Origin of the sequence: Nocardia grenadensis NBRC 108939 (genome assembly GCF_001613445.1) — a bacterium.
In the GTDB taxonomy this organism is placed as follows: Bacteria; Actinomycetota; Actinomycetes; order Mycobacteriales; family Mycobacteriaceae; genus Nocardia; species Nocardia grenadensis.
The window spans coordinates 1-57010 of record NZ_BDCJ01000019.1 but is presented as its reverse complement, the minus strand read 5'-3'; the positions used below and the strand labels follow the sequence as shown (position 1 = coordinate 57010).

Below are 57010 nucleotides of genomic sequence, written 5' to 3'. Positions count from 1 at the left end.
GTACTCGCAGCGTCTCGATCCGGTCCCGGGTGGGGTGGAAGTCCAGGATCAGCAGCGCCGGTCCGGTGGGCAGATCGGCGCTGATCGTGACCGAACGACCCGCCGCCAGCGTTTTGCCCTGTCGCAGGCCGCGCGCTCGTACGGCCAACTCCGCGCTGCCGATCGACTCACCCGACCACAACCGCACCGTGTCGCGGTCGCCGGTCAGTGCGGTGACCGTCGCGGTATCACCCGCGGCCGCCGCCGCGCACAACCGGTGCGCGATCCGTTTCCCGGTGGCACCGATACCGGTGCACGCCCGCGCCATACCCGTCAGGCCGGGCACGCCTTGATTACGCAGCAGCAGGCCGCCGAGCCGGGTGCCGGCCCGCCATCCCTTCGGTCCGGTGCCCATGAGTTGCCCGACCATGGGCACCAGTTCCCAGTACGCGGCGAGATATCCGATCCGCAGGGTGCCGTCCTGTTCGACCACCTCGTAGCGCAGATGCATGGGTACCCGGACCCGGGCGCCGGTCGACATCGTGATGGTGATGGTGAGATCGCGCAACACGGTCGCCGGACCGGCGAAATCGTGTGCCACGTCGAACACGATGTCGTTGGGTGCGATGAAGGTGTCGTAGAACCGGGCGATCGCGTCGTACCCGGTGTGCGGGTCCGAGCCGACCGGATCATTGACCACCGCACCGGCGGCGAACAGGCCCACCCAGGCGGCCCGGTCGTGGGCCGCTACGGCGCGCGGAGACGCGAGAACGGCCTCGCGCAGATCCGCGGCGGTCGGTTCCAGCGGCACGGTGACTCCCTTCGGATGGCCGGAATTCGTTCCCACAATAGAACACGTTCTATGGGTGGCCGAGTGACGTAACCTGCCTGCTTGTGAAAATGTCGGTGCGGTGCGGCATCATCTGTGCACGCAGCTATTCGACGAACAAGTGAGATTGTCCGGAGTACCCCATGCCGTCGCGAACAACATCGAGCACGAAGCCGAAACCTCTGTCCGACAACGACCTCGAGCAGATCGCCGCGGAGATCGAAGCGGGGCGCCCGCCGATGGTCTGGTTCACCGCCGCGGCGGTGGGGGTCACCGAAGGCCGGTCGGGCAAGGTGGTCTCGCTCGGCGATCCCGCCGACGGTGACTTCCTGCAGATCCGGCCCACCGGGTCCAAGGATGTCCTGTCCTTCGGCCCCACCGAGGTCACGATGGTAAAACCCCAGCGTGACAAGCCGGCCGCCGCGCCACCCGCGCCCCCACCCGCCCCCGAGAAGAAGGAACCGCCCGTGACTCCCGCCGCGTCCCCGTCCACCCCCGCCCCCTCGGCCGCGGATCGGAAACCGGCGCCCGCCCCGGCGAAGAGTGCTGCCGCCGAGTCGAAGCCGGCCGGGGCGCCGCGGACCTCGGCCGCTGCCAAGGCTGCCAAGGCGCCGGCCGCGCGCAAGGCCAAGGCGCCGGAGGTCACCGTCACCATCAACGGCACCGGCGACGGTGAGTGGACTGTGGACGTCACCGCGGGTAAGAAGCGGACCGCGCGGGCGGTCCCGGTCACCGGTACCGCCGTGGCGCAGGCGGCGAAACTCCTGCCGCCGGAGGTGTCCGAGGTGGTGGACGGTCTGCTGGAATCGGTGCGGGGCGCTCAGGAAGCCAAGGTCCAGCAGCTCCAGGCCGAACTCGAGCAGGCGCGCAAACTTTTGGAAGAACTGACCGACTGATCCGCATCCGCCGATACGGACCCGTCTCCGGAGCCACCTCCGCGGGCGGGGTCCGCTCGGTCTCCGGGGCGGATGCGGCCGACCGTCCATAGACCGGCGGCCGTTGGGACGGACAAGTGCTGTGGCCTACCCGGTTCTGTCGAGGCACACGACAGTCGGCACTGCACTGCTTGTTCCGACGAACTGCGTTCGCGGCCGGGCGGGCTCGCCCCGCGGCGCCGGAGGCGGGCAGATCACACCGCTGTTTCCCGCGGTCGCCAGCCGCGGCGGCTCGATTCGGGCGGGGTGTACCGGATCGAGTCGTGGAACATGTAGCCGAATCCGCGCCGTTTCGCCTGGTACATGGCAGCGTCCGCGTCGCGGATGAGGTCGTAGATGCTGGCGTCGATATCGCGGGGGCCGCCGCAGGCCAGCCCGATACTGGCTGTCAGCGGTACTTCGCCGGTGCTGAGCTGGAACGGCTTCATGAACACACCCAGCAGGCGTTCGGCCATTTTGGTCGCTTCCATCCGCTCCAGCGGAGCAAGGACGACGAATTCGTCCCCGCCGTAACGGGCCACCACATCGTCGCGGCGCACGGTGGAGCGGATCCGGGTGGCTGCCTCGGCGATCAACTCGTCGCCGACGGTGTGCCCGTAACTGTCGTTGATCGCCTTGAACTCGTCGAGATCGATGAAGAGCAGACAGAGCGCGCGTTCGGCCCAGTCCCGGTGCTCACGATGCAGTACCCGCAGCAGCGCGGAACGGTTGAGCAATCCGGTGAGTGGATCGTGGTCGGCCTGGTACTGGGCGCGGCGTTCGCTGCGGGCGCTGTGGCCGATCGCGCGTTCGCTGCGGATGAGCAATCCGATGAGCAGCAGGGCGAGTACCGAGGACACGATGACCTGGTCGAGCGGGCTCAGCGGGGCTCGGGCCACCGGCACCAGGGAGGAGAGCACCAGGGCGACGGCGATAACGCTGGCACGCTGACGGGAATGGTGGATACGGATGGTGCGCGGCGCGCCCAGCGTCGTCATGGTCGGGTGCAGGGCCGCCGCCCCGGCCGCCAGATACGCGCCGATCAGGGGGAGGATCAGTACTTCCGGTGCCGTGTTCAGGGTCCCTGCCGCGACCAGTCGGTACCCGAGATCGGTCGCCAGCACTCCCGCGAGGGCCGTGTGCAACAGGCGGAGCGAGGTTTCCGAGCGGCTCGAGGTGGCCAACGAATGTGCCAGCAGGGTGAGCAGTAGCGCATCGCAGACCGGTAGGGCCACCGCCGTGATCGTGTTCGTGTCCGGGGTCTCGGAGTGCAGCACGGGTGCGATGAGGAAGATCCAGGACGCCAATAGCGCGCCGAGCCCGATCAGCCCCGAGTCCAGGACGACATCGGGATGGGCCCGCGCCTGCCGTGGCCGCAACCACATCAGCGCCGCCAGACCGGAACCCAGGTAACCGGCCAGCGTGCAGATCTCGTCCAGAGGGGTGGACGCGTAGCCGGTCAGTTCCCGCAGCACGGTTCCGGTCGCGAAGGGGAGTGTGGCCCCGGCCAGCAGATACCACGGCAGAGGATGTGACGGACGATGCCGGCGTAGGCCGAAGCAGATCATGCCGACGGTGCCGGCCGCCGCGAACAAGGTGACCGCTACCGACAGCGGACGGGACCCGAGTATCGGATGCACCAGGAGCGGCGCGCCCACCAACACGGAAAACGCTGCGCCATAACGTATCCGGTGGATACCGTGCTGCCCTGCTCCCTGCGGTTCGCTGATGATCATCAGCCCCCCTTTGATCGCTCCATTCCCGGTGAAATCGAGCCGCGTCGCAGGCCTGGGTCCTTATCTGTCTGTCGTGCTCTACCTGTCCATCGAGCGGCGGCTGACGCAAACCGAGTGTTCCTGTACGAGGGGATGTCCGAGCCGTCCGCAGTGCGTGCGGCCCACCAAACCTGGACTATGGATCCGATGATGACACGCAGTGTCGAATTTGTCGCTCTCTTGGCACAACAACGTCGTAACAGGTGTCTCGATGGTGGCGGCGCGGCGGTTCTCGGGCAGCGGCGGGCGGCTCGTACGGTAGTCCGGTGACCGAATGCGAGGAGAGCACCGGCGGGCGTCGTCGATGGTCGGCGCCGGGCCGGGTCAACCTGATCGGCGAGCACACCGACTACAACGACGGCTTGGTGTTGCCGATAGCGATACCCCTGGTGGTCACCTGCGAAGGTGCCCGGCACGCCGATGATCTGGTCCGGGTGGGCTCACGCCAGCGGCCGGGTGAATCGGTGCGGCTCCCGGCCGCGGCGCTGGCCACCGAGCGGGACCTGCTGCCGGGCTGGGCACGGTACCCGCTCGGCGTGGTCGCGGAGTTCGGGCGCCGCGGCCACGGGATCGAAGGTGTGGAACTGGATTTCGACGGCGCCGTCCCGGCCGGGGCCGGGCTGTCCTCGTCGGCGGCGCTGTGCTGTGCCGCCGCGGTGGCGGTGCGCGATCTGTGCGCGCCGGAGGTCGGCGACCGGGAACTGATCGATATCGCCCGGGCCGCCGAGAACGACTACGTGGGTGCGCCCACCGGCATCCTGGATCAGGCGGCATCCATCCTGTGCACCGCGGGACACGCCCTGTACCTGGATGTACGTGCCTTCGGTGCCTCCGATTCGGGTGGTTTCGAACGGATTCCGTTCGATCTCGCGGCCACCGGCCTGCGGCTACTGGTCATCGATACGGGGCAGACCCATGAGCACGCGGCCGGCGGGTACGGCGCCCGTCGTGCCGAATGCGCCGCCGCGGCGGCGGCTCTCGGGGTCGCGTCGCTGCGCGATATCGCCGACGCCGGGCAACTGTCCGGTCTCACCGATCCGGTGCTGTACCGGCGGGCGCGACATGTACTCCGCGAGAACGACCGGGTGCGCGCGGTGGCGGAACTGCTGCGCTCGGGAGCCGACCCGCGTGAAATCGGTCCGCTGCTCGATGCGGGACACGACTCGCTGCGAGACGATTTCGAGGTGTCCACCGCGGTGCTGGACGCGGCGGTGGACGCCGCTCGCGCGGCCGGTGCCCACGGGTCGCGGATGGTCGGGGGTGGTTTCGGGGGCAGCATTATCGCCCTGGTCGATACCGCTGCCGCCGGCCGGGTCGAGCAGGCGGTCCGGGAACGTCTCGCGAGCATGGGCTTTCCCGACGCGCGGGCCATCGAGGCCGTGGCCGGTCCGGGCGCCGGCCCGGTGGGTTGAGGAGGTTCGGCCGGTCGAGAAGGTTCGGCACCGCGGCGATCACGGCACCGAACCTTCTTGCTCAGGCCGCCGGACGTGCGCGGCGCAGCGCGCCGACGAGGATGTCGACCAGGAGGAAGGCCAGCAGGCTCAGGCCGAACACCGGAGCGAACCAGCCGATCAGTGCGGCCGCGGCGAGCACCGGCACCGCCAGGACCGCCGACCGGCGCAATGCCCCGCGGCGCGGTGGCCTACCCACCGCGAAGGTGCGGCCCGGGGCGGCGGGCCGGCGCCGCCACCACATGAGGTATCCGCGCACGATCACCGTGATCAGCCCGATCGCCGCTGCCAGCAGCAACAACTGGTTGAGCACGCCGAACATCAGGCCCATATGGAGCTGGATGCCCCAGTTGGCCATCTTGGCCATGAACGGCCAGTCGGAGTAGGGGAGCCGATCGGTGACGGTGCCGGTGGCCCCGTCGACGGCCGCGGCATCGGCGGTGAGTGTGCCCGACAGCCGCCGCTCCTTCACCGCGAACGCGGTGCCGTCGGTCGCCGGGATCGTGATCTCGGCGGGACGGGTGACTCCGGCCTGGCGTGCCGCGGCGAGGACCCGATCCAATTGCTGGATCCGATCCGCCGGCACCGAATGCCCGGCCGGGTGACCGCCGTGATGATCGCCGTGCCCGGTATCGGCCGGCGCCGCCGACCCGGGCAGCGCGGTCGCGACGACAGGTGTGGTCCAGCCGAGGTTCTCCCGGAGTGCCTCGATATTGGCGCCGGCATAGGTCGACCAGGTGAGTCCGGTGGCCGAGAGCAGCAGCACCGCCGGGAGAATCCACACCCCGACCACCGCATGCCAGTTCAACCGGCGTTCCCGTGTGATCGCGCGGTTCGGGACGAACAGCCACCGCGCCGCGTTACGCTGCCGCCGGCTGCGTACCCGCCGGATCCACAGGGCGAGCCCGGCGAGCGCGATCAGCCACAGCCAGGAGGCCGCCAGTTCGGAGTACAACCGGCCGGGTTCGCCGAGATGCAGATGGCGGTGCATCTGGGACACCCACGCCCGGAAGGGCAGCGCACCGGAACTGCCGTACACCACCGATTCGCCCACCGGCCGCGCGGTCACCGGATCGACGAAGACGGCGCGCCGCTCGGATTCGCCGAGGGTGGGATCGCTGAACAGCACCCGGGTGGTCTCACCCGGTGCCGGCGCGGGTGCGACCGCCACCGGTGTGAGATGCGGCCGGACCGCGGTTCCGGCGGTCACCTGGTCGGCCAGCGGTCGCTCGGGGCCACGGGAATCCACCGTCAGCAGATCCCGGTTCACGAAGGATTCGATACTCGGCGCGACGGCGTAGAGGCCGCCGGTCATCGCCGCGATCAGGAGAAAGGGCCCCACGAAGAGGCCTGCGTAGAAATGCAGCCGCAGCGCGAGCGCGCGGAACGCGCCTCTTCCCGGCCGGGGTGAATCGGTCGCCGTAGCGGTGCCCGCGGGCGCCGCGGGGACCTCGGTGGTACTCATCGGTGTTACCTGCGTCCTGTGCCGGCCCGGCACCCGGCCGGAGGTAGACGGGTGCGCGGGGACGCGGCGCGCACCGAGAACTCGGGTCGCCGCGCTGAGAGAACCGGCCGGGGCCATGGGCGCGGGTGCGTGCGGAGATCACCGCAGCGGCAGTCGGCGCCCGGCCGGGACGGCCGGGTGGAAGATCAGATCGGCACAGCCCGAGGCGGTGCCCGGGTGCGGCCCGTCTCGGCCGCGAGGATCCACGCGACGACCCGGTCGCGGTGCAGTAGACGCAGCGGGGGTGGATCCGGGAGTACCGGTGGCCGGGGCGCGACCGGCACCAGGCGCGCGAGGGCGGTCGCCATGACCCGGTAGGCGAATTCGGCGCCGCGCACGACCACCGCCGCGGCGCAGGCGACGACGAAGTGCGCCGTGAGCATGGTGGGGTTCGGCTGGAGGTCACCGTGGTGCAGATGGCCGGAACTCCAACCGAGGCTCAGATGGCCGAGCAGTTGCCCGGCCGTCAGCGCCGCGGCGAGTCCGGTGGTGCCGGTGCGCAGCGGGCGCAATCCGGTGACCAGGGCACCGACCGCCGCCGCCGTCAGCGCCAGCAGGACGACCGCGGTCCCGTCGGGCGAACTCGTCCGGTCTGCCCAGCCGTGCGCGGCCACCGAGACGGCCCCCGAGATCAGGCCGGCCGCCGCACCGCGGACGCGGGCGGCGCCGAGCTGGTCCACCACATAAGTGGAACCGAACCTGATACGCACCAGAGGATGATATCGGACCCCCGCCCTGCCTGCGGCGCAGCCGATATCCGGAGTGGCTCCGGGATTCAGCTGCCGGGTTCCAGTTCCATCAGTGGTTTCCGCAGCAGTTTCCCGGTGGCGTTGCGTGGCAATTCGTCGAGGAACACCACTTCGCGCGGGACCTTGTAGCGGGCCAGATTCGCCTTGACGTAGTCCTTGATCTCCTCGGCGTCGCGTGCCGAATCCGGCCCCGGGACCACCACGGCGCGCAGCCGTTTGCCGAACTCCCGATCGTCCACGCCGACCACCGCGGCCTCGAGTACATCGGGCCGTTCGGCGATGAGGTGTTCCACCTCCTGCGGGAACACGTTCTCGCCACCGGAGACGATCATGTCGTCGTCGCGGCCATCGATGAACAGCAGACCGTCGGAGTCGAGATGCCCGACATCGCCGCTGGACATCATGCCGTCGACGGTCTCCTTGGTACGTCCGTCGGTGTAGGCCTTGAAGGCGTGCGGGTTGTCGATGAAGATCGTGCCGGTGACATTCGGCGCGGTGATCCGCTTGCGGTTCTCGTCGTAGAGGGCGATCCGCACCCCGACCGGCGCCCGGCCCGCGGTGGCCGGCGATTTCTTCAGTTCCTGCGGCGTGGCCACGGTGATCACCGCGCATTCGGTGGAGCCGTACAGGTTGTACAGCACCTCGCCGAAGTGTTCGCCCGTACGCACCACCACATCGGGCTGGATGGCCGAGCCCGCCGCGAAGATCACCCGCAGCGACGAGACGTCGTAGCGATCGAGTACCTCTTTCGGCTGGTCCAGGATGCGTTGCAGCATGGTGGGCACCACGACCAGTGAATCCGCCCGGTACCGGGCGATATTGGCCAGGGTGAGTTCGGGGTCGAACCGGCGCTGCTGGAACACGACCCGGTTGCCCAGCGCCAGGCCGAGGGAGAACTGGGACAGTCCGGTGCCGTGGAAGATGGGCGCGGCCATCACCATGGTGCCGTCGGTCGGCAGCGGCACCCGGTCGATGAACTGGGCGGTGATGAACGGGCTGACCTTGTCGCGCGGGGCGCCCTTGGGTGTGCCGGTGGTGCCGCTGGTGAGGATGACCGTCCCACCCGGTTTGTCGGGGGCCGCCAGGGGTGCGGTGGACTGTCCCGCCGAGACGGATTCGACCGTCGGGATCGCCGGGTCGGCATCATCGGATTCGTCCACCCAGGTGAGGATGCGCGGGATCTCGGCGGGGATGGCGCTCATCAGGTCGAAGAACTCGCTGTCGTGCAGTACGGCTTTGATCTTCTCGCGTTCGGCCACATCGGCGAACTGCGGTTTGGCGAAGCCGGTGTTCATCAGGACCGCGCGCAGGCCGAGTTTGCCGGCGGTGAGCATACTCAGCACCATGCCGCGGTGGTCGCGGGCCAGGACGGCGACCACATCGCCGGGCCGCAGTCCGCGTTCGGTGAGGCCGCGGGCGAAGGCGTTCGAGCGGTCGTCGAGTTCGCGGAAGGTGAGTTCGCCGGACTCGTCCACGATGGCCGGGGAGTCGGGGCGGGTCTGCACGGCGTGCATGACCACACCGGCGAACGGGCCGTACTTGGTCGCATTGCTCATCGACCGGAGGGCGTGGTCGAGCCGCAATGGATCGAAGAGGCCGCGTTTGCGCATGACGTTCACGGCCAAAGCGATATCGCCGGCTCTGCGAACGGGGCCGGGCAGCGACAATGTCATCGGCGACAACCTTCCGCGGTGTACCGCCGGGAACGGCGGCTACCTCCTCGAACTCCTGTGCACCGCCAACCCTAGCAACCGTCGCGGGGACCGCCAGGTCATTGTCTCGGACAGTAGGGAAACCGGGATACTACTGTGAGAATTCCCGGTTTCCCGACCAGAAGAGATGTCAGACCTCGTATTCCACCAGCACCCGGCGCAGCAGTTTGCCGGTCGGGTTGCGGGGCAGATCTTCGAGGAAGACGACCTCGCGCGGCACCTTGTACCGGGCCAGGTTCTCCTTGACGTAGGTCTTGATCTCGGTCTCGTCCGGGGTGTGCCCGGGTTCGGGGACGATGAACGCGCGCAGTCGCTTCCCGAACTCCACGTCGTCCACGCCGACCACCGCGGCGTCGAAGATATCGTCACGCTCGAGCAGCAGGTTCTCGACCTCCTGCGGGAACACGTTCTCCCCGCCGGATACGATCATGTCGTCGTCGCGGCCGTCCACCATGAGCAGGCCGTCCTCGGTGAAATGGCCGACGTCGCCGCTGGACATGTAGCCGTCGATGATCTGCTTGTGCCGGCCGTCGGTGTAGCCCTCGAAGGGCGCGCCGCTGCGGACGAAGATCCGGGCGGTGACATTCTCGGCGGTCACGGCCTTGTCGTTCTCGTCGTAGAGGCGGACATCGCAGGTGAGCGGCGGGCGGCCGACCGTCCCGGGGGCCTTGGCCAGATCGGCCGGCTGGGCCACCGTGGCGATGGCGACCTCGGTGGAGCCGTAGAGGTTGTACAGCACGTGCCCGAATGCCTCGGTCGCCTTGACACACAGCTCCGGTGACAGCGCCGAACCCGCCAGGACGATCCCCTTCAGCGAGGAGATGTCGTACTTCGCCCGGACCTCGGCGGGCAGTTCCACCATCCGGTGCAGCATGGTCGGTACCGCGACCAGCAGTTCGGCCTTGTGGTCGGAGATCATCTTCAGCGTGGCCTCGGCATCGAACCGGCGCCGCATGACGATCTTGTTGGTGAGACCGATGCTCACCAGGTAGGTACCCAAACCGGTGCTGTGGAAGATCGGCGAGACGATGACGACGGTGCCGCGCTTGGGGAACGGCATCCGGTCCAGGAACTGCGCGGTCGCCACCGGGCTGGCCTTCTCCCGCGGCGCGCCCTTCGGCAGGCCGGTGGTACCGCTGGTAAGGATGATGAATCCACCCGGTTTGGCCGGTACCGGCAGCGCCTCGGTGCCGTTCTCGGCGATCAGATCGTCCAGTGTCCGGGCGCCCTCGGGAATTTCGGTGCCCTCGTCGACCCAGGTGAGGAATCGGGGCATATCCGCGGGCAGCGCGTCGAGCAGGCCGAGGAATTCGCTGTCGTGCAGAACCGCCTTCACCTGCTCCCGTTCGCACACCTCGGCGAACTGCGGTTTGGCGAAACCGGTGTTCAGCAGCGCGATCTTCACGCCGAGCTTGCCCGCGGCGGCCATGGAGAGGATCAGTCCGCGATGGTCTCGGGCGAGGATGCCGATCACGGTCCCCTCGGTGATTCCCGCGGCGCGCAGTCCGTGGGCGATCTTGGTGGACTGCTCATCCAGTTCGCGGTAGGTCAGCTCACCGCGTTCGTCGGCCAGTCCGGGTGCGTCCGGCGCGATGCGCGCGGAGTGCATGATCAGGGTGGCCTGCGGGATGTAGGTCTTGGAATCCTTCAGCGTTCGCAGCGTTTCCCCCGGATTCCTCAGATCGATGAATCCGCTGGACTGCAGCAGCCCGTATGCCTTGACGACTTCCAGCGTGTGCGCCAGGTTCACCTTCGAACACCTCCACAGATCCTCGCGTCGGCACTCGACCTAGCGATTCCGAACGGCATATCGGTGGCCACCGTAGCAGTGAAAGTGTAATCGCTCACACCGTACGCTCCGGACAAAAAAGACATCCGCGAGCGGTCGCCGCGATGGCCGGTGCGGGCGGGCGTCGACAATTCGACGCCCGCCCGCACCGGCCCGCCGGCCTCGGGTCAGTTGTAGACCGAGCCCAGCGACGGGAAAGTGATGTCGCCGCGCACGTACTGGAACCCGTCCGGGTGCTCCGCGCTCACCGGCACCGGCCAGCGGTGCCACAGGTTGCCGTACACCGCGGCCACGATCAGGCCCGGGCCCGGATCGATCGGCCGGGTGCGGATCGTGGTGTCGGCGATGATGTCCCGATGCTCGGTGAGCTGCTCGATACCGCTGCGGCCGTTGTTGAGGTTGAGCCAGACGACATCCAGCCGCGCGCCCGTCTGATCCGGGGCGATCGTGCCCGGTCCGCCGAAGAACGCGAACCGGAAGCCGTCGACGTTCAGTGACAGGCCCGAGCCGTACATTCCCGGGCCGCCGCCGCGGCCCACAGTGGATTCGGCCGGGATCTGGAACGGCTGCGCGGGCAGGGCGGCATCACGGGCGGCCGTGGCAACCCGCGGGTCGCCGAGCAGCCGGGATACTGCCTGCTCGGCGGCTGGATCGCCCGCCGCGGCGGTGTGCAGGGCCTGAGTTGCCGAAGTCCAATCGACCTGGGCGGGTTCGGCGGTCGCGTGCCCGGTGAACAGAAGGGTGGCTGCGGCTGTCCCCACGGCAGAGGTGAGGAGCCGACGGGTAAAGGCCGATATGCGCATAACCAGTCTCCTTGCAGGGTGATGTCCGGAGTACTGCTCAGTGACTCGGTGTGGGTGCTGCGTGGTGGAACTCGTGCCGGCGCGGCGGAAGAGCGGATCCGGTGGCACCGATCGTTCGATCGAACAAACACTGTCACTAGGTCCCGGTGCTGTCCAGGACCGCCGCGCGGCCGGTCGGTCGCGGTTTCGTATCCGATACCGCCGGATCAGCCGGAGTGACCGCGAGCTGGAGCAACTGCTGCAGGGTGTGCTGGTCCTGCTGGGTGAGGGGCCGTAACGGCGAATCGGCCGCGACCAGGTCGAGTAGTCGGGTCCGTAGTTCGCTGGCGTCTGCTCGCCTTGGGTGCCGCCCTGCACACGCCGCTACAGGTCCGGTATCCGCACTGGTCCTCGGACGCGGACCACGATCGGGTCGGGTAGGCAGGCACAGGCGCGCCACCGGCTGGTCGACGAATCGCCGCCACCGGTGACCTGGCCTTCGGTAACCATTTCGCTGAAGTCGTGTTCGGTACATTCGCCCGCGACGGCGCCGGCCGTAGCCCGTGGGTGCCGCTGCCGTGACTGCCGGGCGGCTCCGACGTCGCCCGGAAGCGATATGGACCGGTGTGCGCCCGCCGGACGAGCTCACACCGGCCCACCTGCCGCCTACTTCAGTTCGGCGCTGGTCTTGCCCAGAACCCGGCGGGCGACGATGAGCTGCTGGATCTGCTGGGTGCCCTCGAAGATGTCGAGAATCTTCGAGTCCCGGCCCCACTTCTCCAGCAGCAACCGCTGCGAGTAGCCGACCGCGCCGGCCAGTTCGACCGACTTCAGCGTCACATCGGTGCCGGTGCGACCCGCCTTCGCCTTGGACATCGAGGCCTCGAGCGAGTTGGGCTTCTTGTTGTCGGCCATCCAGGCCGCCCGCAAGGCCAGCAGGTACGCGGATTCGTAGTCGGCTTCCATTCGCAGGAACTCGGCCGCTGCCGCGTGCTGATTGTTGGGCGGGGTGTCGTAGGAGATCTCGATACCCGCGTCGGTGAGGATGGTGCGCAGTTCCTCGAGCGCGGCGCGGGTGACGCCGATGGCCATGGCCGCGACCATGGGCCGGGTGTTGTCGAAGGTCTGCATGACCCCCGCGAAACCCTTCTCCACGTTCACTTCCGGGCTGCCGAGGATATTGTCCTTCGGGATCCGGCAGTCCTGAAGCAACAGCACCGCGGTATCGGAGGCCTTGATACCGAGCTTGTGTTCGAGCCGGGCCACCGACAGACCGGGAGCGTCCCGCGGGACCACGAACGATTTGATGGCGGCGCGGCCGAGGCTGCGGTCCACCGACGCCCACACCACGATATGGGTGGAACGCTGCCCCGCGGTGACGAAGATCTTCTCGCCGTTGAGCACCCATTCGTCGCCGTCGAGAACGGCGGTGGTGGTGACCGCGGCCGAATCGGATCCGAAGCTCGGTTCGGTGATAGCCATCGACGCCCACACCTTGCCGAACCGTTTCAGCTGTTCGTCGGTGGCCACCGCGGCGATCGCGGCATTGCCCAGCCCCTGGTATGGGATGGACAGCATCAGTCCTACATCGCCCCAAGACGTTTCCAGGGCGTTGAGCAGCGCCGACATATTGCCGCCGTTGGCGTTGACAAGCACAGCGGTGGAAGGCGCCTCGTCGTCGGAGCGTCCGCCGCTGGCCCCGCTGATCTTCTGCGTGCCCGAATCGCTGAGTCCGTCGACCATGGCGGCCATGGTGTCGAGTTCCACCGGGTATTCGTGCTCGCCGAGATCGTATTTGCGCGAGATGGGCCGGAAGATCTGCGCGGCCACCTGGTGCGCCTGATTGGCACTGGCCCGCAGTTTCTTGGGAAGTTCGAGATTGATCATGGAGATCTCCTGGGAAAAGAGCTGTGACTGCGCCGGGAACTCAGACCAACACCACGCCCTCGGCGACCGCGATACCCCTCAGATCGCGGTACCAGCGTTCGACCGGGTGTTCCTTGGTGAAGCCGTGGCCGCCGAGCAACTGGACACCGTCCAGTCCGAAGCGCATACCCTTGTCCGCCGCCAGCTTCTTGGCCAGCGCCGCTTCGCGGGCAAAGGTGAGGCCCTGTTCGGCGCGGGCGGCGCCACGCAGCGTGACCAGGCGCAGACCGTCGAGTTCGATGGCGATATCGGCGACCATGAACGCGACCGCCTGGCGGTGGCTGATCGGTTCGCCGAAGGCTTCCCGCTCGTTGACGTAGGGGATCACGTAGTCCAGTACGGCCTGCCCGGTGCCGGTGGCCAGCGAAGCCCAGCCGAGGCGGGCGAGCTGGACGGCGTCGCGGTAGTCGGCCGCGTGCTGCGCGGCATCGCCCTCGCCGAGGACGGCGTCGGCGGCGAGGGCCACATTGTCCAGGACCAGCCGGCCCAGGCCGGCCGCGCGCAGACCCATGCTCGGATCGGCTTCCACCGACAGGCCCTCGGCGTCGGATTCGACCACGAACAGGGCCGGTCGGCCGTCGAGTTCGGCGCCCACGATGAAGATCTCGGCGTCGGCGGCCGCGGGAACCAGGCTCTTCACCCCGGTCAGCCGGTATCCGCTGGGGGAGCGGACCGCCTTGGTCTGCAGAGCGAAGGGGTCGAACAGGGCCCGCGGTTCGCTGATGACCACGGAGGCCTGCGGGACGTTCTCACCGGTGAAGGCCGGCAGATAGGTCTGCTGCTGAGCGTCGGTACCCCATTGGGACAGCGCGACCGCGACACCGCTCGGTGCGAGCATCGGCAGCGCGAGACCCATATCGCCGTGCCCGAGCGCCTCGGCGACCATCGCATTGGTGACCGCGCCGCGTTCGGTGGCCGCGCCCTCGAGCTCTTCGGGCACATTGATGAGGGTGATACCCAGTTCCGCGGCCCGGCCGAGCAGATCGGCCGGCGCGGCGGCGGCATCATCGGCGTCGTGCGCGGCCGGACGCAGGATCTCGGCCGCGAACTCACGTACCGTCTCGACGATCATCTGCTGTTCGTCGGTGGGGGTGAGGTCGAAATAGTCCTTGGTCTTCGACTCGTTGTCCGGGAGCCGTTTGGGTGCCCCGCCTCCGGCGACCTTGTTGAAGGCACGGGTGGCCGCGCCGAGGGTGCGGAATCCGGTTTTGGTGCTCTGGTAGGTGACCCGGTCGATCGGCTTGCGCAGGTTGTACTTCTCGGCCAGCTCCGAACCGGTGATGGTCGACATGACCCGCATGGCGGCGCCCATCCAGTCCCGTTTGGGTTGGTGCAGGCCCACCCCGTTCTCCTGGCGGACGCCGCCCGGCGACCGCCGCTCGGTAGCGCTGTCTCGAATGCTCATCATCACCTGTTTCTCGCGCGGGGGTGAGGGTCGGACCCCGAGGTATCTTACTGCGGAGTAAGGCTATCTTACTGCGGAGTAAGAAAGGCGTCGAGTGGTCCGTACGTCCTGGTGCGCGGACGCGCGCGGGGAACGCGCAGGTGATGAAGCCGAGAACGCCCGCCCCGGAATCCGGGGCGGGCGTTCTCGGTCACCGGAGTTACCGCGGGTGGGAGATGTCGTCACCCGGACCGCGGACTCCGGCCGGCTATTCCCGCACGTACCAGCGCAGGGTCGCGTAGGCGGTGAGACCGGCGAACAGCACGCCGACCGGCATCACCATGAGCGCGGTGGTGAAGATGTCGTCGAAGGTGATCTGCGGGAACACATTGCTGGCGAACAGATCGCCCAGGGCCCGGTCGATCACCAGTGGCCGGGCCACGAACAGGCCGGCCGTGGCCAGCAGACCGCCCGCCAGCGCGGCGGCCACCGCCTCCAGGAGGAACGGCAGCTGGGTGTACCAGCGGGTGGCGCCCACCAGGCGCATGATGCTCACCTCCGTACGCCGGGTGAAGGCCGCGATCTGCACCATATTCGCGATCAGCAGCAGCGCCGCCACCGCCTGCAGCAGCGCCATACCGAACGCCGCGTTGCGCAGGCCGTCGAACAGGCTGACCAGCCGGTCCACGATGTCCTTGTCGTTGCGGACCATACCGACGCCGGGCCGCTCGTAGAACTGCTCGTAGATCGTCGGGTACAGCGACGCGTCGGTCATCTTGACCCGCAGCGAGGCCGGCAGTGGCGTCTCGCTCACGTATTCGGCCAGTTCCGGCTGGTCCTTGAAAGTTTTCTCTTTCGCCTCCCGGACCGCGCCGTCCCGGTTGAGGTACTGCACGTTCTGCACGCCGTCGACGGCCTCGAGATCGGCCATGAGCGTCCGGCACGGATCGTTCACACAATCCGGATCGGTCGCGGAGACGTCCTCGGTGAGATACAGCCGTACCTCGAGTCGGTCCAAGAAGTACTGTTCGGTCTTGTCGGCGATCCGCACCGCCAGCAGACCGCCACCCAGCATGGTCAGCGAGACCGCGGTCGTCAGGATCATGGCGACGGTCATGGTGACATTGCGGCGCAGTCCTTCGGAGACCTCGCCGAACAGGAATCCCGCCCGCATTACCGGCGCACCTCGTAACCGCCGTCGGCCTGATCGCGGACCAGATGACCCTCGTAGAGTTCCACCACCCGCCGGCGCATACCGTCCACGATCAGTGGATCGTGGGTGGCCATGAGCACGGTGGTGCCCATCCGGTTGATGTGCTCGAGCAGCAGCATGATCTCGTAACTCGTCTCGGGGTCGAGGTTGCCGGTGGGTTCGTCGGCCAGCAGGACCAGCGGCCGGTTGACGAAGGCCCGGGCGATGGCGACCCGCTGCTGTTCGCCGCCGGACAGTTCGGTGGGCAGCCGGTCGGCCTTACTGCCCAGCCCGACCAGTTCCAGTACTTCGGGCACGGTCCGGTCGATGAACTGTCGTCGTTTGCCGATCACCTCCAGCGCGAAGGCCACGTTCTGGGCGACGGTGCGCTGCTGCAGCAGCCGGAAATCCTGGAAAACACATCCGATCCGCTGCCGCAAACGCGGCACCCTCCGCCCCGGCAGCCGGTCGACACGGAAATCCGCGACCGAGATCTCGCCCGCGGTCGGTGTCTCCTCTTTGAGCAGCAACCGCATGAAGGTCGATTTACCCGAACCCGACGGACCGATGAGGAAGACGAACTCACCCTTGTCGATATGGACGGTGATGTTTTCCAGCGCTGGTCGCGTAGCGGTCGGATACGACTTGCTGACGTTGCGCAGGGTGATCACGAGGAGTCAGTGTAACCATTCGATAACGAAGCGGCCCGCGGGCCGTGTCGTACCCGCTAGCGTGCCGGAAGTACCTGGACAGGGACCTGATGGACGGCGGGTACGGCGGGGGCGGGCTCCGGTTTCGCGGGCGTGATCTGGTCCGGTTTGACGAACAGGTACAGCACGAAGGTCGCCACCCAGCCGCACGCCAGGATCAGCGTGGATCTACGGGCGCGCATGCAGGCCCTCCCGGCGCATGGCCGCGGCCACGCGCACCCGTAGCTCGCGACTCACCTCGAACTGTTTACCCGGCAGCGTCCGGGCGACCATCCGGATGTTCATCTGGTCCACGGTCAGGTCCTCCACGCCCATCACCGTCGGCTCGTCGAGCAGCAGCGGTTCGAGGCGGGGGTCCCGGTAGGCCTCGCCGCCCACTTCGTGCAGCACTTCGTTGATCCGGATGATATCGGCACTGGCCGAGACCGGTACATCGATCGCGGCCCGGGCCCAATCCTTGGACAGATTGGTGACTTTCACGATCTGGCCGTTCGGCACGGTGATCACCTCACCGTCCGGGTTGCGCAATTTGGTGACCCGCAGCGTCACATCCTCGACCGTGCCCTCGGCCGGATCCTGGATACCGGTCACCGCGATCCGCACCACATCGCCGAACCCGTACTGCCGTTCGGTGATGAGGAAGAACCCGGCCAGGATGTCCTGCACGATGCGCTGCGCGCCGAAACCGAGCGCGGCACCCAGGACCGCCGCCGGTGCGACCAGGCCCGACATCGAGAATCCGATCCGCCCCAGGACCTCCATGGCGACGAGCACGTAGGCCACGGTGAGCACCACCCAGGTGAGCACCTGCGCCAGCGCGTGCCGGTGCTTGGCCTCCTCGGAGCGGACCAGCGCGTCGCCGCCGCGGAACCCGGAATCGATCTTCTGGGTGACCCGGTCGCGCAGGTAGGTGGCGAAGCGGGCGAACAGCATCGCCCCGAGGATCAGCAGCACGATCTCCAGGCCGGACGACCGCAGCCATGAGGTGACCTCCGAAGACAACGCCGGCGCGGCCAGCGACAGCGCCCCCTCCGCATGCATCAGACCACCTGCTCTCCCGTGCATCACCGAAACGGCTTGCGACGTCCCGGATCCGGGTCCGCTAGCTCTCCTGCAGCACTGTACTCATCCGCCAGCGGATCCCGGATTCGATGAATCCGTCGATATCGCCGTCGAGTACCGCCGAGGGATTGTTGACCTCGAAGTTCGTGCGCAGATCCTTGACCATCTGGTACGGGTGCAGCACATAGGACCGCATCTGGTTGCCCCAGGACGCGCCCTCGTTGGTCTTGAGCGCATCCATCTGGGCGCGCTCCTCCTGTCGTTTGCGTTCCAGCAGTTTGGCCTGCAGCACCCGCATGGCCGACACCTTGTTCTGCAGCTGGGATTTCTCGTTCTGGCAGGTCACCACGATCCCGGTGGGAATATGGGTGATCCGGACCGCCGAGTCGGTGGTGTTGACGCTCTGGCCGCCGGGTCCGGAGGACCGGTACACATCGACCCGGATATCGGTTTCCGGGACCTCGATATGGTCGGTGGTCTCCACCACCGGCAGCACCTCGACCTCCGCGAAGGAGGTCTGGCGGCGGCCCTGGTTGTCGAACGGGCTGATCCGGACCAGCCGGTGCGTGCCCATCTCCACCGAGAGGGTGCCGTAGGCGTACGGCGTCTTCACCGCGAAGGTGGCGCTCTTGATACCGGCTTCTTCGGCATAGGAGGTGTCGTAGACCTCGACCGCGTACTTGTGCCGGTCGGCCCAGCGGATGTACATGCGCATCAGCATCTCGGCCCAGTCGGCCGCGTCCACGCCGCCCGCGCCGGAACGGATATTGACCAGCGCGTCACGTTTGTCGTACTCGCCCGACAGCAGGGTGCGGACCTCGAGCGCCTCCACATCGGTGTGCAGCGCGGCCCGTTCGGCGTCGGCGTCGGCCAGTGCGCTGGTCTTCGCCTCGCCTTCTTCCTCCTCGGCCAGCTCGTAGAGCACCGGCAGATCCTCGAGCCGCTGCCGTAACTCCTCGACTCGGCGCAGTTCGCCCTGGGCGTGCGAGAGCTCGCTGGTGACCCGCTGCGCGTGATCCTGGTCGTTCCAGAGCTCGGGATCGGCGGCCTGGTGCTCCAGTTCGTCTATGCGGCGGCGCAGCTCCTCGATATCGAGGACCGATTCGACGGTCTTGAGGGTTGCGTCGAGTTCGGCGAGGTCGGCGGTCACGTCTGGATGCACGGTGTTCAAGGCTACTAGGAGCGTCCGTCGCGGTGTACCGCGCGGCCCGCGGAAACCGCCGCCGGTCAGCTCGGGACGGCCCGCAGGTTGCCGGGGCGGTGGCCGGCGAGGCGGTCCAGCGCGGTGGCCGTCGCGGGGTCGGCGGGCAGGTGGACGATCAGCTGCTGATCGTCGTCGGCGAACAGGTCCAGAGTTTCGAAGGCCAGCCGGAGAGTCCCGGCCGTGGGATGAGTCATCCGGGTCACGCCGGTGGCGGCGGGCAGATTGGGCACTGTGGCGAGACGGTCGGTGAACGCCGCACCCGCGGTGATGGTGAGCTGGTCGGCCAGCGCCGCGATCTCCGGATCGGCACGGAAAGGACCCTGTTTGAGGGTGGCGACCAAGTGGTCGGCCAGATGATCCCAATCCGGGTAGACCGCGCGGGCCCGCGGATCGGTGAAGGTGAAATGAGCGAGATTGGACCAGTGCGCCCCGTCCAGCGCCCCGGTCGGTTCCATCAGCCTGCGGTAGCCCTCGGTGCAGGCCAGCACCTCGGTGAGCCGGTTGACCACGACCGCCGCCGCGGGGTCGAGCTGATCGAGCAGGGCCCGGATCGTCGGCCGGATCTCGCGACCCGGCCGGGCCCGGCCCATGCAGTTGAACCCGGTATCGGCCTTGGTCAGGCGGTACAGGTGGATCCGTTCGGCGGAGGCGAGTCCCAGCGCGTCGGCCAGCGCGGCGAGGACCTGGGGCGAGGGATTGCGGTCCCGCCCCTGCTCGAGACGGGTGATGTATTCGACGCTGACCCCCGCCAGCGTGGCGAGTTCGGCTCGGCGCAGTCCGGGCGCCCGGCGGCGCGCGCCCGTGGGCAGCCCCACCTGGGCCGGTGTCACCGCGTCGCGCCTGCTGCGCAGGAACAGGCCCATCTCGTTCGCGCTCACGAGGCCCACGGTAGCGGCGGGCCGGCCGTTCAGGGTGGCCGTGGCAGTACCACTCTCGGCGCGGTCTCCCACCGCGGCGCGCGGGACGGCAGATTCGATTCCGGCGGCCGCCGGGCCGCCCGAGCAGAACGGAGCACACCATGTCCACTACGCCCCTACGTCTCGCGGTGCTGATCGGCAGCGTCCGCGAGGGCCGCTTCGGGCCGGTCGTCGCCTCCTGGATCACCGCGCAGGCCGCCCGCCACGACCGGTTCGAGATCGACGTGATCGACCTGGCCGACGCCGAAATCCCCTTGGCGCTACCCGCCGTTTCCCCGGCGCTCGAGCCCGACCCGCAGCGTCCCGCCGGAATGCTCGACCTGACCGCTCGGCTCGCGGCCGCCGACGCGTTCGTCATCGTCACCCCCGACTACAACCGCAGCTTCCCGGCCTCGCTGAAAGCCGTCATCGACTGGCATTTCACCCAGTGGCAGGGCAAGGCCATCGCGTTCGTCGGCTACAGCGGGGCCAGCGGCGGACTGCCGGCCATCGAACAGCTCCGGCAGGTGTTCAACGAACTCGACGCCCACACGGTGCGCGAATACGTCTCCTTCCCCCGCTACTACCTGCTGTTCGGGGAGGACGGGCAATTGCTCGCACCCGCGGAACCGGAGGCCGCGGCCCAGGTCATGCTGGATCGGCTGCACTGGTGGGCGGAGGCACTGGTGGCGGCCCGCGCGGTGGCGGCCTGACGGCGGACCGCCCCACGGACGGAGGACGGCACGGCGCGCGGCCGCGCCCGGACCGACTCGATAGTGTTCGGGTGTGGCTGCTCACTCCTCTGACCTCGAACTCGCATTGCGGCTGGCCGACGAAGCGGACGCGATCACCCGGGAACGGTTCCGCGCGCTGGACCTGAAGGTCGATGCCAAACCGGACCTCACTCCGGTATCGGATGCCGATCTGGCCGTGGAGGAGGCGATCCGCCGGATGCTGCGGCACGGCCGCCCCGAGGACGCGGTGCTCGGCGAGGAATTCGGCGGTACGGCCGAGTTCACCGGCCGGCAATGGGTCGTCGATCCGATCGACGGCACCAAGAATTTCGTGCGCGGCGTCCCGGTGTGGGCCACTCTCATCGCCCTGCTGGAGGACGGTGTGCCGGTGGTCGGTGTGGTGAGCGCGCCCGCGCTGGCCCGCCGCTGGTGGGCCGCGGCAGGCCAGGGCGCGTGGTCGAGTTTCCATCCCGGTGCGCCGCAGCCCATCACGGTCAGCGCCGTCGCCGATCTCGGTGCGGCCAGCCTCGCGTTCTCCAGCCTGTCCGGCTGGCGGGACCGCGGTCTGCGCGAGCAGTTCATCGACCTCACCGACGAGGTGTGGCGGGTCCGCGGTTACGGCGACTTCTTCAGCTACTGCTTGGTCGCCGAGGGGGCGGTGGATATCGCGGCCGAACCCGAGGTGTCGCTGTGGGATCTGGCCGCGCTGGACATCCTGATCCGCGAGGCCGGCGGCACCTTCACCGCCCTCGACGGTCGCGCCGGCCCGCACGGCGGGGACGCGGTGGCCTCCAACGGACGGCTGCACCAGCAGGTTCTGCTCCGCCTCCGCGGCTAGTCCGCAGTGCACCGCGGCGCCCGCCCGGGACCGCCCGGGTTCGGCACCGTGCTGCGCCCGGATCCGCGGCGGTGGACGCGAGCTGCGTCTATGGCCGACTATGGGCTGATGTCGCTCAGCACGCACGAGGCCGATCTCTTCGAGGGGGCCCGACGCCGTCTGGAGGCGATCGCCTACCGGCTGCTGGGGTCGGCCGGCGATGCCGAGGACGCGGTCCAGGAAACGTTCCTGCGGTGGCACGCGGTGGACCGGGAGCTGATCGAGACGCCCGAGGCCTGGTTGACGAAGGTGCTCACCAACCTCTGCATCAACCAGCTCACCTCGGCGCGGGCCCGCCGGGAGACCTATGTCGGGCAGTGGCTCCCGGAGCCGGTCCTGGCCGGGAGTCCGATGCTCGGTCCCGCCGAGACCGCCGAGCAGCGCGAGTCGGTCTCGCTCGCGATGCTCACCGTGATGGAACGGCTCACCCCCAACGAGCGCGCGGTGTACGTGTTGCGCGAGGCGTTCGGGTATCCGCACCGGGAGATCGCGGAGATCCTCGATCTCACCGAATCGAACTGCCAGCAGATCTACCGCCGGGCCGCGCAGCATCTCGGCGGCCGGTCCCGGATCGAGGTCGACGCGGTGGCCGCGCGCCGGATCGCCGACGAATTTCTCACCGCCGCCCTCAGCGGCGATACCGAGCCGCTGATCCGGCTGCTCACCGGTGACGTGGTCAGCGTGGCCGACGGTGGCGGCGCCGTGCCGGCCCATAAGAGCCCGGTGGTGGGTGCGGCCGCCGTGGCCCGCTATCTGCGCACGCTGTTCCGCCCGACCGGCGCCAAACGCACCTTCGTCGGCGGCGACCTCACCTTCTACGCGGCCGTGCTCAACGGCGATCCCGCGATCGTGATCGAGGTCAGCGGACGAATCTACGGCGTCCTGTGCCTCGAAATGGCTCCCACGGGAATCGCCGCGCTGCGTGTACAGGTCGCGCCCGCGAAGCTGGCGCGTCTCACCCGGGAGTGGGCGGCCGCCGGCCCCCACCGCCCGCTCGACGCACAGTGGTGACCTACCGCACGCGGCAGAGCCCCGCGCCCGGCGCGGGCGCGGGGTCCTCCCGGTCCGTCAGCCCATGGTCTTGGCGCCGTCGATCGCCTCGCGGATGATGTCCGCGTGCCCCGCGTGCTGCGTGGTCTCGGCGATGATGTGCAGCAGTACCCGGCGCGTCGACCAGTGGGTTTCCTGGAACCAGGGCGCCTTGGGCAGCGGCCACTTCGCATCCAGATCGGGCAGGGTGGCCACCATCTCGTCGGTTCGGCGCGCCACCTCGTCGTAGGCGGCGAGGACCCCGGCGAGCGTCTCACCCGGCAGCATCCGGAATTCGTTCTCCCGGGCCGCGAAATCCTCGGGCGTCAGTTCGTCGAAATCCTTCGAGGTAGAGATTCCGTCGACGATGAAATCCACCCAGCCGCGCTCGACCCCGGTCACATGTTTGATCAGGCCACCTACGCACAGTGTGCTGGGAGTCGGGCGGGCCGCGGCCTGTTCCTCGGTCAGCTGGCGGGCGGTGAAGCGCAGGAAGAAGCGCGCGGCCCGCAGTTCGGCCAGCAGGTCGGCGCGTTCACCGGACAGGGGCGCGGCGGTGTCGGGCCGGGGGCGGGTGGAGTTCTCGCTCAAGATCTTCGCCTTCCGTAAGGGTTCGGTGGATTCCGTGTTCGAGAAGCACGATATGACCCTCAGCGGCCACTTTCCGACCTCAATTGCGCGACAGTTCGGATCTTCCGAAAGTTATCTCTGAGCCGGCAATTCCGATCAGCGATGCGTGGCGTCGGCCGGTGTCAGATCTATATCCGGGGGCGGGTTCAACCGCCGCAGCGCCCCGTCCATCCCCGTCACAAACAGTGCCCACGACTCGCCGTCGCGGGCGATCCGCACCGAGGTGGTGCCATCGGGCACGGTCCGGACCGGGTCGGGCCGTCTGATCAGGCCCGCGATGATCGCGCATCCGGCCCCCGTGGCCGGGTCCACCCGGTAGATCGCGCCGACTCCGTGATCGGCGACGTACAGGTCACCGGCGCGGGTGGCCTCCATATCGTCGGGAACGGTGAGCAGGTTCGGAGGCCCCGCGACCACCTGCGCCTCGGCGGGCGAATCCAGGGGGATCCGGAAGATCCGCATGGTCAGATTGTCCGTGTAGATCGATTCCCCGTCGGGGGCCAGGGCCAGGCCGTTGGTCAGCGGGAGCGGTGACCACGATTCCGTGAACTCACCCGTCGACGGCCGGTACCGGGCGATTCCGGTGGGTGCCCGCGACAGACCGATCGTGCTGATCAGCAGGTCCCCGTCGGGAAGCAACAGCAGGCCGTTCGGGCCGTTGAGCCCGGTGCGGAGCACGGTCACCGCGCCGGTGTCGAGGTCGTAGCGCTGGAGCGTGCCCGGCGGATCTGTCACCCCGTCGCCGGTCAGAAAGTACACCGAGCGCCCGGCCACCCGGACGCCTGCCGGATGCTGCAGTCCGGTGACCAGCTTCTCGAACGACCCGTCGGCCGATACGTGGGCGAGGTAGCCGTCGACGATGCCGGTGACATAGAAGCCACCGGCCCCGTCGGAATCCAGGTTCTCCAGATTGCCGACCCCCTCGACGATCGTGGTCGCCTGCCAGCCGTCGGCGCACATGGCCGGGAATTCCTGTGCGTGCGCGGGCGCCGCGCTCACCCAGGCCGCTGCTGCCGTTGCGGCGGTGCACATCGCCCACCGGGCGCGCGATCGTGTTCTGGATGCCATACCGGACAAACCTAAGTGATCCACGGCGGTACCGCGCGATTCGGCGCGCCCCTGGTCACGGTGTCGGCGGTGGCGGCGGATCCCGGTTCATCCACATGTATGCACTACGCGCAGGACCTCGGCGTCCGCGCCGGACGCCCCGCAGGTTGTCCGGTGGTGCTCGTAGGATGGGCCGCGTGGAAGCCCCCGAAGCCCCGCCCGTGCCCGTGCCCGAGTCCGGTGCCGAATCCGATGCGGCACAGCGGATTCTGAACCGGGTCTTCGGTTACGACAGTTTCCGGGGCGAACAGCGCGCGATCGTCGACCAGGTGATCGGCGGTGGCGACGCGCTGGTGCTCATGCCCACCGGCGGTGGCAAATCGCTGTGTTATCAGATTCCCGCGCTGGTCCGCGACGGCGTCGGAGTGGTGGTTTCCCCGCTGATCGCGCTCATGCAGGACCAGGTGGACGCGCTCAGCGCGCTCGGGGTGCGGGCCGGCTTCCTGAACTCCACCCAGTTCCCGGACGAACGCCGCACCGTGGAAGCGCAGTTCGCGGCCGGCGAACTCGATCTGCTGTATCTGGCGCCGGAGCGGCTGCGGATGGAATCCACCGCCCAACTGCTCGACCGGGGCCGGATCGCGCTGTTCGCGATCGACGAGGCGCATTGCGTCTCGCAGTGGGGTCACGATTTCCGGCCCGACTATCTGGCGCTGTCCGTGCTGCACGAACGCTGGCCCGACGTGCCCCGGATCGCGCTCACCGCGACCGCCACCGAGAAGACCCGCGACGAGATCATCACCAGGCTCGATCTGGGCGGTGCCCGCCGCTTCGTGGCCAGTTTCGACCGGCCGAATATCCAGTACCGCATCGAACCGAAGAACCGGCCCGATCGGCAGCTCCTGGAGTTCCTGCGCGCCGAGCATCCCGGCGACGCCGGCATCGTCTACTGCCTGTCCCGAAACTCCGTCGAGAAGACCGCCGCGTTCCTCACCGAGAACGGTATCCGGGCCGTCCCGTACCACGCGGGCCTGGACAACCGTACCCGCGCGGAGAACCAGGCGCGCTTCCTGCGCGAGGAGGGCCTGGTGGTCGTGGCGACCATTGCCTTCGGTATGGGTATCGACAAACCCGACGTGCGGTTCGTCGCCCACCTCGATCTGCCCAAATCCGTCGAGGGCTACTACCAGGAGACCGGACGTGCCGGGCGGGACGGGCTGCCGTCCACCGCGTGGATGGTCTACGGCCTGCAGGACGTGGTGCAGCAGCGCAAACTCATCGAGACCTCCGACGGAGATGCCGCGCACCGCCGTCAGTTGCAGCTACACCTGGACGCGATGCTCGCCCTGTGCGAGACGGTCGACTGTCGCCGGGCCCGGCTGCTGGCCTACTTCGGTCAGTCGCCGCAGCCGTGCGGCAATTGCGATACCTGCCTGAACCCGCCCGAATCGTGGGACGGCACCGTGGCCGCGCAGAAACTGCTCTCGGCGGTACTGCGCTTGAAACGGGAGCGCGGGCAGAGCTTCGGCGCGGGTCATCTCATCGATATCCTGCTCGGCAAGAAGAACCAGAAGGTGCAGCAGTACGACCACCACGAACTCAGCGTGTTCGGCGTCGGCACCGATCTGCGTGACACCCAGTGGCGGGGGGTGGTCCGGCAGCTGCTGGCCCAGGGGCTGCTCGCGGTCCACGGCGATTACGGGGTGCTCACCCTGACCGAGGCCAGCGAAGCCGTGCTCTTCGACGGCCGGACCGTCGCGCTACGCCGTGAACCGGAGCGGCCCACCCCCGCGCGAGCGGCGCGCAGCGCGAAATCCGGCCGAGCCGCGCCTGCCGATCTCGATACCGCCGATACCGCGCTGTTCGAGAAATTGCGGCAGTGGCGGGCCGACACCGCCAAGGAACAGGGTGTTCCCGCGTACGTGGTGTTCCACGATGCCACCCTCCGCGATATCGCCGCCCGCAAGCCCGCCGATCTGCGGGAGCTGGGCACGGTGAACGGTGTCGGCGAGAACAAGCTGTCCCGTTACGGGGAGCAGGTTCTCGAGGTGCTGGCGGCCGGATGAGCCAAGGGTGGGCGGAACCTGCTGTGACAGAGCCGCTTTCATCCTATGATTCCTCCCGTCAGTGACGATAGGGGCCTGAACAGAGGACCTAACCTGGCAGTATGTCCAACAAGCACACTCCGTGGTCGCGGTCGCGCCACCGCGCGGGCTTGTCCGCCGACCAGTTCGGCAGTTTGGACCCGGGAGTCATCCGGGCCGCGAGGTCTCGGGCGCACCGCAATCGCCCGGCAGCTACCGGGTCGCTCGACTCGGTGCGGCTACTCGGAACCGCCGCGCACGACTCCGGCCTCGCGGCCGATATGCGGGCCGAGGACGCCGAGTCCGACAGCGAGGACGATCTAGCCGAGTGCCCGCCCGGCCGCGGGCCGGGCCCCGCGCCGAGTGCATCACCCTCGGCACTCGGCCGACCGGAATGCGACCCGAAGCGGGACCGATCCACGGATCTCCTCGCCGAGCAGGCGCCGGCGGAACGCCGGCCCACGGAATCCGCTGTCGACGACGGCGGACGGCGGTGGACCGTGCCCGATCCGCCGGTGCCGCACCCGGCCCGGATACCGGCCGGCCCGGCGGCGACGGCGCGAGTGCCCCATCATGCGGGCCCGCCTCCCGAGACCGTGAATCCGGTGTGGACCGGACCGGACGCCGAAGCTCTGGAACTGCTTCCCGTCGGCGGCCACGCGCTGCTCGGCCTGTGCCTCGGGATGGCTGTGCTGCTCGCCGTGGGATTCTTCTACCTCGGGCGGACGACCGATTCCGACTCGGCCGCCGCCCCGACCGCGGCCATCGCCGCCTCGACCATGACGCCCCGCGAGACCGCGGCGCCGGCTGCGGAATCCCCCGATATCGGGGCCGGTTTCGTATGGGGGAAGGTGCTCACCAACGACGGCAGCACGCTCACTGTGAAGAGCGAGATCAGCCATTCGGAGGTCGTGGTGCACACCGATGACCACACCAAGATCTACGTGCTGATCGCCACCACCATCGAGGCGATCGCCGAGGGTGCCCCGATCATGGTCTACGGCCGTAAGCACGCCGACGGCTCAATCTTCGCCGACACCATCACCGGCGTATCACTGCGGGCACTCGGAACGCACTAGCCGGGGCGCCGGGCCCGGAACGGCGGCGAACTCGTGGTGCCGGCCGGTCTTCAGCGAAATCCGGACCCAGCGGCCAATAACCGACCGCAATTCGAGAACAATCGACGGTATGGCCAATACGAGCACGCGGACGCTGCGCCTGCTGTCGCTGCTGCAGACCCACAAATACTGGCCCGGCACCGAGCTGGCGCAGCGGCTGGGAGTCTCGCCGCGGACCCTGCGGCGCGATATCGACCGGCTGCGCGATCTGGGGTATCCGGTGGAAGCGCAACGCGGTGTCGACGGCGGCTACCAGCTCGCCGCCGGGGCGGCGCTACCGCCGCTGATGGTCGACGACGACGAAGCCGTGGCACTCGTGGTCGGACTGCAGTTCGCAACGCAGGGCATGGTGGAGGGCGTCGCGGAGTCCTCGGTACGCGCGCTGGCGAAGGTAGTGCAGGTGATGCCGCCCCGGCTGCGTAAACGGGTGGAGGCGATCCGGGCCATGACGGTGCCCGCGGACTGGGGCGGCGACCGTTCCGCCGCCCTCGATCCGGCGTCGCTCGCCACGGTGGCCCTGACCTGCCGCGACAGCGAGCGGTTGCGCTTCACCTACACCGCCGCCGACGGCCGCCGAAGCGTCCGGCATGTCGAACCGCATCGCCTGGTCGCTCTGGGCCGGCGCTGGTACCTGGTGGCCTTCGACCTGACCCGCCACGATTGGCGCAGTTTCCGGGTCGACCGGCTCACCGGCCCGGCGGGTGACGGGGCGCGTTTCCGACCACGGGAATTGCCCACCGCGGACGCCGCGGAGTTCGTCCGTTCCGGCGTGGACAATATGCCGCATCTGCATCGGATCGAGGCACTGGTCGAAGCCCCGGCGGAGTCGGTGCGGCAGCGTCTCGGACGCTGGGGCAGTGTCGAGGAGATCGACGCGGGCCGTTGCCGGATCACAATGACCACCGATTCGCTGGACTGGCCCGCCCTGACACTGGGATCGCTCGACGCCGAGTTCCAGGTTCTGGAACCCCCGGAACTGGTCGAGCACATCCGGGTCTGGGGCGAACGCTTCCGGCGCGCCACCCGGCGACCCGCCGTGTCGTGAGCGGCCCGGAGCAGGTCGGTTCGTGCCGGTGGGCCGGATCGCCCGCGATCAGCGCGACGGCTGCGCGCCGGACCGTAGCGCGGTGACCCCGACGGCGACCTCGCCGTAGCGCAGTGCCTCCACGAATTCCGTGGTGGCGGTGGCCAGTAGCGCGGCATGGGAGAACGGCATCCAGTGTCCGGCGGGGATATCGCGGCGCCACAACCGGGAGACCCACCGGCCCGTATCGTCGTAACCGGCCGGCCGCACGGCGATATCGCGACCGGCGACGATGAGCTGGACCGGTACGTCGGTGGTGCGTTCGCGCGGATTCAGCAGATGCGCGAAGATATTCGCGCGGTAGATGAGCAGACCGTCGACCATATCCCGCTTCAGTGTCGGGGCGAAGAAGATCGTCGACGGTTCGGTGTCGTTCATGAGCTGGATGACCCGGCGCCAGCGGTGCTCGGTGGCGAGCAGGCCGAACGCCAGTCGCGGCAGACCGGGGGTCATGAAGAACCCGGTGTAGGCCGAGGACAGCAACTGGGTGAAAGGCTGCCAGATATTGCGCGGGCCGGGCCGGCCGAGCCGGTCGCGCACCCATTTGCCCAGGTGGTCGAGGTTCGGGCCGGAGACCGAGGTGAATGAGGCGATGCGCCCGCCCGCCCGCGGCTCACAGACCGCCTCCCAGACCTGGACCGAACCCCAGTCGTGCGCGAGGACGTGGACCGGCCGGTCGGGGCTGACCGCGTCGGCGACCGCGAAGAAGTCCGCGGCCAGTTCCGCGAGCCGGAAATCGGCGACCCGGCCGGTGCGGGTGGAGGCGCCGTGACCGCGGGTGTCATAGGCCACCACGTGAAATCGATCGGCCAGCAGCGGGATCACCCCGTGCCACAGGTGGCTCGTATCGGGCCAGCCATGGACCAGCACCACGGTATCGGCGGCGGGGTCGCCGTACTCGTAGACCGCGAGGTCGAAGGCGCCGCTGCGCACCGTGCGCCGGGTCGCGATGGGTTCGTTGCCGGATTCGGTCACGCTTACTCCTCGGTGCTCACGGAATGCTAGAGGTCGAGTACCAGACGGTCACCCGCACAGCGTGATACGCATGCCAGCAGGTCACCGGCGGTACGTTCGGCCGGGGTCAGGACGCAATCGCGGTGGTCGGGTGTACCGGACAGGACCTGTACCCGGCAGGTGCGACAGAAACCCTGGCGGCACGAGTACGGCTGGTCGGGGCGGTGCGCCAGCAATACGTCCAGGGCGGACCGGTCGGCCGGGACAGCGAGTACCTCGCCGCTGCGGGCCAATTCGATCTCGAACGGCACCCCGTTCACGATCGGCGGCGCCGAGAACTGTTCGAAATGCAGTTCCACACCCGAGACCCCGCGCAGGGCGGTGGTGACCGCACCGAGCATCGGTGCCGGACCGCAGCAGTACACCGCGGTACCCCGGTCCACGCCGTCCGCCAGTTCGGCACCGGTGGGCAGCCCGGATCGGTCGTCGGTGCGCACGGCGACCCGGTCGCCGAAGCACTCGACCTCGTCGAGGAAGGGCAGGGTCTCGCGGGCACGTCCGGTGTACAGCGCGGTCCAGTCGATGCCGAGGGAGTCGGCCAGTCGCATCATCGGCAGGATCGGGGTGATACCGATACCTCCGGCCACGAACCGTAGCCGGGTGGCCGGAGAGCCGTGGCCCGGTACCGCGAACGGGAACGCATTGCGTGGGCCCCGCACCGTCAGCGCGGATCCGACCCGCAACGACCGGTGCACCTCCTCGGAGCCTCCGCCGCCGTCGGGGATGCGCCGGACCGCGATCCGGTAGGTCCGGGTATCGGCGGGGTCCCCGCACAGCGAGTACTGGCGCAGCCGCCCGGAAGGCAGTTCCACATCCAGATGTGCGCCCGGTCGCCACCTCGGCAGGGCCCGGCCGTCGGCCGCGGCCAGCCGCAGGCTCACCACCTCGTTGTCGTGCGCCCGGATCCGCCGCTCGACGACGCGGACACCGAGCCGTCTGTCGTCCGCGCGCGATGTCGGCTCGCGCCGATTGGTGAGGGCGGTCCAGCGCATGCGGGCGTCCACCACGGCGTCGAGCAGCCGCAGGGTCCGGTCGCGACGCGGTCTGCCGTATAGGTCGGCCGGTAGCGGAAGCGACGCCCTCGGATGCGGGCCGGCGACGGTCACGAGGCCGCCCGGGCGGCCGGGGACTGCGCCAGATAGGCGATCGCCTGCGCGGTGGAACCCACCGATTCCGGGCTGTATCCCGGCCGGAACGTCGACAGCGCACTGATCAGCAGGGCGGGGACGCCGGGTAGCGCACCGCGCCGCATGGCGCCGAAGATCCGCAGCAGCAGCCGCGGATAGCCCAGGTCGGGCAGGGACGGGTCCCGGTGCACCAGATATTTGGTGCCGCGCACCAGCAGTACCAGGAACGACGGGAAGACCAGCAGCATCAGCGCGCCGCGCCGGAAGTAGCCCACGCCGAAGTATTCGGCGACATCGTGGGCCACATTGCGGTGTTCCACTTCTTCGGCGCCGTGCCAGCGGTACAGGTCGAGCATGCGCGGGTCGGCGTCGAACTGTTCCAGGTCACTGTTGAGCACCCAGTCGCCGAGGAACGCGAAGAAGTGTTCCAGCGACGCGATGACCCCGAGCCGGTCGACCAGCTGCTGGCGCCCGGCCCGGGTCCCGGTCCCCTGCCGGGGGCCGACGGTTTTGCGGAACAGGTATTCCGCCTGCCGCAGGAACGGCCGCGGATCGATGCCGTTGGCGGTGAGCAGCATATCGTGCGAGCCGGCGTGAGTTTCGGCGTGCATCGACTCCTGGCCGATGAAGCCGAGCATATCCTCGCGCAGTTTCTCGTCCCGCACGAACGGGAGGGCTTCGCCGAAAGTGGTCAGGAAACTGCGTTCGCCTTCGGGTAGCAGGAGGTTGAGCGAGTTCATCACATGGGAGGCGATGGGTTCGGCGGTCATCCAGTGCAGTGGGATCTCGGCCCAGTCGAAGCGCACATCGCGCGCGTGCAACGCGATGTCTCCCGGATCGGTCGCCCGGACGGGGGCGGCAGTACCGAACAGCCTCATCGATCCTCCTCGATCGTCACCGGTACCAGCGGCGACGCGTCGCGGCAGGCGATGTACCGGAACCTGTGATGATACACATTAGTGGGACGATGAGTTACAGAAAAGATGGGTAACAGGAATGCATGACCGTCGGCGGCTCCCAGCCCGCGACCGGATTCAGCACGCCCGGGAACCGTGCGTCGAGATCCTCGACGCGCACCGGATTGCGGCGTTCCGGTCCGTGCGCCACCGCCGGATCGGCCCGGCCTCGCGGAGCACTCGCCGGTACCAGCGCACAGAAAAGGCCCGCAGGTCGGTGACCTGCGGGCCTTTGGTGGAGCTGCCGGGAATCGAACCCGGGTCCTCCGCCGCGTCATCAAGGCTTCTCCGTGTGCAGTTCGCTGTGCCTCTACTCGGATCTCCCGGTCTCGCGAACAAGCCGGGATGACGATCCCAGTCGCTGTTGGATGTCCCGCACTACTCCGCGACCGAGTCGCGCGGTGAGCCCTCTAGCTGATGCCGGCACCGAAGCCGAGGGCGAACCTCGGGCCGACAGAGACGCTATCGCTTAGGCAGCGAGAGCGTACTCGCGCTGATTGGAATCGGCGCTTAATTGGTTGCAACGACGCTTACGGTGGTCTCTTGCCTGCACCGACACGCTTCCCCTGAATCTACGTACGCAGTCGAAACCGTTCAGCCCCGTACGTCCCGGCACCTTGCCGGGCTAGTCATATTAACACCTGACCCACCGTGGTTCATTCCTTTTTCCCGGTGCCGCCGGGACTGCTCAACGCATGCCCTTGATGCGGCGGCCGAGCTCGCGGGTGACCTCGCGTTCGGCGGTCCGCCGGGCCAGATCCTGCCGTTTGTCGTAATCCTGCTTACCCTTGGCGAGGGCCAGCTCCACCTTCACCTTGCCGTCGGAGAAGTACATCGACAGCGGGACGAGGGTTTGGTTGCCCTCGCGCGATTTGCCGACCAGGCGCTCGATCTCCCGTTTGTGCAGCAGCAGCTTCCGGACCCGGCGCGGTGCGTGGTTGGTCCAGGTGCCGTGGCTGAACTCCGGGATGTGCAGGCCCCGTAGCCACACTTCGCCGTTGTCTACGGTCGCGAAGGCGTCCACCAGTGAGGCCTTGCCCTCACGCAGACTCTTGACCTCGGTACCGACCAGCGCGATCCCGGCCTCGTAGATGTCCAGGATCGTGTAGTTGTGCCGTGCCCGGCGGTTGGTCGCGATGACCTTGCGCCCGTTCTCCTTCATAACGACAACCTTAAGCGGCCGCGGCAACCGGATTATTCCCGGTCGCTGGTCAGCCGGGTTGCAGGATCAGATACAGAACGAGCACAGCGGCGAAGGCCAGGATCAGCAGGGCGGTGGAGAGCCGGGGCCTGCCGGTGGCATACGGCCGGGTCCGGCGATCGAGCCAGCCGCTCTCGACTGCCGCGTCTCCGCGCCGGCGCCGCGGTGGACCATCGGCCGCTTCGCCGGAGGTACCGCTCTCGTCTCCGCCGATGGTGTCGTCGGACCCGTCCCCGGATACCATGCTCGCAGACTAGCCGCGCGGGCAGATATTCGTGGGCGGGGCGCGCGAATTCGGGCCGGTGAGCTTATCTGAGGATTCGCAGGGCGATACCGAGGCCGAGGAGAATGCTCGCGGTGGCGACCAGTGCGGCCGCGAAGGATTGTGTGATGGCGGCGATGCTGGTGCTGAAGATGAGGCACGTGGCGAGGGCCAGCAGTGCGGTGCCCCATTCCATGCCGGCGATCCGGGTGGGTCGGTTGCGCAAAGCTGTCATATCTTCGGTGTACCCGGCGGCGTGAGTTACCAAACCGTGACTGCCGTAATCACTCGGAATGTGGTATCCGACCCGCGAGTCTGCCGGACGGGGAATGCGGTGGCGAGCCATGGCAGAACCTCCGTTTCGGTGGCGGTGTGGATGTGTTAACAGTAACGGATAAATCTCCTCCTGGAAACCACTCAGCAAATCAAGAGACGGCGATCACGGCGGCGCCGGTGAAATCGTGCAATTGTGCGATGAGCTCGTGATCTTTCGGAAAAATGCCTGTTAAAAGACTTTGGGTCGGTTTATGGGCGACTATTGCGAACAGAGGATTTCACGGGCTCTGGAAGCCGAATCGAAATGCAGCAAATTGTTTGCTAACGATTGGCCGGAGCCTGTTCGAAGGCGTGTGCGGTCCCGGCTGCTTAAGCTCGTGGCATGTGCAATCCAACCCCTCGGGTGACGCTGCCCCGCGCGGCGCGCGGCGGGCCGGAGGCGGGGCGGTGACCGACTGGCATGCACGCGCCGGCCGGATCGCCGCACTCACCGGCGCCGGAATCTCCACCGACAGCGGTATCCCCGATTTCCGCGGACCGCGCGGAGTCTGGACCGAAGACCCCATCGCCGAACTGCTGTCGACCTACGACCACTACCTGGCCGATCCGGCACTGCGCGAGAAATCGTGGCTCGCCCGCCGGGACAACCCCGCGTGGGCGGCCGAACCGAACGGCGCCCACCGCGCGCTGGTGGACCTCGAACGAGCGGGCCGGGCGCTCACCATCGTCACCCAGAACATCGACAGGCTCCATCAGCGTGCCGGATCCACCCCGCAGCGGGTGGTGGAAATCCACGGCAACATGTTCGACGTCGTCTGTGTGCAGTGCGACTACACCGCCACCATGGCCGCCACGCTGGAGCGGGTGGCCGGCGGTGAGGCGGATCCACCCTGCCCGGAATGCGGGGGAGTCCTCAAGGCCGATGTCATCATGTTCGGCCAGGCCCTCGATCACCGCACGCTGATCAAAGCGACGCTGGCCGCCGAGACGGCCGAGATCTTCCTGGCGGTGGGGACCTCGTTGCAGGTGGAGCCGGCGGCCTCACTGTGCGGGCGGGCGGTATCGGCCGGTGCCGATCTCGTCATCGTCAATGCCGAACCCACGCCCTACGATTCGCTCGCGACCGAGGTCGTGCGCGAACCGATCGGCACCGCACTACCCGAGCTGGTCGACCGTATCCTCGGTCGCTGACACCGGACCGAGGACCCGGTCCAGATAGGCGTTGGCGAACCGGCCGTCGGGGTCGTAGCGCCGGCGCACCGCCGCGAAGCGGTCCCAGTCGGGATAGCGGCCGCGCAGTGTGTCCGCGGTCTGATAGTGGCGTTTGCCCCAGTGCGGGCGGCCGTCGTAGCGGTCGAAGACCGCCTCGCACGCCTGGAAGAACGGCTCGTGGTCCATGCCCTGGTACTGATGCACCGCGATATAGCAGGTGGCGCGTCCGCCCGCAGGGGAGAGGAACGCGTCGTCACCCGCCACCCAGCGCACCTCGATCGGCATCGGGCTGTCGAAACGCCGCGCGGTCTCTTTGATCTCCCGGATCGCCGCGACGGAATGCTCGCGGGGGATCGCGTATTCCATTTCGGTGAAGCGGAACAGCCGGGGGCTGGTGAACACCCGGTAGGAGCGATCGACCTGGCGGCGGTAGCTGCCCGCGTAGGCGGCGCCGCGCTGGATCCACGGAATGAGCGCGGGCCGGCGGCGGGCGAGCCGGCACAGCGCGTCGAAGGCGTGGTTGGACAGCAGGGTATCGGCGAACCAGTCCACCAGCTCGGGGCGCGGCGCGGCGGGAAGGTCGACGCGGTTGTTGCGCTTGGTCATGGCGATCGGGCTGTGCGCGAACATGTAGAACTCGAAATGGTCGTTGCCGTCGATATACGAGTCCGGATCGGCCAGTACTTCGTCGACCGGGACCGGGCGTTCGACGCCTTCGAGGACGAACGAGGGGACGAGTTTCAGAGTGAACGCGGTGACCACGCCCAGGGCCCCGAGTCCGACCCGGGCGGCACGCCAGGCCTGCGGGGTGGACTCCTCGGTCAGTTCGACGATATGGCCGTCGGATGTCATCAGTTCCACCGCGTGCAGAGCGGCGGAGATATTGGGTAGCCGGCCGCCGGTGCCGTGGGTGCCGGTGGCGGTGGCGCCCGCGATGGTCTGGACATCGATATCGCCCAAGTTGGGAAATGCCAGGCCGTAGTCGTCGAGCCGGGCGTTCAGTGCCGCCAGGGTCGTTCCCGCTTGTACCCGGGCCAGACCGGTCGCCGGGTCCGCCGCGAGGACGCGGTTCAGCCGGGACAGGTCGAGCAGAACGCCGTCGGTGAGGCAGGTATCGGTGAACGAGTGGCCCGAGCCCGCGACGCGGACCCGGTGTCCCTCCTCGGCCGCGCGGGCGAGTTCGGCGGCCAGTTCCGCGTGATCGCGCGGCGCACACAGGCGAGCCGGTGTGCATTGCTGATCACCGGCCCAGTTCACCCATAACTTGGTCACACGTCCAACTCTAGGGGAAGAGGGCGGCCGATGGGGAAAAAGCGCGGAGATTCGGATTGCGGGAGCTCAGCGCCGCCGGATCGGCATCGGACCTGGTTCGGCGGTCTTGACCTGCTCGACCGTAACCGGAATCGGTTTCGATCCGGCCGAATCGATCCCGGTGCGCTCGGGACCATTTGCGGCGCCGTCGATTCGGCGGTTCCACCGCGGCCGGCCCCCTCCGCCCGATATGACGGTAGCTGCTCGTCACCGGCATCGGCATCCATCCAGGACCCGCCGGACGGTTGCCGGTGCCGCGCGAGCGGCAGGGTTCACCACCCGTTCCGGCCACCCCGGCCGGGTTCGTACACTTCTCGGACCGGTAGCCGCCGGTGTGAGGTCCGGTCCGAGTGGTGGTGTGCCCATCCTGCTACCGTCGCGGCCCGGTCCGCCCGCCGGTGCGGTGGCCGGAAGGCACGGTGTGGCAACGCAGTACGGCACGAGCTGAACGCAGTACGGTACGAGCGAGAGGGGTCGGGTCATGATGGTGTCGGGAAGGTCCGGAGCACCGGACGCGGCCGCAGGGCCGTTCGGGTGATCACGATGACCAGCCGCGTGCGGCCGACCACGAAGGGAGACCCGGGCATGGCCCATAATCGAGCCGGACGGCCCGCCCGCCCCGGCGATCTGGTGGATGTTCCGGGGCTGGTGACCGCGTACTACAGCCGGGTACCCGACCCGGCCGAACCCACCCAGCGGGTGATCTTCGGTACCTCCGGGCACCGTGGTTCGAGTCTGGACGGCACCTTCAACGAGGCGCATATCCTCGCCATCACCCAGGCTGTGGTCGAATACCGGGCGACCCGGGGCATCACCGGACCGGTCTATCTCGCCCGCGACACCCACGCACTGTCCGAACCCGCGTGGACCACGGTCCTGGAAGTACTGGCCGGCAACGAGATCGGTGCCGTGGTCGATTCCCGCGGCCGCTACACGCCGACCCCCGCGCTGAGTCACGCAGTGGTGCGCCACAACCGGGACGGCGCCCGGCCCCAGGCCGACGGCATCGTGGTGACTCCCTCCCACAACCCGCCGCGCGACGGTGGCATCAAATACAACCCCCCGCACGGCGGCCCGGCCGATACCGGCGCCACCGACAGCATCGCCGAACGCGCCAACGAACTGTTGCGCGGCGGCCTGGCCGAGGTGAAGCGCGCTCCGCTCACCCGGGCGATGGACTCGGTGCAGCGCTACGACTACCTCGACCACTACATCGCCGACCTCCCCGCGGTACTGAACCTGGATGCCATCCGGGGCGCGGGGATCCGGCTCGGCGCCGACCCCATGGGTGGTGCCAGCGTCGACTATTGGGAGGAGATCGGGCAGCGCTACGACCTCGACCTGGAAGTGGTGAACCCGAGTGTGGACCCCACCTGGCGGTTCATGACGCTCGACAGCGACGGTCAGATCCGGATGGATCCCTCGTCCCCGCACGCCATGGCCTCGCTGGTGGCGATCCGCGACGACTACGACATCTCCACCGGAAACGACGCCGACGCCGACCGGCACGGCATCGTCACGCCGGACGGCGGCCTGATGAACCCGAACCACTTCCTCGCGGTGGCCATCGAATACCTGGTGGCCAACCGGCGCGGCTGGGACGCGCTCACCAAGATCGGTAAAACCGCGGTCACCTCCTCGATGATCGACCGGGTGGTGAGTGTGCTGGGCCGCGACGTGTACGAAGTCCCGGTCGGGTTCAAATGGTTCGTGCCGGGACTGTTCAGCGGCAGCCTCGCCTTCGGCGGTGAGGAGAGCGCGGGCGCATCGTTCCTCCGGATGGACGGCACCGTATGGACCACCGAGAAGGACGGAATCCTGCTGGCCCTGCTGGCCGCCGAGATCGCCGCGGTCACCGGGCAGAGCCCCTCGACCCGCTACCACGAACTGGAACGCCGCTACGGCAGCCCCGCCTACGCCCGGATCGATGCTCCCGCCGACCCCGCCCAGAAGGAACTGCTCGCCGGTCTCAGCTCCGAGCAGGTGACCGGCGACGAGATCGCGGGCGAACCCATCACCGATATCGCCACCCGGGCCCGGGGCAACGGCGCCGCGCTGGGTGGACTCAAAGTGAGCACCGAGAACGCCTGGTTCGCCGCGCGGCCGTCGGGCACCGAGAACAAGTACAAGATCTACGCCGAGTCCTTCCACGGCGCCGAGCACCTCGCGCAGGTCCAGGAGGAGGCCCGGGAGATGGTCGGGCGGGTACTGGCCGACGGGTAGCGGGGTCGGGGCCGGTCCGGGTCGACGCCGCCCGGATCGGCCCGGGAAGACGCCGCCCGGGGCCGGTCCAGGAATGGGACCGGAGCCGGGGCTGCTCGCCGGGCAGGGCGAGACGACGAGCCCGGGCCGGCCGGGAAGCATTCCCCGAGCCGGGGTCGGGCGACAGTGCGGTCCGGCGAGCGGGCCGGTCCTGAAAAAGGATCGCCTGGAGCCAGGGGCCGGTCAACAGTACGGGCTGCGCCGGTCCCGAGGTGAGCGCCGGGAAAGGGCAGGGAGCCGGAAGCGGCCGTCTCGCCTCCGCGACCCCCGCGGACCGCTCCTTTCGGTGAACCCCGCGCCGGCGCGGGGAATTGTCGGGTCCACCCCGGCGTTGACTGCCGGGGTGAGTGGTGAGGCCCTGGCAGATGATCGACCCGGATCCGGGAACGCGCACGGAACGGGTGGGCAGGTCGGGGGGCGAAAGCCGGGATTCCGGCGTCCGCGCACGGTTCGCCGGTCCCCGAACACCTCGGGCAAGCCGCCGCTACCCAGCGAGATATGGGTGCTGGTCGGCGCCGCCTTCTGTATCGCCATGGGGTTCGGCCTGGTGTCCCCGGTGCTGCCGCAGTTCGCGCTCAGCTTCGGGGTGGGCGTCGCGGCCGCGTCCGCCATCGTCAGTGCCTTCGCCGCCATGCGGCTGCTGTTCGCGCCGGTCAGCGGCCGGCTCGTGCAGTTGCTGGGGGAGCGGCGGATCTATCTGGTCGGCCTGCTCATCGTGGCGATCTCCACCGGTGCGAGCGCCTTCGCCCAGACCTATTGGCAGCTGATGGTGCTGCGCTCGCTGGGCGGGGTCGGGTCGACCATGTTCACCGTCTCGTCCATGGCGCTGGTGATCCGGCTCTCCCCACCGACCGAACGGGGGCGGGTCACCGGACTGTGGTCCACCTGTTTCCTCATCGGCGGCCTGTCCGGCCCACTGATCGGCGGCGCGCTGGCCGGCTTCGGTCTGCGCGCCCCGTTCCTCATCTACGCGGTCGCGCTACTGCTCGCCGTCGCGGTCGTCTACTTCAATCTGCGCGATTCCCGCATCACCGAATCCGACACCGGCCGCGATATCGCCACCGTCAGCTTCCGGCAGGGGCTCGCGCGCCCCGAGTACCGGGCGGCACTGTTCTCCAACTTCGCCAGCGGAGCCGCGGTGTTCGGGGTCCGGATGGCGCTCGTTCCACTGCTGGTGGTCGAAGTGCTGGGCCAGTCGGCCGGGATGGCCGGTGTCGCGCTCACCGTGTTCGCGGCCGGCAATGCGACCGTGCTGTTCTTCTCCGGGCGGTTGTCCGACCGCTACGGCCGCCGCCCACTGCTGATCTCCGGTGCGCTGGTGTGCGCCGTCGGCACCACCGGCCTCGGCCTGGCACCCACCCTCACCTGGCTGCTGGCCACCTCGTTCGTCGCCGGTATCGGATCCGGCCTGCTCACCCCGGCCCAGCAGGCCGCCGTCGGCGATATCATCGGCAACCGCGCCCGCGGCGGCACCATGCTCGCGGGTTTCCAGATGGCCCAGGACCTGGGCACGGTCCTGGGGCCGATCGTGGTCGGTGCCATCGCCCAGCGGTTGTCCTACGGCGCCGGTCTGGCCGTCACCGGTTCGCTGCTCGCCGTCGCCGCGCTGGCCTGGCTGATCGTGCCCGAGCCGATGGATCGCGCGCCCGCCGCACCGGACCCCGACCGCGCGACCGTGTACTCCGGCGTCTCGCTGGCGAAGACCTCCGGCGCCGACTCCGCCGCCGTGGGTCGCCCCGGCTCCACACCGGCCGAGAGCGGGTCGGAAAACCACAGCTGACCCGGACCGCAACGATTCGTGCGTGACCGGTTCGCCCGGATGCGGCAGAGTGGTCGCGTGAGCAACAAGCCGTCCGATTACACCCCGCGGCCGATGTCCAACCGGACCACCTACGCCCTCGGCGCGCTGGCCCTGGCCCTCATCGCGCTGATCGTCGTGTTCGCCTACCGCTGGGGCGGCGACCAGCAGGTCGAGGTCCGCAACGAGGGATACGGCACGGTCCGCGACGAGGCCGTCACGGCAGCCCTGCAGAGCGACGGCGGCGTCCGGCTCGGCCGCCCCGAGGCCCCCAAGACGATCGAGGTCTACGAAGACCCCATGTGCCCGTCCTGCGGCACCCTGGAAACCCTCTACAGCCAGGAAATCGCACAGAAGCTGGACGAGGGCAAACTGGCCGTCCACTACCGCTTCGTCAACTTCCTCGACCCCAAATCGTCCAGCGGCGACTACTCCACCCGCGCCATCGCCGCCCTCCAGTGCGTCGCCGACACCGGTTCCGGCGTCACCTACTCCAAATTCCACGACACCCTGTTCACCACCCGCCAGCCGGACGAAGACTCCGAACTCACCGACGACGAACTGCTCACCATCGCGACCGAATCCGGCGCCACCGGCCCCGCCCGCGACTGCATCACCGGCGGCGCCCGCCGCGGCCAGGTGACCGACCAGGCCGCCGCCACCCTCGACGCCCTGACCGCGGCCCTCGACGGCGCCGCCGCCACCCCGAGTGTGTTCGACGGCACTACCAAGATCGACGTCAACGAGCCGGAATGGGTCCAGCACCTGGCACCATGACCTGGCCGTTCACCCGAAATCCAGGCGATTTGGTGCCCGGCGTCCCCGTGGTGTAACTTCGTTCAGGCAGCCGGGGAACCGGCGGCAAACATTCGGGGCTATGGCGCAGCTGGTAGCGCACCACACTGGCAGTGTGGGGGTCAGGGGTTCGAGTCCCCTTAGCTCCACAGAAATAGCAGGTCAGGCCCGATCTAAGATCGGGCCTGACCTGTTTCTTGTGTCCGGCCCCGCGTTTACCCCCCGTTTTGGTCCTAAGCCTCGATCCACCGATGAAGTTGATGAGCGGGCCGCGCCGCAGGCGCGCGGCCCACTGGAATTTGGGTGTCGGGAAGCTGCTGGTCTGCCCAGCCTTTCCACTGTTGTTCCTGGTCGTAGGGGTGTTTCGCGGTGTTCAGGCGGTCGAGAGTCTGGTGGTGGCGTGCCACAACTGCTGCCAGGCCCGGGCCCAGGGCCAGTGAGCGGGCAGGTGTAGGACGGGTCGGCGTTGCGGGCGAGTGAAACGAGCGGGAACGTGGACGATCTTTCGGCGCAAGCTCGCCCCGCGAGCGCGGCCCAGTTGCGGGTCGGCGAGTCGGCCGGCGGCCCGCAGCAGGTTGTGGGCGATCGCCGCGCACAGCACCCAAGCCGAACTCGCGCCGAAACGCCCAGAGGGCATATGCGCCAGCGGGCCGTCGATCAGGTCGGCGAACACGGTCTCGATGACGGCATGGCGGCGGTGAGTGAGGTCGGCGTCCACGACGGGTTCGGTCGAGTCGGTGAAGAACGGGTGATACCGCCAGACCGGGAACAACTCGTCCTGACGCGCAGCATCGCGGACACGACGCACGATCAACCGGGCGATCACCGCACGGCCACCGAATGCGGAATCCCCACGAACCAGGATCTCCCTGCTCACCCCCGGCTCCGCGGGCGCAGGCGATAGCTTGGGCGACCATCCGGGCTGCCCCTTTCGCCGAGCCGGCCTTGCCGGCACGCAGCCGCATTCCCGCGATCACCGGCGCGGACCCGTCGGTGCTGATCGTGGTCGCCAACGGTGAAAGCCCCTTACGCAACACCGGTTTACCCGACACCTTGGTGAACCCATAAGACGCGCCCTGCTTGGCATACCCATACACCGGCCGCAACAACGAATCGATATCGACGAACACTCGCCGGTCGGCGCCCGGCAGCAGATCGACCCGCTGACACAGCCGTGACAAGTGCGCACCCAGCACCGATTCGAGCTGACGGGCATGACCGAAACTGAATTCCCGCAACAAAGTGCCGATCGTCGAGGGCGCATACACCCGGTGAAACACCGCGGGCATGCCGCCGGCGCGGAGCACACCGACATCATCGATACTGTCGGCGCCAGCGCACATCCCCGCAATCAACGTCGTCAGCTTCGGACCGGCGTTGGCCGCTCCGGAACGGATCCGCGGCTCGGAAATCGCCACCTTCTCCGCCAGCAACTCACCCAACCCGGTTTGCTCGGCCAACCGCATCACCGGCACCAGCCCGGCCAGCGACACAAGACTCTGATCATCGAACGCTGCTGACTCCGCGGCGAACCTATGCAAAACTTGCACCCGAAGTGCCCTTCTGAACCGGACCGATCACTGCCTAGACAACAGCGATCTTCCCAGCTCAAAGGGCACTTCTCCATTCACCCCACCCCAACCCGGCAGTAACCGATCGGTGGATCGAGGCTTAGCTCCACAAAACTAGCAGGTTAAGCCCGGTCCAAGACCGGGCTTAACCTGTTTTTGCGTCTGGCCTCGCGTTTACCCCCCGTTTTCGTTCTAGATCCTGTTTGCCGAAATCGATGCGGTCGCGTGGGCAGCTGTGTCCGCCGAGACCGGACCGGGGATTCGATAGCAATTGTCTTGACCAACCGCCCTGGATGCCGCGTGGCTGCGATGGGAGCTGTCGATTGTTGTCGAGGGGCGGTGTTGAGTTCGGCGACCACGGTCACCAGGTGCTCGCAGTTGTCGAGGACCAGCAGCACCCGCTTGCCGCGTAACGCGCTGATCAGCTGGTCGACCGGATCGGCCGGGGAGCAGACGTCGTCGCGGATGCCCAGCACCGTGCGCACGGTGTCGACGACGGTCGCGCGCGGCGGAGGTCTCCTCGATCCCGGCCAGCTCGACGAACCACGCGCCGTCGGGCCGGTCGGGGAGCAGTGCGCGCGCCACCTCGATCGCCAGGCGCGTCTTGCCGACACCGCCGGGCCCGACCGGGGTCACCAAGCGATGCGCGCCGACCAGCGTCCGCACGTCGCGCGCTGCCTCGGGCCGTCCGATCAGTTCGGTGAGCTGGTCGCTGCCCAATCGGCGCGGTGCCGACCGAGGTCGCCTACGTCACACCCTCTTGACCTCAACAAAAGTTGATGTTGCACGGTCTTGTACCAAGTAACGAGATCGGAGAATGATGACAATCGCACTGCTCGGTTTGGGTGAGATGGGTTCCGCGCTGGCCGCCGCGCTCCTGGCGGCCGGACACCCGCTCACCGTCTGGAACCGGTCCCCCGAGAAGGCCGAGCCGCTGGTGGCCGCAGGCGCCCGCCCGGCGGAGTCGCCGGAAGCGGCGGCCCGTGCGGCCGAACTGGTGGTCGTCAACGTCCAGGGCGGCGTAGCGGCCGAACAGCTGCTGCGGACGGCGGGTACCGCCCTGGCCGGGCGTACCGTGGTCAACCTGACCGACGGCCCCTCCGAACAAGCCCGGGTCGCAGCCGATCTGGTGACCGGCTTGGGAGCGGACTACCTGCACGGCCAGATCATGACCATTGCTCCCGCGATCGGCTCGCCGGACGCGGTGATCTTCTTCGGCGGCCCCCGGCCGGTCTTCGACCGGTACGAACCGGTTCTGCGGGCACTCGGTGGCCGCGCGACCTACGTGTCCACCGACCCCGGAGTGCCGCTGCTGTACGGAATGGCATTCCACGACATCATGTGGGGCCTGCTGAACGGGTTCCTGCACGCCGCGGCGCTGCTCCGCGACGCCGGAATCCCGATCGGCCGCTACGCCGAACAGGCGGAGCCGTCCCTGGCGGCGCTGCCGTCGCTGTTCGGGCTGTTCGCCGGGGAGATCGACCGCGCCGAATTCGCCACCCCGTTCGGCGCCCTCAAACACCACCTGCCCTCCATCGACGATGTGATCGCAGAAAGCGAGGCCCGCGGAATCGATATCGCGCTGCCGACCTACACCCGGCGACTCGTCGCCGAGGCGCTGGCCGCCGGCCACGGCGACGACAGCTACTCCCGACTGGTCGAACACTTCGGCCGCCGACCGGGCCGCGCATGAACACCTGGCACGGTGCGGACCTGGACCTGGACGCATACCTGGCCCGCATCGGCTTCACCGGCGAGCGGGCACCGACCCTGGCGATATTGCGCGACCTGGCCGATCGGCACACCACCACCTTCCCTTTCGAGAATCTCGAGATCATCCTGGGCCGGCCGGTCCGGTTGGACGTGAAGTCCATGCAGGACAAGATGGTTCGACACCGTCGAGGCGGCTACTGCTTCGAGAACTGCGCGTTGTTCGCCGCGGTGCTGGAACGGCTCGGTTTCGGCGTCACCGGCCTGGCCGGCCGGATATTCCTCGGCACAGATACCCGGCTGCTCCCCGCCACACACGCCCTGCTGCACGTCACCACGACCGACGACGAACGAGCCTGGTTGTGCGATGTCGGTTTCGGCTCCGGGCCGATGGAACCGATCGAACTGGCTCCCGTCGACGGCGAATTCACCGTTGGTGCATGGCGATTCATGCTCGAATACGAGACCGATGTATTGGGTGCCGGTCTGTGGACCTTGCGTCATTTCTCCCGCAACGGCTGGCTCACCCGCCGCACTTTCACGATGAATCCGCAGTATCCGATCGACCAGGCCGTCGGCAACTACTACGTCTCGACGTCCTCGCATTCGCCGTTCACCACCCGCCCCATCGCGCAGCGCCTCCACCCGGAGGTCCACCACATGCTCGACGGTCTCACCCTGCACACCAACTACCCCGACGGCACCGGCGAAACCCGTACGGTGGAACCTTCCGACGTCCCGAGGATCCTCACCGAGATCTTCGATATCGACCTCGACACCGCGGACGCGGCGAAGCTCATCGACCACCTCGGCACAGGAGAACATCTATGAAGAAGACCATCGCCTCCGCAGCGCGACTCGCGACCGCCGGGATCTCGGGCCTTGCCTTCGTCGCGATCATCGGTTCCGGCACCGCCCAGGCCGCGCCCCAGGACTGCGTCGTCGAACGTGATCTCTTCGGCGCCTCGGCGATCTGCCGACCCGACGGCGGCAGTAATTACGTCCTGCGCGTCGAATGCCTCGGTCTCTACGCAAACGGTCCGTTCCCGCTCTACGCCATCGGCGGGTACCACAGTCTCAGCTACCCCTTCACCCCGTCCGGCGAGCGCATCACCACCGGCTGCACCGGGACCGGCCCCGGCGTCATCGCGGTGACCACCAACGCCTACGTCGAGGTCTATCAGCGCTAGCGCACCCCGGTCCGACCCGAGTCCCGCTGCCCGCGCCGGTCCATCCGAGTACGTACCAGCGCGGCGGCGAGCTCGAGGTCGGGCACTCGACACCACCTTCGTGGGGGTCAGGGGTTCGAGTCCCCTTAGCTCCACCAGGGATTATATTCGTTGAATATGCCCGATCTGGTCGGTTCTACGACAGTTTTCGACGACAGTGACCCTCACGCCCGAGATCCTGGTGTGAGGGTCCTTTCTTGTCGGTGTGGTGGTCACCGGACCGGGGCCGAGCCGCTCCTCCCGATGACGTGTCCTCCTGTGGTGTGCGACTGGAGTCATGCCGATGACGTAAAGGCAGGTTGCGCCTGGCGGTCCGGTCGGCGGCCACGAAACGCCGGGACTCTGGTGATGAGGGGTAGGTGGTTGCGGTGCTCTTCGAAGCTGCTGACCGGCAGGACCGCGACTGAGGGGCCCACGGGCAGCCGGCCAAATGCCCATCAGCGCTCACCTGGTGCCCGCGTCCACGACGATCTCGCCGTTCAGTCGGCGTTTCGGTAGGTGGTGAGTGTCTGTTTGACCGCGTCGGTGACGGGCGGCTCCTCGGTGAGTGGGGTCCAGGTGTAGGCGTCGTGTTCGGTGAGCCGGACGGGTTCGGGTGCGGCGCATTGGACGGTGAAGTTGAATTGCCGACTGTGTTTTCCGCTGCCGGATCGGTAGTCGAAGCTGTCGATGAAGCGGCCGATGCCGGTGACCTCGAGGCCGGTTTCTTCCTCGACTTCGCGGGCAAGGGCTTGGTCGAGGTTTTCACCGGGTTCGACTTTGCCGCTGGGCAGTTCCCAGATGCCGCCCATGAAGTCGTCGCCGGGTCGTCGCAGCAGCAGGACGCGCCCGTCGTATTCGACGACCGCGCCGACGACGAGTTGCTGGACACCGTCGCGTTCGGCTTCGGCGGTGAGGTCTTCGAGGTGGGTCGTCATGGTGTTCATCCTTTCAGGTGGTCGGGGTGGCGGAATACTTTTTCGATGGCGTCGAGGTAGCGGTCGACGAGGGGGAGATCGTGTTCGCGGTGCCACACGGGGAGTTTGAGAATGTGGTGGTGCAGGTGTTCGGCGTGCGGGAATTCGCCGGGGCGGTAGGTGAATTCGCCTGCGTATTCGGGGAAGAGGGTACCCGGCGTCTGGAAGAGTTCGAGCAGATTGAGAGGGCAGGTGGAGCCCGGTCGGTCGATGTCCCGGCAGCCCTCGGCCAGTAGCGCCTGGTGGATGCGTTCGACGGGGATTCCTTCGAGTTCCTCGGGTCGGTATTGCAGGGCCATCCCGTACCAGGAGGGCCGGGTCTCGGGCGCGGCCCGGGTCGCGACGATCCCGGGTAAGCCGTCGAGGCGATCGGCGATGTAGGTGGCGATGTGGTTGCGGCCGGTGAGGTAGTCGTCGAGGTGGCGGAGTTGGTCGAGGGCGATGGTGGCTGCGAGGGGGTGGATGCGTTTGAGACCCATGCCGGTGACCGCGTAGCGGTGCAGGGAGTGGTGTTCGGGGATTTCGTTGCGGCATCGCTTGTTGTATTGGCCGTGCAGGAGCAGCCGGTAGTAGAGGTTTTCGTCGTCGGTGAGCACGAATCCGCCTTCGCCGGCCGAGAGCGGCTTGGGGCCGTTCATGCTGAAGGCTGCGGCACGGCCGAAGGTGCCGATCTTGCCGTCGCCTATGGTCGCGCCGTGGGCGTGGGAGCCGTCTTCGAGGAGTTGCAGCCCGTAGACCTCGGCGAGGCCGGCGAGGCTGCGCATCTGTGCGGGCATTCCCCACATGTGGGTTACGACAACGGCTTTTGTCTTCTCGGTGATGCGGTGGGGAAGCTCGCGGGGGTCGAGGTTGCCGGTGTCGTCGCAGTCGGCCAGGACCGGGATGACGCCCAGGTGCAGCAATGGAGTGGCGGTGGCGAAGAAGGTGTAAGCGGGCACGATGACCTCGTCGCCGGGACGCAGGCCGCAAGCCGCGTACATCGAGTACAGGCCGGCGGTGCCGGAGCTGGTGAGCACGGCGTACCGGCTGCCGAAGTAGGCGGCGAGCGCGTCTTCGAGGTCGGCGATGACACCGGAGCGGTCGTAGATGGAGATGGTGTCGTCGAGCTGGGCCAGGACGGCTTTGCGGGTGAGGTGATCGGTCGGCGGCCACTGGAAGTGCGGTGCCGGGTCGGTGACGACGGGTGTGCCGCCGAGCAGAGCGAGAGGTGAGTTCACCGGAGCTCCTTGGATCGACGCAGGTGTGGGTGCGGGCAGCTTGGTAGCAGGCGGTGACGAAGCGCAGGTGGGCCAGGTGCTGGCGAGGGCTGCCGAGGTTGGGGCGTTCACCGTCGATGACCCGGCGGAAGTAGTCGAGCTGGGTGGCTGCGGCCGAGGGCCAGGCTTGTTCTCGGAGCAGGGATTCGACGACTTCCCCGCCGTTGGTGAGGCGGCGGATGCGTCCGCGTTCGAGATGGACCATGCCCTTGGAGCCGACCAGGCGAAGGTCTTCGGTTTTGGGTCCGATGAAGCGGGATAGCAGGATGGATCCGTAGAGGCCGGAGTCGTAGGAGAAGTGCACCAGTGCGGTGTCTTCGGCGTCGTATTCGCGGTCCGGGCGGGCCGCGACCGACAGGTCCGCGGTAACGCGATCGGGGAGACCGAAGTACCACAGGATCAGGTCGATGACGTGGTAGCCCATGTCGATCACGCAGCCGCCGCCGGCGGTGGCGATGTCGCCGCGCCACCCGTCGGAGGGGTCGGCGGTGTGCAGGGTATAGCGGGCGTCGATGACGAACGGCGTTCCGATCTGATCGGCCAGCTGTGGGAAGCTCGTGTAGATCGGGTTGAAGCAGCGTTGCAGAGTGACCATCAGTTCGATCTCGGCGTCCTCGCACAGCCGCGCCAGCTCCCGGGCCTCGGTCAGCGATGTGGCGAACGGTTTCTCCTTCAGCACGTGGACGCGGTGTTCGGCGGCGGCTTCGATCGCCCGGCGGCCGACGCAGTGCGGGACGCACACCACGACCAGATCCAACTGCTCCGAGCCCAGCATGGTGGTGAAGTCGGTGTACCCGGGGACCCTGCACCGGTACTGGTGCTCGCGCACGATCTCGGAATCCTCATCGCACACCGCCACCAGCTCAGCGGCCTCGCAGGAGACCAGCCCGGGCAGGTGATCGTCCAGCGCCTGCCTGCCCAACCCGATCACACCCACACGCAGCGGAACACGCCGCCGAGGGACGAGGGACAGTGGGCGAGAGGGCAGCTCACCTGCGCTGGTCGGCCCTTGCGGGGGCTGGTCCACGCGGGCGCAATCGAGCGCTGCCCGCTGTCATCGGATCGCTCCCGCCAACGCCCGATCCGGGACCCCGGCCGAGGCGCCCGCAACCAGCACGCCCGCGCCGGCTGCGCACCACAGCCGTGCCTCCACTCCCTGCCGGAGTGCCGTCTGCCGGATCAGATGCTCCAGATCGGGCACGACAACGTTGCGGCATTGCGCGCGAACCAGTTCCGCGATCAGCGCATCCAGGCCAGCCCGCCCGTAGATGCGTTCGTGAAAGACCATGCCCAGGTCGTAGCCTTGCTGATCGGCGAACTGCTGAATCCGTCTCTCGCAGTCTCGGATGTGTTCGCCCGCGACGTCGAGTCGCAGGTAGCCGTAGACAAGTGGTTTCATCGTCGTCTCCTCTCGCCGCGCGAGAATCAGGGGTCTCGCTCATTCGGCGTGTGCGTCGAACTTGTTCCTCCAGACTCGTGTGCGGCGCGGCATTCCAGGAGGGCAGATTGCGGGGCAGATCGGCGTGAACCGGTCCTGGGTTCGGGCAGGTCGATAGACTGGGCGCGGCCGATCGAGGGGATCGAAGTTGCCGACACCGAACCTGAAACTGCAGCAGCGCCGCGAAGCGACCCCGTCACCGACCGTGGCGGGGCGATCGATGACCCGCGCCGAACTGGCCGAAGCGGTCAACGACCACCTGTGGCGAACTACCGGCCGACGCCGTGAACTCGATGCACATACGATCGCGCGCTACGAACGCGGTGCGGTGCGCTGGCCCGGCAAAGACTACCGCCAGGCCTTGTGCGTGGTGCTCAACGCCACCGAAACCGAACTCGGCTTCGCCGCCGCCCGCCGGGCGCCTGCCGTCGAGCATCGAGATCCGTTGGCGATCAATCTGTTCAGCCCCTTCGATCCCGACCATCCCCACCGACTATCTGACAAGCTCGAAGCCCGTGGGCCGCGTGGGACGATCCGACGTCGACAAGGTCCGGTATGCGGTCGCCGCGGCCGCCGCAGCGGAGAACCTGCACGGCGGTGGCTCGGCCGCCGACAACGCGGCCCACCATCTACCCGCTACCTGCGCCCGCGTCGCCGCAAACGGACTCATCCCGGCGGACGGTGCCCGACCATCTGCCCCGGCGGCGCTCCGCGACGCCACCGAGGCGAGAGTTATTCACTCTCGGCATGAATGGTCGTGCGTTTTTCGTGAAATTTGCGATGTGGCGGCAAAACTGCCTCCTCACGACACTTACTACGACAACGTCCCCGCCGACCACGCCGACTACGACATCGAAGACATACCGTTTCCGCAGGAAAACACCCCTGAGCAGGGGGTGAGCAAGCTGCTGGCAGTGTGGGGTCAGGGGTTCGAGTCCCCTTAGCTCCACAAAAATAGCAGGTCAGGCCCGGTCTTAGACCGGGCCTGACCTGCTATTTGTGTCTGGCCCCGCAGATACCCCCCGTTTTGGTCCTGGATTCTGTTTGCCGAAATCGATGCGGTCACGTGGGCAGGTGTGTCCACCGAGACCGGGCTGGCGGATTCGATATCTGGGAACCAGGGCACGCAAGCCGCCGCAGGTCTCCACATCAGTGAGCCGCTGGACGGCCTCCCGGTCACCTTGCGTTCTGCGTACAGAGATCCGGCCGCGCCATCGATTCGCCCGGCAGACGATCGAGGCAGGCCAGGCTGCTCAGACTGTCCTTCCGCAGCGAATCGAGCGTGTTCGCGACCTGATCGGCGCATTCGAGTGAGTCACCACTGGTCCCCTTCCTGAGCCAGCTCAGCCGTGGTGACACGGTCGTGGGTCGAGTGGCGTGCCCGGTCGAGGAGGATGAGGGGTACGGCAACTGCCGCGAGGGCGGCCCCGATCAGGCATACGGCTGTGAGGGCTGCCCCTTGTGTGAGGGCGGCGGCTGCGAGAGCGGGGGTGATGCTGATTCCCAGTTGGAATGCCGACACGGTGGTGGCGCCTGCGAGGGTGGGCGCGTCGGCTGCGATGGTGAAGACGCGGCTGAAGACGGCGGGGTTCAGGACGAACGCGGCGATACCGATCAGGAAGACCGTGGGCACCGCCACCCAGATCTGTTGGAGCGCAGGAGTCATCACCACCGACAGGATCACGATCGCTGATGCACCGGCCAGGAGTGCGAGGTGCGGCCGCTGGTCGGAGACCCGGCCGCCGATGGACAGACCGATGAAGGCGCCGACTCCGAAGAGCGCAAGTACAGCCGGGATCCACACTTCGGGCATGCTGGTGATGTCTTCGAGCATGGCTGCCAGGAAGTTGAACGTGATCATGTACGCCGCGGTGGTCAGGACCGTGATCGCCACAATGACCCACAGACTCGGTTTCCGCATCGCGGCGAACTCCCGCGACAAGCTCGGCCGGGTGCAGTCGGCGGTGCCGGAGTTTGCGGCGGGGAGCCCGAGGAGGCAACCGATGATCCCTACGACCGTGAGGGCTACGACGGCCCAGAAGCCGTCGCGCCACTGGGTGAAGTGGCTGATCAGCGTGCCTACCGGGCCCCCAGCCACCATGGCCACGCTGAGGCCGCTCACCACGACTCCGGAGGCGCGGGCCTTGCGGTCCGGCGTTACCAGGCTGATCGCAGTCACCGCCGCGACGGCGAAGAAGGCCGCGTACGCTATCCCCGCGATCAGTCGCGTGACCAGCAGGACCTCGTAGGTGCCCAGCTGTCCGACGGCAATGCTGGCGGCGAACACGGTCTGGCTTGCCATCAGCGCGGTGCGGCGGGGCCAGCGCAGGCTGAGCACAGCGAACGGTGGCCCGCCGACCACGACGCCCAGCGCGAACGCGGTTATCAGGAACCCGGCAGAGGAGAGCGTGACGTCCAGGTCAGCGGCGACCGCCGGCAGTACGCCAGCCAACAAGAACTCCGCACTACCCATCGCGAACAGGCTGAAGCCGAGCAGATACACCCCTGCAGGCAATCTCGTGGATCGCCCGTTCAAGGACGTCTCTGCGGTGGTGCTGGTCATCAGTTCACGCCCCCGTCATCGAGTCCGTCACGTGCGATGGCGGCCGAAAGCTCCTGTTCGAGCAGCCAGCCAGCCATGTTGATAGCGGCAGTCGAGCCTGCTCCTGCCGCGGTGATGACTTGGGCTCTGGGGCTGACCACGTTCCCGGCAGCCCAGAGCCCGGGAACATCTGTAGCCCCCTGGGAGTCGACCGCAACAAGTCCACTCGTTGGGTCCGTGCCCGCACCCAACGTCACCAAGATCGCGCCATGGGGCACTGGACGAGGTGCCACGAAGATGGCCTCACACGCGACTGCCTTGCCGTTGTCGAGCTCGATCCCGACCGAGTTTCCGCCCGCTGTGCTAGCGGGTGTCGCGACCTTTGTGACATGCGCGTCGATCAGACTTACGCCATAAGCTGTGAGTCGCTGCCGTTCGGCTGTGCTGACGTCGGTGCCGTTGGTACAGAAGGTCACCGAGGAGCTGTAGCGGCGCATCAGCGCGGCCAGGTGCACCGACACCGCCGACGTCATCGCCGTCGCCGGGTTGCCGATCACGGCGATACTGCGACCCCGCACCTCGTAGCCATGGCAGTGGGGACAGTGGTGCACCGTGGATGCCCACCGTTCGGACAGTCCCGAGATATCGGGGAGCTCGTCGGTCAGCCCGGTCGCCACCAGCAATGACCGGGTACGCAGGGCACTGCCGTCGTCGAGTCGAAGCTCGAACGTACCGTCCGACGTGCTCCGGGCCTCGACCACGACTGCTTGCACGAGTGTCCCACCGTAACGACTCAGTTCGCTCCGGCCCCTGGCGACGAATTCCTTCGGCGCCATGCCGTCCTGGGTCAGGTACCCGTGCATGTGCTCGGCGGGCCCGTTGCGGGGTTCGCCACCGTCCACGACCAGGGTCGCGAACTGTGCCCTCGTGAGCACCACTCCGGCCGACAAGCCAGCGGCTCCGCCGCCGATGATGATGCTGTCCCACAGTGTCGCTGCCTGCGATCCGGTCGTTGATTGCCTCGTTGTGTTCATTCGGATCACCTCCAACTAGAGAATCGGCGGTATCGGCAATTTTCGACAACAATCGTTGCTGAATCCGGGACACACTGCTTGACTGCCGTCCATGGACGATCAACCCAGCATCGGTAGCGTGATCGAGCAGATCGCTCCTCGGCTGCGAAGCGCCCGGGAGAAGAAGGGCATCAGCCTGGCCGGCCTCGCGCGCACCACCGGCATCTCGACCAGCACCCTGTCCAGACTGGAATCAGGGCAGCGCAAGCCAAGTCTCGAACTCCTCCTACCGATCACCGCGGCGCTGGGCATTCCGCTCGACGAGATCGTGGCGGCACCCCGGATCCTCGACCCGCGCGTGCCTCAACAGCCCACCAGAAAAGACGGCCGAGTGCTGATCCCGCTGTCACGACAGCAAGGAGAACCACGCGCCTACAAAATGACCATCCCAGCCCACGACGACGAGCCACACCTACGAACTCACGACGGCTACGAATGGCTTTACGTGCTCCGCGGACAACTCCGCGTGAAACTGAGTGACCAGGACTTCATCATGGGTGCGGGCGAAGCAGCCGAGTTCGACTGTCGGATTCCGCACTGGTTCGGCGCCGCTGGGCGCGGGAATGTCGAAGTGCTCAGCCTCTTCGGCAAGCAAGGCGAACGCATCCATCTCCGCACCCAGCAGCGCTGACGCCGAACCAGATTTCAGCGTCGTTCGCCCGCGCCCGCATCACGGATGTGCCTGGCGCACAGATGATGGCGTCAACAACGTCTTGGCCCGCAACACCTAGCCCGCGCGACAGGTCATATCTTGTTCGGGCATGGTGCCGTCCACCAGGTAGCTGGTGACGACGTCGGACGCGCAGGAGTTGGCGCCGAGAGCCCTAGACCCCGTGCCCACTCCCGTCGACAGAGACCAACCGGGGCCGCTGACCGAACTTCTCGTCGAGCAGCTCGGCGCCGCGTAGCGGGGTGACCGGGTCGCGCTGTTGTTCTCTTCGGGCCTGGTCGTCGCGGTCGAGGATCGCGCAGTGGTCCGACACCCCTGGCCCGGCCGGTAGCCTACGCCCCGCCGGCAGAGGCTCTGGGGTCGACAAGGGCGAGGGCGCTGATGGGCATCGAAAACGGGTATCGACCCGGCGCGCCCGCGTCAATCGGCCTCGATGACGGCCCGCCCCTCGTCCGCGTCGACCTCGCGCACGACGAAGACCGAGGCCCCGGGCTCTCCGATGCGCACCTTGTCGCCGACTTCGATCACGGAATGGATTTCAATCAAAGGGGGTGTTCGACTCTTGGTCTGATGAGTTCTCTGCGCCCCTGCGGCGTGTCCTCATGTTATCTGTCACTTGATCAGGACATCTGTCACCGAGATCGCGCAGTATGCGGCATTACACAGCGTCCGATGCTCGGACCCGCGAGCAAACATCGGCGACAGCGGCGGTATCCCAGTAGAACGGGCGAATCTCGCTGATCCGTCCGGCATCGATGGTGATCGTCTGCAAGATCGGGAAATCGAGTTCGCGGCCGGTGGAGCGTGCACGGGCTCGCACATGTGTGAGAACGACGAGCGGACTCTCATCGGCCAGGAAAGTCTGTTCGGCCATCTCGAAGCGATCCCACACCCCGCTCATCGCGAGGAAGAAACGCTCCAAACCGTCGTGGCCGCACCAGGTTCCGCCATAGGGAAGATTGTCGGCCTGGTGCAACACAACATCCGGTGTGAAGAACGGCGCGAGTAAGGAGAACGATGCCGAGCCCGGACCGCCGCTGGCAAGGTAGGCCGCCTCGGCTTCGTACATATCCCGTAGGACGGACGTGGCTGTCGTTGACGATGCACTCATGATGATCATGCTGGATCGATACATCACTACGCGCTGGCGGAAACCCGCCGTCGCTGTCGGCTACCCGCTTCGATGCCGCCGTCCACCGCCGCCCGGCGGACGTCCGGACATCGGCATGAGTGGACGTTCTATGGCGGGTAACTCGACTTCAAGCCAACGCGCGCGGTCGGTGACAACAGTGATGGAAATCTGGTGACAGATAGCCGGGCAAGCTTTGGAGCGGCGTGATCCGGAGCGTCGGTATCCGATCTTGTTGACGGTGCTGGCGCAGTCGGGCACTGAGGTGGTGGCGCCGTTCGACCAGTCGCTGTCGGCGAAGCCACCTCGATCAGCTCTTCCCGGCCGGCTGAACGCCGCCGCCGTCGGGTGGTGCTTCGCGGGTGTGGCGCCGACTCGAGTCGGCCCCCCGATTACCCCGCGCTTTCATCGTCGATATGACGTCGGCGTCGGGTGCCTGCCGGGGCAGGACTGTACGTGGAGCCGAAGGAGCGTCACCGGTCGAATGGGATTCTCCCTGCTCAGTCGTCTGCACGGACGTAACGGAATTTCTCGGGCGAGTGGTCCGGGGTGCTGCGTTGCCGCCGGTTGACTTGACGTTCTGACGACCGGTCATTGAGGGGCGAGTCTCTGCTGTGGAGTGCGTGCGAGGTACTCCGGTGGGAAGGCCGTGCAGTTCGGTCCTGATGGACTTACCTGGATGCGCGTTGTAATTGATTGCGGACGAGTATATTCCGCCGTTTTCACAGCGGAACGATGAGGCTGTTCTCGTTGCCGTCGCCGGGGTGATCGGGGGTGTCTGTGCCGAACGTTGATGTCTTGCCGGACCGAACAGTCTCATGAACCCCTTCGTGGGGGTCAGGGGTTCGAGTCCCCATAGCTCCACTTGAAAATTCAGGTCAGGCCCGGTTCAGTATCGGGCCTGACCTTTTTGTTTTCACCAAGCTCTCGTTTATCCCCGGTTTGGTCCCGAAATGGCGTTGAGGATGGTTCTGCCGTTGTCCTGCCAGTGAAACAGTGTGATCTGATCCGGGTGTACGTCCGGACCAGGAGTCATTGTGGCAGGTCGGGTAGGTCCGCCAGTGTCTGAATTGCGTCTTCGTGCCGGGCGAGGAGTGAGATGCGGGCACACACCGAGCCGCCGGTGATAGTTCACCGGCGGCCCGATCAATCGATTGTCAGACTCCTGGAGCCGGCACGTAGGTGTAGGAGACGCCGTTGCTGGTTCCGCCCGGCGTGGTGACGGTCACCAGCACCGTCCCGGTTCCAGCGGGGCTGGTGGCCACGGTCAGTGTTTCCGAGATACCGGTGAACGCCGCCGGTGCGGTACCGAAACTCACCTCGGTGGTGTAGGCGAAGTCCGTCCCGGTGAGTGTCACCGAATCTCCACCGGTCTCGGGCCCGCTGTCCGGAACCACGGAGGTCAGGGTCGGAACCGGAAGGTAGGTGAAGAAGACGTTGTTACTGGTTCCTCCTGGTGTGGTGACAGTGACCTCAGCCAGCCCGGTCCCGGCCGGGCTGACGGCCGTGATCTGGGTATTCGAATCGACGGTGAACGATGCTGCCGGTGTGGCGCCGAAGTCGACCGCGGTGGCTCCGGCCAGATCTGTTCCGGTCAGCACGACCGTTGTGCCACCGGCTTCGGGGCCCAGGTCCGGGGCACCGGTGAGCAAGGTGGGGACGTCGACATAGGCATAGCCCAGACCGTTGCTGGTTCCGCCGCCGGTGGTGACGGTGACCTGCACCGTCCCGGCCACACCCGCGGGCGCGACGGCCGTGATCTGGGTGGCGGAATCGATGGTGAACGACGTTGCCGGTGTGCCACCGAAATTCACTCCGGTGGCGCCGGTCAGTGCCGTGCCGGTGAGCACGACGGTGGTCCCACCGGTCACCGGTCCCGCGTTCGGGGCGATTGTGCTGAGAGCGGGCGCGGCGATGTAGGTGTAGGCGACGCCGTTGCTTGTGCCGCCCGCGGTGGTGACGGTGACCGGCACGGTTCCGGCCGTCCCCGCGGGGGTGAGTGCGGTGACCTGGGTGTCGGAGTTGGCGGCGAACAAGGTCGCCGGTGTGGCGCCGAAGTCGACCGCGGTGGCTCCGGTCAGTCCCGTTCCGGTGAGCACGACCACCGTCCCACCGCCTGCCGGTCCCGCGTTCGGGGCGATTGTGGTGAGGGCAGGCACCGCAACATAGGTGTAGGTGACGCCGTTGCTCGTGCCGCCCGCCGTGGTGACGGTCACCAAAACCGTCCCTGCGGTACCCGGGGGGACGAGGGCGGTGATTTGCGTATCGGAGTCGACGGCGAACAGAATCGACGGGCTCGCCCCGAAGTCGACCGCGGTGGCACCGGTCAGTCCTGTCCCGGTGAGTACAACCACTGTGTTACCGGTTACCGGGCCCGAGTTCGGAACAACTGACGTGAGGGCAGGCACCGCAACATAGGTGTAGGCGACGCCGTTGCTCGTGCCGCCCGCCGTGGTGACGGTCACCAGCACCGTCCCCGTCCCGGCGGGAGCGACCGCGGTGATCTGCGTGTCGGAGTCGACGGTGAACGAGGTCGCCGGTGTGGCACCGAAACCCACCGCGGTCGCTCCGGTCAGTCCCGTTCCGGTGAGCACGACCGTGTTTCCTCCGGTCACCGGACCGGCGTCGGGCACCACCGTGCTCAGCGTGGGCACCGCCGCGTAGGTGTAGGAAACTCCATTGCTCGTGCCACCGACGGTGGTGACCGTGACCGACACCGTTCCGGCCACACCCGCGGGAGCGACCGCCGTGATCTGGGTAG

The 57010-nt window shown here is 67.9% G+C and carries 51 protein-coding genes, 1 tRNA gene, 1 other RNA gene and 2 pseudogenes (1 of these 55 cut by a window edge); 18 read left to right on the top strand and 37 right to left on the bottom strand.

What is annotated here, in order from left to right; all coding sequences use genetic code 11:
* A protein-coding gene (locus NGR01S_RS20230) for a nuclear transport factor 2 family protein (RefSeq protein ID WP_063039112.1) crosses the window boundary here: on the bottom strand, window positions 1-790 show its 5' portion. It extends 26 nt beyond the left edge of the window; only the first 790 of its 816 coding nucleotides appear in the window; it begins with the start codon at window positions 788-790; the stop codon falls past the left edge of the window.
* Between the two features lie 161 nt (window positions 791-951).
* Between NGR01S_RS20230 and NGR01S_RS20225 the strand changes: the two genes are divergently transcribed.
* A complete protein-coding gene (locus NGR01S_RS20225) occupies window positions 952-1704 on the top strand; it encodes a DUF6319 family protein (protein WP_063039109.1) in 753 nt (250 codons plus the stop codon).
* A gap of 233 nt (window positions 1705-1937) precedes the next feature.
* Here the strand turns inward: NGR01S_RS20225 and NGR01S_RS20220 are convergent, their stop codons facing one another.
* Window positions 1938-3458, bottom strand: a complete 1521-nt coding sequence (locus tag NGR01S_RS20220; protein WP_063039107.1) for a GGDEF domain-containing protein — start codon at window positions 3456-3458, stop codon at window positions 1938-1940.
* Window positions 3459-3763: 305 nt separating this feature from the next.
* Here NGR01S_RS20220 and galK point away from each other — a divergent pair, with 305 nt between their 5' ends.
* Window positions 3764-4909, top strand: a complete 1146-nt coding sequence (gene galK / locus NGR01S_RS20215; RefSeq protein ID WP_084481476.1) for a galactokinase — start codon at window positions 3764-3766, stop codon at window positions 4907-4909.
* 61 nt (window positions 4910-4970) lie between these two features.
* On the opposite strand, the gene NGR01S_RS20210 is transcribed toward galK, so the two are convergent.
* The 13 genes from NGR01S_RS20210 to NGR01S_RS20150 form a co-directional block, all read right to left on the bottom strand.
* Complete coding sequence (locus tag NGR01S_RS20210; protein WP_063039105.1) at window positions 4971-6413, bottom strand: PepSY-associated TM helix domain-containing protein; 1443 nt, start codon at window positions 6411-6413, stop codon at window positions 4971-4973.
* Window positions 6414-6598: 185 nt separating this feature from the next.
* A complete protein-coding gene (locus tag NGR01S_RS20205; RefSeq protein ID WP_245664682.1) occupies window positions 6599-7162 on the bottom strand; it encodes a hypothetical protein in 564 nt (187 codons plus the stop codon).
* Between the two features lie 65 nt (window positions 7163-7227).
* Window positions 7228-8874, bottom strand: a complete 1647-nt coding sequence (locus NGR01S_RS20200; protein ID WP_063039103.1) for an acyl-CoA synthetase — start codon at window positions 8872-8874, stop codon at window positions 7228-7230.
* A gap of 169 nt (window positions 8875-9043) precedes the next feature.
* Window positions 9044-10663: an acyl-CoA synthetase gene (locus NGR01S_RS20195; RefSeq protein ID WP_063039101.1), complete on the bottom strand. Its 1620-nt coding sequence runs from the start codon at window positions 10661-10663 to the stop codon at window positions 9044-9046.
* Window positions 10664-10869: 206 nt separating this feature from the next.
* Window positions 10870-11505 (bottom strand): hypothetical protein, encoded by a 636-nt coding sequence (locus tag NGR01S_RS20190; protein ID WP_063039098.1) that lies wholly within the window; start codon window positions 11503-11505, stop codon window positions 10870-10872.
* Window positions 11506-12150: 645 nt separating this feature from the next.
* A complete protein-coding gene (locus tag NGR01S_RS20180; protein ID WP_063039094.1) occupies window positions 12151-13371 on the bottom strand; it encodes an acyl-CoA dehydrogenase family protein in 1221 nt (406 codons plus the stop codon).
* 40 nt (window positions 13372-13411) lie between these two features.
* Window positions 13412-14821, bottom strand: coding sequence for an acyl-CoA dehydrogenase family protein (locus tag NGR01S_RS20175; RefSeq protein WP_157107353.1), 1410 nt, complete (start codon window positions 14819-14821; stop codon window positions 13412-13414).
* A 241-nt stretch (window positions 14822-15062) separates the two neighbouring features.
* On the bottom strand, window positions 15063-15968 hold the full coding sequence (gene ftsX, locus NGR01S_RS20170) for a permease-like cell division protein FtsX (RefSeq protein WP_063039090.1): 906 nt from the start codon (window positions 15966-15968) through the stop codon (window positions 15063-15065).
* Entirely contained in the window at window positions 15968-16657 is a 690-nt protein-coding gene (gene ftsE, locus NGR01S_RS20165; RefSeq protein WP_039826181.1) for a cell division ATP-binding protein FtsE, read from the bottom strand. The genes ftsX and ftsE overlap by 1 nt, the downstream gene beginning before the upstream one ends.
* Window positions 16658-16713: 56 nt before the next feature.
* Entirely contained in the window at window positions 16714-16878 is a 165-nt protein-coding gene (locus NGR01S_RS31070) for an Rv3103c transmembrane domain-containing protein (protein WP_157107352.1), read from the bottom strand.
* Entirely contained in the window at window positions 16865-17737 is an 873-nt protein-coding gene (locus tag NGR01S_RS20160; RefSeq protein ID WP_063039088.1) for a mechanosensitive ion channel family protein, read from the bottom strand. Before NGR01S_RS20160 ends, NGR01S_RS31070 begins: the two co-directional genes overlap by 14 nt.
* 61 nt (window positions 17738-17798) lie before the next feature.
* Window positions 17799-18920 (bottom strand): peptide chain release factor 2, encoded by a 1122-nt coding sequence (prfB, locus tag NGR01S_RS20155; RefSeq protein WP_063039393.1) that lies wholly within the window; start codon window positions 18918-18920, stop codon window positions 17799-17801.
* Between the two features lie 65 nt (window positions 18921-18985).
* Window positions 18986-19840 (bottom strand): helix-turn-helix domain-containing protein, encoded by an 855-nt coding sequence (locus NGR01S_RS20150; RefSeq protein ID WP_063039391.1) that lies wholly within the window; start codon window positions 19838-19840, stop codon window positions 18986-18988.
* A 140-nt stretch (window positions 19841-19980) separates the two neighbouring features.
* Here NGR01S_RS20150 and NGR01S_RS20145 point away from each other — a divergent pair, with 140 nt between their 5' ends.
* From NGR01S_RS20145 to sigJ, 3 genes are all read left to right on the top strand, one after another.
* Window positions 19981-20571, top strand: coding sequence for an NADPH-dependent FMN reductase (locus NGR01S_RS20145; protein WP_063039086.1), 591 nt, complete (start codon window positions 19981-19983; stop codon window positions 20569-20571).
* A 73-nt stretch (window positions 20572-20644) separates the two neighbouring features.
* The gene (gene hisN, locus NGR01S_RS20140; protein ID WP_063039084.1) at window positions 20645-21430 is read left to right on the top strand and encodes a histidinol-phosphatase; all 786 of its coding nucleotides are present in this window, start codon (window positions 20645-20647) and stop codon (window positions 21428-21430) included.
* Window positions 21431-21538: 108 nt separating this feature from the next.
* A complete protein-coding gene (gene sigJ, locus NGR01S_RS20135) occupies window positions 21539-22480 on the top strand; it encodes an RNA polymerase sigma factor SigJ (RefSeq protein ID WP_063039389.1) in 942 nt (313 codons plus the stop codon).
* A 57-nt stretch (window positions 22481-22537) separates the two neighbouring features.
* Here the strand turns inward: sigJ and NGR01S_RS20130 are convergent, their stop codons facing one another.
* Both NGR01S_RS20130 and NGR01S_RS20125 read right to left on the bottom strand, forming a co-directional pair.
* Window positions 22538-23089: a DinB family protein gene (locus NGR01S_RS20130; protein ID WP_157107351.1), complete on the bottom strand. Its 552-nt coding sequence runs from the start codon at window positions 23087-23089 to the stop codon at window positions 22538-22540.
* Between the two features lie 135 nt (window positions 23090-23224).
* Window positions 23225-24196, bottom strand: a complete 972-nt coding sequence (locus NGR01S_RS20125; protein ID WP_084481528.1) for an SMP-30/gluconolactonase/LRE family protein — start codon at window positions 24194-24196, stop codon at window positions 23225-23227.
* Window positions 24197-24372: 176 nt separating this feature from the next.
* Between NGR01S_RS20125 and recQ the strand changes: the two genes are divergently transcribed.
* The 3 genes from recQ (at window position 24373) to NGR01S_RS20110 (ending at window position 28422) form a co-directional block, all read left to right on the top strand.
* The gene (gene recQ / locus NGR01S_RS20120; RefSeq protein WP_245664681.1) at window positions 24373-26241 is read left to right on the top strand and encodes a DNA helicase RecQ; all 1869 of its coding nucleotides are present in this window, start codon (window positions 24373-24375) and stop codon (window positions 26239-26241) included.
* A gap of 101 nt (window positions 26242-26342) precedes the next feature.
* A complete protein-coding gene (locus tag NGR01S_RS20115; RefSeq protein ID WP_157107350.1) occupies window positions 26343-27338 on the top strand; it encodes a hypothetical protein in 996 nt (331 codons plus the stop codon).
* Between the two features lie 109 nt (window positions 27339-27447).
* Window positions 27448-28422 (top strand): helix-turn-helix transcriptional regulator, encoded by a 975-nt coding sequence (locus NGR01S_RS20110; RefSeq protein ID WP_063039074.1) that lies wholly within the window; start codon window positions 27448-27450, stop codon window positions 28420-28422.
* Between the two features lie 48 nt (window positions 28423-28470).
* On the opposite strand, the gene NGR01S_RS20105 is transcribed toward NGR01S_RS20110, so the two are convergent.
* From NGR01S_RS20105 to NGR01S_RS20075, 7 genes are all read right to left on the bottom strand, one after another.
* The gene (locus NGR01S_RS20105) at window positions 28471-29436 is read right to left on the bottom strand and encodes an alpha/beta fold hydrolase (protein ID WP_084481472.1); all 966 of its coding nucleotides are present in this window, start codon (window positions 29434-29436) and stop codon (window positions 28471-28473) included.
* A gap of 26 nt (window positions 29437-29462) precedes the next feature.
* Window positions 29463-30581, bottom strand: coding sequence for a PDR/VanB family oxidoreductase (locus NGR01S_RS20100; RefSeq protein ID WP_063039072.1), 1119 nt, complete (start codon window positions 30579-30581; stop codon window positions 29463-29465).
* A complete protein-coding gene (locus NGR01S_RS20095; RefSeq protein ID WP_063039070.1) occupies window positions 30578-31480 on the bottom strand; it encodes a metal-dependent hydrolase in 903 nt (300 codons plus the stop codon). Before NGR01S_RS20095 ends, NGR01S_RS20100 begins: the two co-directional genes overlap by 4 nt.
* A gap of 311 nt (window positions 31481-31791) precedes the next feature.
* Window positions 31792-32160, bottom strand: a transfer-messenger RNA (tmRNA) gene (ssrA, locus tag NGR01S_RS20090).
* Between the two features lie 86 nt (window positions 32161-32246).
* Window positions 32247-32720 (bottom strand): SsrA-binding protein SmpB, encoded by a 474-nt coding sequence (gene smpB, locus NGR01S_RS20085; protein ID WP_063039068.1) that lies wholly within the window; start codon window positions 32718-32720, stop codon window positions 32247-32249.
* Window positions 32721-32769: 49 nt separating this feature from the next.
* Window positions 32770-33003 (bottom strand): WLR motif membrane protein, encoded by a 234-nt coding sequence (locus tag NGR01S_RS20080; protein ID WP_063039067.1) that lies wholly within the window; start codon window positions 33001-33003, stop codon window positions 32770-32772.
* Window positions 33004-33067: 64 nt separating this feature from the next.
* Window positions 33068-33256, bottom strand: coding sequence for a hypothetical protein (locus tag NGR01S_RS20075; protein ID WP_084481526.1), 189 nt, complete (start codon window positions 33254-33256; stop codon window positions 33068-33070).
* A 488-nt stretch (window positions 33257-33744) separates the two neighbouring features.
* On the opposite strand from NGR01S_RS20075, the gene NGR01S_RS20070 reads away from it, so the two are divergent.
* Window positions 33745-34488, top strand: coding sequence for an SIR2 family NAD-dependent protein deacylase (locus tag NGR01S_RS20070; protein ID WP_063039062.1), 744 nt, complete (start codon window positions 33745-33747; stop codon window positions 34486-34488).
* On the opposite strand, the gene NGR01S_RS20065 is transcribed toward NGR01S_RS20070, so the two are convergent.
* On the bottom strand, window positions 34453-35781 hold the full coding sequence (locus tag NGR01S_RS20065; RefSeq protein ID WP_063039060.1) for a D-arabinono-1,4-lactone oxidase: 1329 nt from the start codon (window positions 35779-35781) through the stop codon (window positions 34453-34455). The two genes, NGR01S_RS20070 and NGR01S_RS20065, sit on opposite strands and share 36 nt — an antisense overlap.
* Window positions 35782-36405: 624 nt before the next feature.
* Here NGR01S_RS20065 and pgm point away from each other — a divergent pair.
* The 4 genes from pgm (at window position 36406) to NGR01S_RS20045 (ending at window position 40824) form a co-directional block, all read left to right on the top strand.
* Entirely contained in the window at window positions 36406-38043 is a 1638-nt protein-coding gene (gene pgm, locus NGR01S_RS20060; protein ID WP_063039385.1) for a phosphoglucomutase (alpha-D-glucose-1,6-bisphosphate-dependent), read from the top strand.
* A 571-nt stretch (window positions 38044-38614) separates the two neighbouring features.
* Entirely contained in the window at window positions 38615-39862 is a 1248-nt protein-coding gene (locus NGR01S_RS20055) for an MFS transporter (RefSeq protein WP_373861452.1), read from the top strand.
* A 57-nt stretch (window positions 39863-39919) separates the two neighbouring features.
* On the top strand, window positions 39920-40657 hold the full coding sequence (locus NGR01S_RS20050; protein ID WP_084481525.1) for a DsbA family protein: 738 nt from the start codon (window positions 39920-39922) through the stop codon (window positions 40655-40657).
* Between the two features lie 94 nt (window positions 40658-40751).
* Window positions 40752-40824: transfer RNA gene (locus NGR01S_RS20045), tRNA-Ala, on the top strand.
* A gap of 224 nt (window positions 40825-41048) precedes the next feature.
* Here NGR01S_RS20045 and NGR01S_RS20040 read toward each other — a convergent pair.
* A pseudogene (locus tag NGR01S_RS20040) lies at window positions 41049-42225 on the bottom strand (transposase).
* A gap of 838 nt (window positions 42226-43063) precedes the next feature.
* On the opposite strand from NGR01S_RS20040, the gene NGR01S_RS20030 reads away from it, so the two are divergent.
* The 3 genes from NGR01S_RS20030 to NGR01S_RS20020 are packed head-to-tail and all read left to right on the top strand — an operon-like array spanning window position 43064 to window position 45146.
* On the top strand, window positions 43064-43939 hold the full coding sequence (locus tag NGR01S_RS20030) for an NAD(P)-dependent oxidoreductase (protein WP_063039056.1): 876 nt from the start codon (window positions 43064-43066) through the stop codon (window positions 43937-43939).
* Complete coding sequence (locus NGR01S_RS20025) at window positions 43936-44787, top strand: arylamine N-acetyltransferase family protein (RefSeq protein WP_063039054.1); 852 nt, start codon at window positions 43936-43938, stop codon at window positions 44785-44787. The genes NGR01S_RS20030 and NGR01S_RS20025 overlap by 4 nt, the downstream gene beginning before the upstream one ends.
* Window positions 44784-45146 (top strand): hypothetical protein, encoded by a 363-nt coding sequence (locus tag NGR01S_RS20020; protein WP_063039052.1) that lies wholly within the window; start codon window positions 44784-44786, stop codon window positions 45144-45146. The genes NGR01S_RS20025 and NGR01S_RS20020 overlap by 4 nt, the downstream gene beginning before the upstream one ends.
* A 518-nt stretch (window positions 45147-45664) precedes the next feature.
* On the opposite strand, the gene NGR01S_RS20015 is transcribed toward NGR01S_RS20020, so the two are convergent.
* From NGR01S_RS20015 to NGR01S_RS19990, 5 genes and pseudogenes are all read right to left on the bottom strand, one after another.
* On the bottom strand, window positions 45665-46102 hold the full coding sequence (locus NGR01S_RS20015; protein WP_063039381.1) for an NUDIX domain-containing protein: 438 nt from the start codon (window positions 46100-46102) through the stop codon (window positions 45665-45667).
* Window positions 46103-46107: 5 nt separating this feature from the next.
* Window positions 46108-47358, bottom strand: a complete 1251-nt coding sequence (locus NGR01S_RS20010) for a DegT/DnrJ/EryC1/StrS family aminotransferase (RefSeq protein WP_063039050.1) — start codon at window positions 47356-47358, stop codon at window positions 46108-46110.
* 31 nt (window positions 47359-47389) lie between these two features.
* Window positions 47390-48328 (bottom strand): annotated as a pseudogene (locus NGR01S_RS30365) (Gfo/Idh/MocA family protein); the annotation flags it as partial.
* 123 nt (window positions 48329-48451) lie between these two features.
* On the bottom strand, window positions 48452-48796 hold the full coding sequence (locus tag NGR01S_RS19995) for a hypothetical protein (RefSeq protein WP_063039044.1): 345 nt from the start codon (window positions 48794-48796) through the stop codon (window positions 48452-48454).
* A 235-nt stretch (window positions 48797-49031) separates the two neighbouring features.
* A complete protein-coding gene (locus NGR01S_RS19990; protein ID WP_063039042.1) occupies window positions 49032-49319 on the bottom strand; it encodes a hypothetical protein in 288 nt (95 codons plus the stop codon).
* A 40-nt stretch (window positions 49320-49359) separates the two neighbouring features.
* Here NGR01S_RS19990 and NGR01S_RS19985 point away from each other — a divergent pair, with 40 nt between their 5' ends.
* Window positions 49360-49779, top strand: coding sequence for a hypothetical protein (locus NGR01S_RS19985; RefSeq protein WP_157107349.1), 420 nt, complete (start codon window positions 49360-49362; stop codon window positions 49777-49779).
* 371 nt (window positions 49780-50150) lie between these two features.
* Here the strand turns inward: NGR01S_RS19985 and NGR01S_RS19980 are convergent, their stop codons facing one another.
* Together NGR01S_RS19980 and NGR01S_RS19975 are read right to left on the bottom strand one after the other, a co-directional pair.
* Window positions 50151-51398, bottom strand: coding sequence for an MFS transporter (locus tag NGR01S_RS19980; protein ID WP_063039038.1), 1248 nt, complete (start codon window positions 51396-51398; stop codon window positions 50151-50153).
* A complete protein-coding gene (locus NGR01S_RS19975) occupies window positions 51398-52411 on the bottom strand; it encodes an NAD(P)/FAD-dependent oxidoreductase (protein WP_063039036.1) in 1014 nt (337 codons plus the stop codon). The genes NGR01S_RS19980 and NGR01S_RS19975 overlap by 1 nt, the downstream gene beginning before the upstream one ends.
* A 91-nt stretch (window positions 52412-52502) precedes the next feature.
* Between NGR01S_RS19975 and NGR01S_RS19970 the strand changes: the two genes are divergently transcribed.
* Window positions 52503-53081, top strand: coding sequence for a helix-turn-helix domain-containing protein (locus tag NGR01S_RS19970; RefSeq protein ID WP_063039034.1), 579 nt, complete (start codon window positions 52503-52505; stop codon window positions 53079-53081).
* A gap of 96 nt (window positions 53082-53177) precedes the next feature.
* Here NGR01S_RS19970 and NGR01S_RS32875 read toward each other — a convergent pair whose 3' ends face one another.
* The 4 genes from NGR01S_RS32875 to NGR01S_RS19960 all read right to left on the bottom strand — a co-directional run.
* A complete protein-coding gene (locus tag NGR01S_RS32875; protein WP_281179776.1) occupies window positions 53178-53291 on the bottom strand; it encodes an alpha/beta hydrolase in 114 nt (37 codons plus the stop codon).
* The gene (locus NGR01S_RS32625; protein WP_245664680.1) at window positions 53275-53433 is read right to left on the bottom strand and encodes an alpha/beta hydrolase; all 159 of its coding nucleotides are present in this window, start codon (window positions 53431-53433) and stop codon (window positions 53275-53277) included. Before NGR01S_RS32625 ends, NGR01S_RS32875 begins: the two co-directional genes overlap by 17 nt.
* A 345-nt stretch (window positions 53434-53778) precedes the next feature.
* The gene (locus NGR01S_RS19965; RefSeq protein WP_245664679.1) at window positions 53779-54240 is read right to left on the bottom strand and encodes a nuclear transport factor 2 family protein; all 462 of its coding nucleotides are present in this window, start codon (window positions 54238-54240) and stop codon (window positions 53779-53781) included.
* A 1166-nt stretch (window positions 54241-55406) separates the two neighbouring features.
* Window positions 55407-57010: beta strand repeat-containing protein (locus NGR01S_RS19960; protein WP_218020799.1), on the bottom strand; the 1604-nt coding region annotated here is incomplete at its 5' end.

What these genes read in the sequence shown, in the direction of transcription:
- NGR01S_RS20225 (WP_063039109.1), top strand. Translation starts at nt 952, where the DNA reads ATGCCGTCGCGAACAACATCGAGCACGAAGCCGAAACCTCTGTCCGAC.
- NGR01S_RS20220 (WP_063039107.1), bottom strand. Translation starts at nt 3,458, where the DNA reads ATGATCATCAGCGAACCGCAGGGAGCAGGGCAGCACGGTATCCACCGG.
- NGR01S_RS20210 (WP_063039105.1), bottom strand. Translation starts at nt 6,413, where the DNA reads ATGAGTACCACCGAGGTCCCCGCGGCGCCCGCGGGCACCGCTACGGCG.
- NGR01S_RS20200 (WP_063039103.1), bottom strand. Translation starts at nt 8,874, where the DNA reads ATGACATTGTCGCTGCCCGGCCCCGTTCGCAGAGCCGGCGATATCGCT.
- NGR01S_RS20190 (WP_063039098.1), bottom strand. Translation starts at nt 11,505, where the DNA reads ATGCGCATATCGGCCTTTACCCGTCGGCTCCTCACCTCTGCCGTGGGG.
- NGR01S_RS20180 (WP_063039094.1), bottom strand. Translation starts at nt 13,371, where the DNA reads ATGATCAATCTCGAACTTCCCAAGAAACTGCGGGCCAGTGCCAATCAG.
- ftsX (WP_063039090.1), bottom strand. Translation starts at nt 15,968, where the DNA reads ATGCGGGCGGGATTCCTGTTCGGCGAGGTCTCCGAAGGACTGCGCCGC.
- NGR01S_RS31070 (WP_157107352.1), bottom strand. Translation starts at nt 16,878, where the DNA reads ATGCGCGCCCGTAGATCCACGCTGATCCTGGCGTGCGGCTGGGTGGCG.
- NGR01S_RS20160 (WP_063039088.1), bottom strand. Translation starts at nt 17,737, where the DNA reads ATGCATGCGGAGGGGGCGCTGTCGCTGGCCGCGCCGGCGTTGTCTTCG.
- NGR01S_RS20145 (WP_063039086.1), top strand. Translation starts at nt 19,981, where the DNA reads ATGTCCACTACGCCCCTACGTCTCGCGGTGCTGATCGGCAGCGTCCGC.
- sigJ (WP_063039389.1), top strand. Translation starts at nt 21,539, where the DNA reads ATGTCGCTCAGCACGCACGAGGCCGATCTCTTCGAGGGGGCCCGACGC.
- NGR01S_RS20125 (WP_084481528.1), bottom strand. Translation starts at nt 24,196, where the DNA reads ATGGCATCCAGAACACGATCGCGCGCCCGGTGGGCGATGTGCACCGCC.
- NGR01S_RS20115 (WP_157107350.1), top strand. Translation starts at nt 26,343, where the DNA reads ATGTCCAACAAGCACACTCCGTGGTCGCGGTCGCGCCACCGCGCGGGC.
- NGR01S_RS20110 (WP_063039074.1), top strand. Translation starts at nt 27,448, where the DNA reads ATGGCCAATACGAGCACGCGGACGCTGCGCCTGCTGTCGCTGCTGCAG.
- NGR01S_RS20095 (WP_063039070.1), bottom strand. Translation starts at nt 31,480, where the DNA reads ATGAGGCTGTTCGGTACTGCCGCCCCCGTCCGGGCGACCGATCCGGGA.
- smpB (WP_063039068.1), bottom strand. Translation starts at nt 32,720, where the DNA reads ATGAAGGAGAACGGGCGCAAGGTCATCGCGACCAACCGCCGGGCACGG.
- NGR01S_RS20080 (WP_063039067.1), bottom strand. Translation starts at nt 33,003, where the DNA reads ATGGTATCCGGGGACGGGTCCGACGACACCATCGGCGGAGACGAGAGC.
- NGR01S_RS20075 (WP_084481526.1), bottom strand. Translation starts at nt 33,256, where the DNA reads ATGACAGCTTTGCGCAACCGACCCACCCGGATCGCCGGCATGGAATGG.
- pgm (WP_063039385.1), top strand. Translation starts at nt 36,406, where the DNA reads ATGGCCCATAATCGAGCCGGACGGCCCGCCCGCCCCGGCGATCTGGTG.
- NGR01S_RS20055 (WP_373861452.1), top strand. Translation starts at nt 38,615, where the DNA reads ATGGGGTTCGGCCTGGTGTCCCCGGTGCTGCCGCAGTTCGCGCTCAGC.
- NGR01S_RS20030 (WP_063039056.1), top strand. Translation starts at nt 43,064, where the DNA reads ATGATGACAATCGCACTGCTCGGTTTGGGTGAGATGGGTTCCGCGCTG.
- NGR01S_RS20025 (WP_063039054.1), top strand. Translation starts at nt 43,936, where the DNA reads ATGAACACCTGGCACGGTGCGGACCTGGACCTGGACGCATACCTGGCC.
- NGR01S_RS20020 (WP_063039052.1), top strand. Translation starts at nt 44,784, where the DNA reads ATGAAGAAGACCATCGCCTCCGCAGCGCGACTCGCGACCGCCGGGATC.
- NGR01S_RS20015 (WP_063039381.1), bottom strand. Translation starts at nt 46,102, where the DNA reads ATGACGACCCACCTCGAAGACCTCACCGCCGAAGCCGAACGCGACGGT.
- NGR01S_RS19995 (WP_063039044.1), bottom strand. Translation starts at nt 48,796, where the DNA reads ATGAAACCACTTGTCTACGGCTACCTGCGACTCGACGTCGCGGGCGAA.
- NGR01S_RS19990 (WP_063039042.1), bottom strand. Translation starts at nt 49,319, where the DNA reads ATGGTCGGGATCGAAGGGGCTGAACAGATTGATCGCCAACGGATCTCG.
- NGR01S_RS19980 (WP_063039038.1), bottom strand. Translation starts at nt 51,398, where the DNA reads ATGACCAGCACCACCGCAGAGACGTCCTTGAACGGGCGATCCACGAGA.
- NGR01S_RS19975 (WP_063039036.1), bottom strand. Translation starts at nt 52,411, where the DNA reads ATGAACACAACGAGGCAATCAACGACCGGATCGCAGGCAGCGACACTG.
- NGR01S_RS19970 (WP_063039034.1), top strand. Translation starts at nt 52,503, where the DNA reads ATGGACGATCAACCCAGCATCGGTAGCGTGATCGAGCAGATCGCTCCT.
- NGR01S_RS19965 (WP_245664679.1), bottom strand. Translation starts at nt 54,240, where the DNA reads ATGATCATCATGAGTGCATCGTCAACGACAGCCACGTCCGTCCTACGG.